Below are 57671 nucleotides of genomic sequence, written 5' to 3'. Positions count from 1 at the left end.
CGTCAGTAGATCAGGTAGCCCGGCCGGTGTCCCTCGTCCTCGATCTCCCCGGTGGCCTGGGCCCGCAGCTTGCGGGACAGCTCCTCCAGGGCGCGCGAGGCCGCGACCTCCTCGCCGATCCTGGCGAGCGGACGGTCGTCCGCGCTCTTGACGGACTCCCCGTGGGCGCTGAGGCCGGGCGCCCTCGCGCCGGTCAGCCTCGCGTCGCACGCCGTGTGCACGCCGTCTTCCTCGAAGCTCAGCTCCACGTCCCACTGGTTGTGCATGCCACACCTCCTGGCGCCGGCCCCCGTCGCGCCTGTCCGGACCGGCACGGACCGGTGATCCGTGGCGGCCGCTCACACCAGCGTGCGCCCGCCGCACCCGACCCGGCAAGCGCTGCGGACGAGGCCCGGAGCCCACGCCGAACGGCCCCCGCGCCGACCCGGCGGTACGCTGACGGAAGGCGCCGCCACCGCCGCCCGAACCTGAGCGCCGGCGCGGCGCGGGTGGCGACATGGCGCCGACAGCGGCATGGCGCGGGTAGTGGTTACGGCGCCGACAACGGCGCACCGGGGGCGTGGTGACAAACCGGGGGCAGTGGCGAACCGGGGGCACTGACAGCAGACCGGGGGTAGCGACATACCGGGTGGTCCCTCCGTGGTGGTGGTCTTCCTCCTCGCGCTGAGCGCCGCCTGCTGTCTGGGCCTCGGCTTCGTCCTCCAGCAGCACGCCGCGCAACGGGCCCCGCGTGCCGACCTCCTGCACTGGCGGCTGCTGCTGGACCTGATGCGGATGCCCGAGTGGCTGCTCGGTACCGGGTTCATGGTCAGCGGCCTGATCCTCTCCGCGCTCGCCCTCGACAAGGGCCAGGTGTCCCTGGTCGAGCCGCTGCTCGCGACCAACCTCCTGTTCGCCATGGCCCTCGCCCGGATACTGACCCGTCAGACCCTGGGCCGCTCCGGTTGGGCCGGGGTGCTGCTGCTGGGCCTCGGGGTGACGGCGTTCATCGTGGCCGGGCAGCCGAAGGGCGGCGGACAGCCGGCCGGGGAGCTGCGGCACTGGCTGGTGGTCGGCACGGTCGTCGGGCTGACGCTGCTGCTCGTGTCACTGGCCCGACGGCTTCCGCTGCTCGAGGAGGCCACCCTGCTGGCCCTCGCCGCCGGCCTGCTCTACGGGCTCCAGGACGCGTTGACCCGGACCACCACCCAGCGCCTCGACCACCACGGGCTGGAGGCCGTGCTGCGCAGCTGGCAGCCGTACGCGGTGGTCGCGGCGGGCGTGGTCGGGCTGCTGCTGGTGCAGAGCGCCTTCGAGGCCGCGCCACTGCGGATGTCGCTGCCCGCGCTGACCGCCGCCCAGCCGCTGGCCGGCATCGCCTGCGCGGTCGGCTTCCTCGGTGACCGGCTGCGGGTGACCCCGGGCGCGCTGGCCTGGCAGTCGGCGGGGCTGCTCGCCATCGTGATCGGGGTGGTCGTGATCGGGCGCCATCCGGCGTTGCCGGGCACCGTCCGCGACACGCTGGAGAGCATCGGCGCCGCCTTGGACGACCGTCCCGATGACGGTCCCGAGGAACCCGACGACGGTCCCGACGCGCCTGGTCCCGAGGAAACCGGTGACGGCCGTGAGGACGGCAGCCGCCGGAACCGGAACGCCGGCGGCTAGGCGCGCGGATGTGCTGGAGCACGCAGGCGGACGCGGTGGCCGGTGGGGTGGTCGCGAGCGTCGGGGCGCTCTGCCTGGCTCGTGCCCACCGCTCCGGCCGTCCGCAACGTCTTCCGCTCGCCGCGCTCCCGCTGGTCCTGGGGGCGCACCAGCTGATCGAGGCGCTCGTCTGGCTCGGTGCGGACGGAGACCTGCCCGCCGCCCTCGCCGACCCGGCCCGCACCGCCTGGGCGGCGATCGCCCTGCCGCTGCTGCCCATCCTCGTCCCGGCCGCCGTGTGGTGCGCGAGCACCGAACCGGGGCACCCCGCCTCGCCGTCCCGCCGACGCCTGCTCGCGGGCCTGACCACGCTCGGCACCACCGTCGCGATCCCGCTCGCGGCGGCTGTCGCCCACCACCCGGTGACCGCAACGGAGCACGGTCACACGCTCTCCTACGGCCTCGGCGTCCCGCATCCGGCCGTTCTCCTGACCGGCTATCTCCTGGCCACCGTCGGCTCCCTCCTCACGAGCGGCGACCCGACCTTGCGTCGTCTCGGCCTGCTGACCGGCGCGGGCGCCGCCGTCTGCGCACTGCTCTGGCGCCTCGCCTTCCTCTCGACCTGGTGCGCGCTGGCGGCGCTGGTCAGCGTGCTACTGCTCCACTGGTCGGGCCGTCCTCCGTACTCCCTCGCTCCGCACGCTTCCGACGAGCCGGGAAAAGTCAGCCGTTAGGGCCCAACTCTGGCTCTGGAGGCCACACAACGTGCTCCTACCGGTGGGCCAGCACCGGCTCCGGGACCGACATGTCGGCAGTCCGATCACGACCGCGCAGGCGGTCCATCTCCCGCCACTCCCGGCGGAGGCCGGCCAGGCCCGTGGTCGCGAAGTACAGGCCGCCGGCGGCCACAAGGACGGGTATCAGCCCGACGAGGGCCACCGCGGAGCCGGCGAGCAGGCCGCCGAGGGGAATGCCGGCCCAGGCGAGGGAGTCGCCGAGGGCGTGGACACGGCCCAGCAGGGGGCGGGGGACGCGTTCGAAGAGCACCGCGCCGAGGATCGGGTTGAGGAAGCCCGAGCCGAACCCGGCCACGGCGAAGACCGCGACCACCGCCCACATCGGCCCGTCGAGCGCGAGCACCAGGAATCGCGGCGCCCCGGCGAGCAGGAAGCCCGCGAAGAAGACCGTCCGGCGCGGCAGCCGGTGGGCGATCCCGGCCGCGATCAGGCTGCCGGCGACGGCGGCGATCCCCATCGCGCTACCGGTCACGCCGATCGCCGCCGGGCCGTTGCCGGACTCCCGGGCCCAGACCGGCACCAGGACCGCGGCGAACCCGGCGTCCAGCAGGTTGGTGATGCCGACCGTCACGATCACGGTGAGCAGCAGCGGCTCGGCGCGCAGGAAGGTGAAGCCCTCGCGGAACATCCGCCAGTAGCCGCCGTCCCGTTGACCGATGTCCGGACGAGTGTCCGCACTGGTGTCGGGAGCAGTGGCCCGGGCCGCCGAGCGTCCCATGCCACGCGGCAGAGCGAAGGCGATGAGCAGCGAACCCAGTGCGAAGGAGGCCGCGTTGACCGCCAGACCGGCCATCGGGCCCGTCACCGCGACCAGCGCGCCGCCGACCGCCGGGCCGATCGTGGAGGCCAGCCGCTCGGTGACGCCGGAGAGCCCGGTGGCGCGCTCCAGCGGCACCTGCGCCCGGTCCGCCGCCTCGGGCACCATGACGGACTTGGCCAGATCCCCAGGGCCGCGCACCGCGCCGATCACCGCGACCATGGCGAGCAGCAGGCCGAACGGCAACAGCCCCAGCGCGTGGAGTAACGGGACCAGCCCGGCCGCGACCGCGCTCACCGCGTCCGTCGTCCAGGAGACGACGCGCGGGCCGAGCCGGTCGACCAGCGGCCCGGTCAGCGCCTTGACCAGTACGTACGGCGTCATCTCGGCGAAGGCCACCAGACCGGTCATGGTGGCGCTGCCGGTGGTGGCGAGGACGAACCAGGGCAGGGCGACGGCCGAGACCCGCGTGCCGGTCAGCGAGACGACCGTGGCGGCGAGCACTCCGGCCAGCGGCCGGACACCGCGCGCGGGCGTGACGGCGACGGTGGTCATCAGGACTCCTCCCCCTCGGTGGTGGCCCTCGGCTCGGGCAGCACGTGGACGACCACGGCCACCGCCTCCGCACCCTCCGGCACCGGGCCCTCGGCGTCCACGCGCCGGTAGCGCCCGACCACGGCGGCCAGTTCGTCGGCCAGTTGCTCGGCCTCCTCGGGCGTGAGCCGCAGCACCTGGTCGCTGAGGTCGACCGCCTTGCGCCACTCCCGCGGCATCGTCTCGAAGGCGTTGAGCGCGCGCTGGCCGACCAGCGTATGGGCGGCGAGGACCGACCGCAGGTACGCGACGACGGTCTCCGGCTCCTCGTCGGCCTGGTCGTCCCCCGTCCAGGCGGTGAGCGTGTGCACCGAACGCCACCACCGCTCGCGGGCGTTGCCGCGCTCCGGGTCTTCCTCAACGAAGCCCGCGGCGGCGAGCTGACGCAGGTGGTAGCTCGTGGCCCCGGAGTTCAGCCCGAGCTGCTCGGCCAGCCTGGTCGCCGTGGACGGGCCGTGCTTGCGCAGCAGCCCGACCAACTGCATGCGGACGGGGTGGGCCATCGCGCGCATGCCCTTGGCGGTGAGTACGGCGTGCGGGTCGTCACTGTGCATCCAGCCGCGGTCATCGGTCATGGCAGGAGCGTAGAACCGCCAAGAATTCTTTGCAAAGGGTTTTCGCGAAGAGATCTTTGCGGTTCCACGGGGCTGTGCGGTCCCACCACGACGGTCCGCCACAGGTCCGCCACGGCGGTCCGCGACCCGCCTCAGTCGTAGGCGACCGCCAGGATCAGCACCACCGTCAGCCCGCCCCCCGGCGTCGCCTCCACCGCCAGCCGACCGCCCGAGGCCAGGACCAGACTGTGCAGCGGCCCGACCGGACCGTCGGCCCGGACGCCCGCGAGCAGCCACTCCCGCGCCTCCGGGAGCCCGCACGCCCCGCGGTCCGACACCCGGATCTCCACCCGACCGCGCTGCCGGCCGTACGAGGCACCGCCGAGCCCCAGCCGCGGCAGCGCGGGCGCGGTCACGACGGAGGTGCGGACCAAGACCCTGGCACCGAGCGGACTGCGCCGGATCGCGTGGTCGACCAGCCCGCCGAGCGCCGCCTCCAGCCGCCGCGCGTCCCCGGCCACCACCGGTAGCCCGGGAGCCAGCCGGACGGTCACGGCCGCCGCCCGCCCGCCGCCGTGCGCCACCCGGCGCACCACGTCGGCGACCTGGACGTGCCGCGCCTGCGGCTCGCACCCGGCCTGCCGGCCCGTCCAGCGCAACCGCTCCAGCTCCGGCCGCGACAGCATCCGCGGCCCGGCCATCACCCCCGGGTGGAACGGCCCGACGGCCTCGTCCGTGGCGTCCCGACCCGCACCGCCCGACCGTCCGGAGCCGTCCGCCCCGCCGAAGGCACCGAACACCCAGGCCCCCGACGCGACATAGCCCCAGAGCTTCCCGCGTGTCATCGCCGCCCTGCCCCTCATGCGTCACCGGCGGCCGTCACCGACACGGCGGCAGCCGGAGCGGGCCGCTTCCCAGGCCCTCCCGCCCAGCCTGCGCCTCCTCCACGCGGGTGACAATCCGGCCAGGGGGCGCGAACCGGGCGCAATCCCCCCGCCGAGCGGCCGGTCCCACACCCGCCATCCGGCGGGGGAAGCCGCAGGAATCCAGCCCCCCGCACGACCCGGTTCCCCACCGGCGAAGCACCCGCGCCGAACCTAGACTGGCCCCATGCCCCGGCTCAACGACCAGGTGCAGGAGCTCCTCCAGGAGTACGCCGACCTGATCAACATCACCGGCGGGGACGCGTTCCGGGCCCGCGCCTACGAGAAGGCCGCCCGCGCGGTGGGCGGTCACCCCGAGGACGTCGCCGGGCTGGACGTCAAGGGCCTCCAGCAGATCCCCGGCGTCGGCAAGTCCACGGCCGAGAAGGTCGCCGAGTACACCGCCACCGGGCGGATCACCGCCCTGGAGACGCTGCGCGCCAAAATCCCGTCCGGCGTACGGGAGATGATGGCCGTACCCAGCGTCGGGCCGAAGCGCGCCCTGGCCCTCTACCGCGACCTCGGGATCGCCTCCGTCGACGAGCTCGCCGACGCGATCCGCTCCGACAAGCTGTCCGAGGTGGCCGGGTTCGGCGAGCGCAGCGGTGAGAAGATCCTGCACGGCATCGAGCTGATGCGGCAGTCCGGCGGGCGCACCCTGCTCGACACCGCGACCGAACTGGCCGAGCAGATCGTCGCCGCGCTGTCGGACGTCCCCGGCTGCACCCGCTGCGCGTACGCGGGTTCGCTGCGCCGGATGCGCGAGACGGTCGGCGACATCGACGTGCTCGCGACCGCCGCCGACTCCGAGCCCCTGATGGCCGCGCTCACCGAACTCCCGTACGTGGCCGAGGTGATCGCGAGCGGGCCGACCAAGACCTCCGTCCTCACCGACCAGGGCGTGCAGGTGGACCTGCGGGTCGTCCCGGAGGAGGACTGGGGCGCGGCGCTCGTCTACTTCACCGGCTCGAAGGCGCACAACATCAAGCTGCGGACGATGGCCGTACGGGCCGGGCTGAAGCTGTCCGAGTACGGCCTGTTCGAGGTCGACGGCGATGCGAAGAACGGCGGTGCGAAAGGCGGCGGTGCGAAAGGCGGCGGTGCGAAAGCCGCCGCGAAAGCCGCGAAGGCCACGAAGGGCGACGGCACCAAGGTGGTGTCCGCGACCGAGGAGGAGGTGTACGCGGCGCTCGACCTGCCGTGGATCGCGCCGCCGCTGCGCGAGGACCGGGGCGAGATCGAGGCCGCCCTGCGCGGTGAACTCCCGGACCTGGTCCAGGAGTCGGACCTGCGCGGAGACCTGCACACGCACACCGACCTGACCGACGGCCTGGCCAGCCTGGAGGAGATGATCGACACCGCGGCGGCCCGCGGCTACTCCTACTTCGCCGTCACCGACCACGCGCCCGACCTCGTGATGCAGCGGATGACGGACGAGAAGATGCTCGCCCAGCGCGAGCAGCTGCACCGACTCGCCGACCGGCACAAGAAGTTGCGCCTGCTGCACGGCACCGAGCTGAACATCGGCCCCGACGGCGGCGTGGACTGGCCGCCCGAGTTCCTCGCCGGCTTCGACCTCTGCGTGGCCTCGGTGCACTCGCACTTCAACCTCGACCGCGCGGCCCAGACCCACCGGCTGGTCCGCGCCTGCGAGAACCCGTACGTGCACGTCATCGGCCACCTCACCACCCGGCGGATCGGCCGCCGCGGCCCGATCGACGTCGACCTGGACGCGGTGTTCGCCGCCGCCGCCCGCACCGGCACCGCGATCGAGATCAACAGCTCCCCGCAGCGCCTCGACCTGCGCGACGAGGACATCCTGCGGGCCAAGCGCCACGGCGCCCGCTTCAGCATCGACAGCGACGCCCACGCCACCCCGCACCTGGCCTACCCGCGGTTCGGCGTCGGCACGGCGCAGCGGGCCTGGCTCACCACCGAGGACGTCGTCAACACCTGGACGTGGCAACGCCTGAAGCACTTCCTCCGCAAGGACGCGCTCCGCTAGACCGCTGGAACTCCCGGGCGGCCCCTCCGCACGGGGCCGCCCGGAAGCGTCACCGATCGCCGAACGAAGCCCCCGGCGAGGCGAGCACGCGCGCCGCGCTGCGGTGTCCGAGCCCGACCGCCAGGCGCAGGTCCGCCGTCTCCAGGAACCCGGCGAGGAACCCGGCCGCGAACGCGTCCCCGGCACCGGTCAGGTCGCGCACCTCGCTCACCGGCGGCACCGGCACCACGAACAGCGGCTCCCCCGGCACGTCGACGGTGGTCGCCTCGGCGCCCGACTTGGTGACGACCGTGGTGGCCGCCAGCCGTGCCCGCTCCGGCCCCGGTTGCCCGTCGACCAGCAGCCCCAGGAACTCGGACTCGGACCGGTTGGCGAACACGAACGTCGGCGCCAACTCGGCGACCAGGGCGAGGATTCGCTCCCGTCCGAACTGCTCCAGCATGCCGGTCGAGGAGGCGTCCACGGAGGTCGTGCCGCCCGCCTGCCGGACCCGGGCGAGCGCGTCGACCGCCGAGCGGCCGATCGGCTCGCCGTCGAAGGAGTAGGCGGGCACGTGCAGATGGGTCAGGCCGGCCAGCCACTCGTCGGGCACCCCGTCCAGCAGCGTGGCCGCGCCCCGGTCGGGCAGCATGGTCCGCTCGCCCTCCCGGTCGATCAGCACCACGATGCTGCCGGTCTGGCCGTGCCGGGCCACCCGCACGTCGACGCCGTGGCCGGCCAGTTCGGCGACCATGCGGTCACCGACCGGGTCGTCGCCGACGCAGCCGATGAAGCGGACCGGGCACTGTTCAGCGGCGAAGCTCGCGACGTTCGCCGCGCTGCCGCCGCGCCGCCGGAACACCCGGGCGGCGGAGTCGGTGCCGTGGCGCAGCGGGCCGTCGACCCAGACGACGACGTCCTCGACGAGGTCGCCGAGCACTCCCAGCACGGTCAGGCCCCGCTGCGGGCGGCGGCCAGCGCGGTCGCGATCTCGCCGCCGAGCCGGACGTTGCCCCGGTAGACCTCGACGTTGACGTCCAGGCTGCGGCCGTGGGTGTCGCGCTGGATGTGGTCGAGCAGGAACGGCGTCGAGGCGTTGCCGGTGATGCCCCGCCGCTCGGCCTCCGCCCAGGCGCGGGCGAGGATGCCGTCCAGCTCCTCCGGCGGCAGCTGCTTGGACGGGTCGACCGGGTTGGCGATCAGGACGGCCTGCGGGAGGTCGAGGCGGTCGCGGGCGTCGATGACGCGGGCCGCCTCCTCGGGCGAGTCGACGCTGTAGGCGATCTCGTGGCCGGAGTCGGTGATGTAGAAACCGGGGTACCTGCGGGTGCGGTAGCCGATGACCGGGATGTTGAAGGTCTCGAAGCGCTCCAGGGTGGCCCGGATGTCGAGGATCGACTTCACCCCGGCGCTGATCACGGTGACCGGCGTGGCGGCCAGCGTGGTCATGTCGGCCGACTCGTCGAAGCTCTCGGACGCGCCGAAGTGGACGCCGCCGAGGCCGCCGGTGGAGAACACCCGGATGCCCGCCCGGTGCGCGAGGAAGGCGGTGGCGGCGACCGTCGTGCCGCCGTGACGGCCGAGCGCGGCGACCACCGGAAGATCGCGCAGGCTCACCTTGTCGAGGCCGTCGGCGCCGGCGAGTTCAGTGATCTGATCGGTACTCAGACCCACCGTCGGCGTCCCGGCGAACACGCCGATGGTGGCCGGGACGACGCCGGCGTCCCGCAGTTGCTGCTCAGCCTCCAGCGCCACGGCCAGGTTGCGGGGCCGCGGCAGGCCGTGGGTGAAGATGGTCGATTCCAGGGCGACGACGGGCCTGCCCTCCGCGACCGCGCGGGCCACCTCGTCGGAGATCCGGATGGCCTCGGGGCCGGGGGCGGTGAGTCCGGTCATGGTGCGCACTCTCTGTGAGATGCCACTGCGGTGGGGCAACGTGCCGATCAGCCTAGGGACGGTGCGCATCGGGATCCAGAATGAGTACCGGCCCTTCTCATAGGCTTCGACCTATGGGTTTCACCTTGCGTCAGCTCGAGGTCTTCCTCGCCGTCGCCGACACGCTGCACTTCGGCCGCGCCGCCGAACGGCTGCACATCGCGCAGCCGACGGTCAGTCAGGAGGTCGGCCGGCTGGAGCGGACCGTCGGTGTCGAGCTGTTCGACCGCAGCCGCCGGTCCGTCCGCCTCACCGAGGCCGGCGAGGTGATGGCCGCCGAGAGCGCCCGGCTGCTCGAACAGGCCGAGTCGCTGCTGGCCCGGGTGCGGCTGCACGAGGAGTCCCGGCTCGGGACGGCCCGGATCGTCGTCTCGCCGAGCGTGGTGAACCGGCTCCTGCCGGCCGTCGTCAGCCGGGCCGAACAGGAGCTGCCCGCCCTGGAGACGGCCGAACTCGCCGTCGACACCGGGCAGGTGTCCGCCACGCTGGCCGCCGAACTCGCCGACATCGGCCTCGGCCGCTTCCTCGACGACGTGCCCGGCTACCGTCTGGAGCGGATCGCCGACGAGCCGGTCCGCGTGGCGCTCGGCCGCGAGCACCCGCTCGCCGGGCGGGCGAGCATCCGGCTCGCCGAGCTGCGCGACCTGCCGCTGCTGCTGTGGCCGCGCGAACAGCACCCGCGCTACCACGACCACGTGCTCGGCCTCTGCGCGGACCGCGGCGTCGACCCGCCGGTGCTGGTCAGCCCGCCGCGGATCGTCGGCTCGCGGCTCTACCTGCTCGCCCGCAACCGGGCGTTCTCGCTCGTCCCCGGCTCGGTGGCCGGTCACCTCACCGGGGACGTCGCCACCGTCCGGCTGGAGGGCCGGGCCACCCTGCCGCTGGAGATGCAGTGGCGGCTCGACGACCTCCGGCCCCGGCTCGCCACCCTGCGCGACCTGATCCGGCAGGAGGCGGCGGCACTGGAGGACGGCTGACACGGACCCCGAAGGCCGGGAGACGGGCATCTTGACGGTCACATGCCACCACCGGAAGGATGCCCGGATCGTCCACCCGGTCCGCGGCGCCGGCCGCGAACCGCCCGACACGAGGGACACCCCTTGGCCGTCCGCCCCCTGCTCCGACGCGCCGTCCGCTTACTCGGCGCCACCGCCCTGACCCTCGCCGCCACCCTCACCACCGCCGGGCCCGCGCACGCCGACTTCGGCGCCGACTACCACGACCCGTACACCGCCACCAGGCCGCTGACCCGCCCGGACACCCGCTCCTGCACCGTCGAGGTCATGCACGACCGCGAGTTCCGCAACGGCTACGGCAGCCCGCCCGACACCCCCTACACCGCCACCCTCACCCCGCCCGCCGACTGCGCCGGTCCCTGGTCGGCGGTCGTGCTCGACCTCCACGGCGAGGTCGCCGGGCGGCAGTTCGACCGGATCTTCAGCGTCCGCATCGGCGGCGTCCAGGTGCTGCTCTCGTCCACCCCGGAGCCGTCCAAGGACGGCATCGCCTGGAACGTCGAACGGGACGTCACCCGCTACGCGCCGCTCCTCGCCGCCGGCCCGCAACCGTTCTCCCTCGACCTCGCCAACGTCACCGACGCCACCTACACCGGCGTCTACCGCATCACGGCAAGCCTCACCTTCTACACCACCTCCGACCGCTGGCCGGCCGCCCGCACTGCCGACCGGCTCCTCACCACCGGCCCGTTCTCGCTCACCCAGGCCGCCCCGACCGCCACCCGCGACCTCACCTTCCCGCAGAACCTCGAACGCCTCACCGCCGAGGTCTACACCCGCGGCGGCGGCGCCTGCGAGGAGTTCGCCTACGCCTCCGCGCCCGACGCCTTCGTCAGCGCCAACCCGAGCCTCGGGGCCTGCGGCAAGGGCCCGTTCCGCGAGCTGCGGCTCAGCGTGGACGGCCGCGTCGCCGGCGCCGTCTGGCCCTACCCGGTCATCTACACCGGCGGCTGGGACCCGCTGCTGTGGCGGCCCGTCCCCGGCATCTTCGCCTTCGACCTGCCCGCCTACCGGCTCGACCTGACCCCGTACGTCGGCCTGCTCCTCGACGGCCGCCCGCACACCGTCGGCATCACCGTCAACGCCAGCGAGGCCCAGAGCAACGACGTCTGGACCGGCCAGATGAACCTCTTCGCCGACACCGACCACGGCGCCGCCCGCACCACCGGGCAGCTCACCGACCACCGTGTCGCCCCCGAGGCGGCCGTCACCACCACCCTCGCCGACCACGGCGGCGGCAGCGGCGACTGGACGGTCACCGCCGCCCGCCACGACCGCGCCCGCGGCTGGGTGCAGACCTCGCACGGGCGCATCACCACCGAGGTCCGCGACGACCTCGCCTTCCGCTCCGCTCAGCAACTGCGCGACGGCGGCAACGACGTGGCCCTGCACGACGCCACCGACCTCACCCGCTCCACCGCCACCTCGGGCGGCGGCCCGCACCGCACCACCACCGTCCACGAGGGCGAACCGCTCGACGTCACCTACCGTGTCACCCGCGACGCGGCCGGCAACACCGACCAGCAGACCGCCATGGACCTCGGCTACCACCGCGAGGCCACCGCGGCCACCGGCGGCCACGTCACCGAGTGCACCACCGTCGACCACACGCTGCGCCCGACCGCCCACCGCCACGACGGCGACCGCACCGTCCGCACCGGCAGCAGCACCGAGGACTACCGCGGCACCGGCCCCGACGGGCCCTACCACCGCACGATCGGCACCGTCGACGGCTGGCCGGTGCCGTAGCCGCCGGAGTACTGCCGAGTAGCTGCCGAGTAGCTGCCGAGTAGCACAAATTGCCCCGATTTCGGGCGGTAAAACCCTGGTGCACAGCGCGTGGGAGGCGCATCATAGGAGTTGGACCTGCGAGGTAGACGAGGAAGTTCGACCGCAGGAGGCAGTGGCGACAGATCGAGACGGATCAGGGTCTGCCGCTGGTTTAACTACCTCGGTCGACGATCGAACTACCGCGGCCGGAGGACACGACGTCCGGAGGCCACCTCCGCCTCGCAGGTTCCGCGCGTCCACGGAGCGCCCCCTCGGCTCCGTGGACCGCTCTTTTCCACGGCACCGGATACCCATCTCTCGCGGCGCCGTCGCGCCCCCGTTCACGCCCGCCACACTGGGCAGCCCCCGAGCCGCCCGCTCTCCCGGGGGAGGCGGGCTCCTCCTCGCGAGGGAGGCACGTGAACGGCAACTCCCCTCCCCAGCGGGAGGTTTGGCGATGTCCTGGACGGCAGGCTGGTTCCCGACGGAACAGCCGGCCCGAAGGAGGACGAACCGCCATGAGCAGCCGCCTTGCCAGCACCGCGACCGCGCACTGCGACGGCACGAGGACCGGTCGCGGACTGCCGGGGCACGGTAGCGTTCCTCCGCACCACCAGCGGCGGCTTCACCGTGCGGGGCCGAGCCCGCCCGGCCGCCGGCACGAACCCGGAGGCCCAGCCGATGCCCGACCGCCGCCCGACCGCGCCGATCCGTGAGCACGGACTGCCCGAACACGTCGGGCGGCCCGAACGCGGTGCGGGGCTCACCGGCCGCACCGGGGACGCCCGGTGAGCCCCGCACCCGACTACCGCCGGCTCGCCGCCGTCGGCCCGTACTTCGCGCTCGACACCGCCGCCGCGCCCGGGGACGCCCCGCCTCCGGGCTTCCGGCCCCTGCGCGAGCTGTACGACGGCGGGCCGGACGGGCCACTGGCCGAGCGGGTACGGATCGTGGCCCAGCGGCTCGGCACCGCCGAACCGCGGGTCGCGGCCTCGATCCTGCACCTCGGACTGGCCGCCCGCTTCTGGTCGATGGGCCTGGGCGCGGCCGTCCTCCTGGGTGCGGTGCCGTCGCTGGAACAGGCCTGGCTGCGCATCCCCGACCAGGGGCCGATCGACCTCTGGACGACACCGCCCGAGCCGGCCACCGGTCGGAAGCTTTCCGACCAGCTCCACGAAGCCGTTCTCGTGGGCCAGTTGGAACCCCTGGCGGCGGCCGTCCGGTCGGTCGTCCCGCTCTCCGGCCGGCTGCTCCTCGGCAACGCCGCCTCCGCCCTCGCGGGCACTCTGCGCGTCCTGGACGCGCACGCCCCGGGCGCCGCCCGCGCGCTGGCCGCCGAGGTGCTCGACCGCCCGCCGCTCGCCGGAACCGGGACCCTGCACACCGGCCCGCGCGGCACCGCGTTCCGGCGCACCAGCTGTTGCCTGTACTACCGCGTCGGCCCGGGCGCCGGCGTCTGCGGCGACTGCTGCTTCACCCGGCCACCCGCTTCACGGCGAAGCCGCTCCTGATCCGCACCGCTGCTGCCCGGTGGCGGCCCGGTCGGGCGAAGCCGAGCCCGCGACACCGAGGATTCAGCACCGGGAGCTCAGCGCAGCTCGAACACCCCGTACCCGAATCCGTCCGCCCGCAGCTCCCCGTCCGCCACCCGCACGCCCTGCACGTCCAGCGGCCGCACCGCGACTCCCGCCTCCAGCCGCACCGACCCCGGCTCGCGCCGGGGGTTGACGGCCACCAGGTACCGCCCGGCCCGGGTGTACACCAGCGGATACCCGGCGTGCCGCACCTCCACCCCGCCCGAGGCGCCCAGCCCCGGGTGCGCCCGGCGCAGCGCGATCAGCCGTCGGACGGTGTGCAGCAGCGAGGTCGGGTCGGCGCGCTGGGTGAGCACGTCCGGCCGGTGCGGGTCCGGGTCGACGGGCAGGTAGAGGCGCTCGGGCGGGGCGCTGGAGAAGCCAGCGGTGGGGCCGGGCCGCCACTGCATCGGGGTCCGCGAGCCGGCCCGGTTGTAGCTAGGGCCGAGCACGCTGCCCTCCACGTCGGGCAGACCGGGCACGTACCGCATGCCGATCTCGTCGCCGTAGTAGATGGCGGGCAGGGTGGGCCAGGTGAGCTGGAACGCGAAGGCGGCGGCGAGCTGCTCGGCGGTCCGCGGGCCGGTGGCCAGCCGGGAGAAGTCGTGGTTGGCGGTGGGCAGCGCGATGTGGCCGCTGTCCTCTGTGAGTTGGGCGGCCGAGCGCCAGGCGTCCAGGAACACCTGCGGGGTGCCGCGGCCCTCGGCCTCGAAGTAGCACGGGTCCTGGTGCCAGAAGTCCTCGACGGTGCCGGCGTTGTTGTTCCACAGCGAGCGCAGCGGCAGGCCGCGGTCGGCCCCGCCGAAGTGGAGGAAGAAGTCGGCGTGGAAACCGGCGGCGACGGCGGCGGCCGGGTCGCCCCACTCGGCGAACAGGGCGGCCTGCGGGTGGGTGCGGTCGAGCCAGTCGCGCAGCTCGGTCCAGAGCTTGCCGGTCTCGGTCTTGCCCGGGTCGTCCTTGACCAGCGAGTAGGCCATGTCCACCCGGAAGCCGGCCAGGCCGAGGCCGAGCCAGTGCGCCATGATGTCGCGCAGCGCCGCCCGGTTGGCGCGCGGGCCCTCGGCGTCCACCGGCTGGCGCCACGGCTCGTCGGAACTTCCGCGCGCGTAGCCGAAGTTGAGGGCGGGCTGGCACTCGAAGAAGTTCGGCCGGTACCAGCCAGGGCGGCTGCCGGGCGACGCGACGAAGCCGTCCACCTGCCGGTCGGACCAGATGTAGCGGTGGTCAGCCGGGTCCTCGGCGGCGGCCAGGAACCAGGGGTGGCGGTCCGACGTGTGGCCGGCGACCAGGTCGAGCAGGATCCGGATGCCCTTGCGGCGGGCGGCCTCGACCAGGGCCACCAGGTCCTCGGTGCTGCCGTAGCGCGGGGCCGGGGCGAGGTAGTCGGTGACGTCGTACCCGGCGTCACGGAACGGCGAGTCGAAGCAGGGGTTGAGCCAGACCGTGTCGACGCCGAGCCAGGAGAGGTGGTCCAGGTGCTCGGCGATGCCCGCGAAGTCCCCGATGCCGTCGCCGTCGGAGTCGGCGAAGGTCTGCGGGTAGATCTGGTAGAGGACGGCGTCGGCCAGCCAGTCGAGGCCGGGGCGGGTCGAGGTCATGGGCTGGGTCCTCCTGCCGGGTCCGGGGGCCGGGCTACCGATTCTCGTCGATCCCCGGCCGTCCCGACAGTCCCCGCACACCTCCCGGATCGCCGATCAGAAGAACGTCCTGACCAACCCGGTGACCCTGGGCTCGGGGGCGTCCGCGGAGTCCAGCACCGGGATCATCGTCCACTTGTCGAAGGCGGTGCACGGGTGCGAGACGCCGAGCCGCAGCACGGCGCCGACGGGCGCGAGGTCGCCCGCGTCCCGGAGGAAGGCGTGCTGGTCGTTGAGCGCGGTGATCCGGGCCGACGTCCCGGTCAACTCCGCGCCGCCGCGCACGCGTTGCGGCTCCGGCAGGCCGTCGTCGAACGGCAGGTCGCGCTTTCCGGCGTCCAGCAGGGCGAGTTGCGGCTCGGGCCGCGACACCACCCGGGCCCAGCCGTGCAGCGCGCCGCGGAACGGGGCGTCGCCGGCGCCGCGCACGAGCGGCGAGACACCGCGGTAGAAGCCGTCGTCGTGCGCGATGTAGGCGCCCGAGCGCAGCACGGTGAGGGTGTCCGGCAGGTCCGCCAACTCCTCGACCACCAGGTCGAAGTAGGCGCTGCCGCCGGCCGAGACGATCGGCGGCGCGTCGTCGGGGTAGGTGCCGGCCAGGCGGTCGTGCAGCTCGGCGAGCGCCTTCAGGTAGCCGCGGACGGTGGCCAGCCCGTCGTCGGTGGCGTCGTGCGCGAGCGCGCCCTCGTACCCGCCGACGCCGGCCAGGCGCAGCGTCGGGGCGCGCAGCACGGCGGCGGCGATCTCGGCGGCCGCGTCGACGCCGCGGGCTCCGGTCCGCCCGCCGGGTCCGCCGAGTTCGACCAGCACCTCGACCGGCCGCTCGGCCCCGGCGGCGCGCAGCGCCTCGTCCATCAACCGCACGCTCTCGGTGGAGTCGACCCAGGAGACGAAGGCGAACTCCGGGTCGGCGGCGAGTTCGGCGGCCAGCCATGCGAGCCCGGCCGGGTCGAGCAGCGTGTTGGCGAGCAGGATCCGCTGGACGCCGAAGGCGCGGGCGACCCGGATCTGCGGCAGGTTGGCGAGGGTGATGCCGTGGCTGCCGGCCGCCAGCTGCGCCTGCCAGAGGGCGGGCGCCATGGTGGTCTTGCCGTGCGGGGCGAGGGCGACGCCGGCTTTGGCGCACCAGTCGGCCATGGTCCGCAGGTTGTGGTCGAGGGCGGTGGCGTCGAGGGTGAGCAGCGGGGTGCCGAGCCCGGTGAGGGTGGGCCCGGTGGCCAGCCACTCGCGGACGGTACGCCCGTGGGCGTCCGCCGGGACGGCCTTGAAGCGCCAGTCGAGCAGCTCGTCGGCGAGGGCCGCCACCGCGGCTTCGTCGATGCCGGGCCCGGTGCCGCCGCGTGCGAAGGTCTGCTCCACCGTCTTCCTCCATCAGCCGAGTTTCCGCAGGTGCGGCGGGGGTTGCACCTGCCGGCAGCCCCCGTGACGCCCGAACAGTAACAGCCGCCGGGTGACGATGCCCGGGGCGAGCCCGGCCGGCTCGATGGTGACCGTGCCGGACGGTCATCCGGCCTCCTCCGCCCGCCGGAGCTGGAGCCAGCCGCCGGCCAGGTGCCGACAGGAGACCCCGGAGACGACAGCGGCCGGCCCGGCTCGCGAGGGAGGTCTCGCGAGCCGGGCCGGCCTTGGGCGTGTCCCGCGCCCATGGTCCACTGGTGCGGCGATCACCCGGTCGAGCGGTCACCCGACATGACCATCCCGAGTGGTCGATTCGCCCCGCATCAGCGGTGGTCGTTCACCCCGAGCAGGGGTCAGAGCGCGACGCCGTGCGCCCGGAGGTAGGCGACCGGGTCGATGTCCGAACCGTACTCCGGCCCGGTGCGGATCTCGAAGTGCAGGTGCGGGCCGGTCACGTTGCCGGTCGCACCGGAGAGGCCGAGCTGCTGGCCGACGGTGACGGTCTGGCCGATCTTCACGCCGATCACGGACAGGTGCGCGTACTGCGCGTACTTGCCGTCGGCGAGCTTGATCTCGACCTCGTTGCCGTAGGCGCCGCCGTTGCCGGCCTTCACCACGACACCGTTGGCGACCGCGAGCAGCGGGGTACCGGTGGAGGCGACGAAGTCCTGGCCGGTGTGGTGACCGGAGGCCCACATCGAGCCGGCGACGCCGTAGGCCTCGCCCAGCACCGGGTGGGCGAGCGGGGCGACGTAGCCGGAGGTGCTGGCCACGGCCGCCGGAGCGGCGGTGACGGCCTGGGCGGGCTTGGCGGCCGCGGTCTTGACCTGGACCTGGGCCGGAGCGGCCGGCTTGGCGGGCGCGGTCTGGGCCTGCGGGGCCGGGGCGGCCGGGGCGGCGGGCTTCTCGGCGGGCGCAGCGGCCGGAGCAGCCGGAGCAGCGGCCGGAGCAGCGGCGTGACCGGCGATCGCGAGCTTCTGACCCGGGAAGATCAGGTTCGGGTTGGCACCGACGACCGAGCGGTTGTGGTCGTAGAGCGCGTGCCAGCCGCCCTCGACGTGCTTGACCTCGGCGATCTTGGAGAGCGAGTCGCCGCGGACGACGCGGTAGCTCTCCTCGGTCTGGGCGGCCTGGGCCGGTGCGGCGGCGGCCGGCTTGGCGTCGACGCTGGTGGCGCCGGTCCAGGTGGTGTTCTGCGCGACCGGCGCGGCCGCGGCGGCCGGAGCAGCCGGGGCGGTCTGCGCCTGGGCGCTCATCGCGGTCACGAGCGGAAGGGCGAAGGACACGCCGGTGACGGCGGTGGCGATGCCGATGCGGGCGGCGCGGGGCAGGCTGATACGACGAGCCTGAGCAGGCATGGAAGATTCCTCTCCGACGCCTGCGAGGTGAGCTGTCGGGTTCGGGCTGGAGTTCGCCCGGCCGCATGCGCGGCTTCACCCCAAGCCGGTCCTCGAATTCGCACGCATTCGCATGCGAATTCCGGTCCGGCGACTTACCTGTGGGTCCCCCGCTCCTGCCGTACAGAGTTCAGTTCGAACCACCGGGCAGCGGCAGGACTCGGCGTTCCGCCCGGCAGATCCGTCCGGGCTGGCCGGGCGGTCGCTGAACTAAAACCCATCGGTCCCGGATCGAGCAATGTCGATCTCCCGGACCCGCGACGAATCCGCGGAATGCGGTGACGCTCCGGATGATCCGCTGCACAGTACGTGCACTATCCATTCACTCGGCGCCACTGATCCGCAACGCTCCGCCGATTTCGCGGCCGCTCCGCAAGTAGCCGCTCACGTACCGCGATCGGCGGACACACCACCGGTGACCCTTGTCACGTCGGCCCCACCGGGCGGAGGATCGGGCCGTGGCCACAACCGAGGCCGGCACCCTGCGCCTGGGCACCGCGCGGGGTCGCTGGGTACTTCTGGCGACGGTGCTCGGCTCCAGCATGGCGATGCTCGACGGCACCGTGGTGAACGTCGCCCTGCCCCGGATCGGCGCGGATCTCGGCGCCTCCCTCGCGTCGCTGCAATGGACGCTGAACGCCTATCTGCTCACGCTGGCCGGACTGATCCTGCTCGGCGGCGCGCTCGGCGACCGGTACGGCCGGCGCCGGGTGTTCCTGCTCGGCGTGGTCTGGTTCGCCGCCGCCTCCGCGGCCTGCGCCGCCGCGCCGAACATCCAGGTGCTGATCGCCGCCCGCGCCGTCCAGGGCGTCGGCGGGGCACTGCTGACGCCGGGTTCGCTCGCCATGCTCCAGGCGGTCTTCCATCCGGACGACCGCTCGGCCGCGGTCGGCCTCTGGTCCGGCCTCGGCGGGGTGTCAGCGGCGGTCGGCCCCTTCCTCGGCGGCTGGCTGGTGGACGGCCCCGGCTGGCGGTGGATCTTCCTGCTGAACCTGCCGCTCGCCGCCGCGGTCGTCACCGTCGCCACCCGCTACGTCCCCGAGAGCCGCGACGAGAGCGCGACCGGCCGCTTCGACGTGCTCGGCTCACTGCTCGCCGCCCTCACACTCGGCGCGATCACCTACGCGCTGACGGCGGCCGGCGAGGGCCTCTCCCCCACCGTCTGGCTCACCGGCGCGATCGGGCTGGCCATCGGCGCGGCCTTCCTCGCCGTCGAGCGCCGCGCCCCCGAGCCGATGCTGCCGCTCGGCCTGTTCTCCTCGCGGCTGTTCACCGCCGTGAACCTGGTCACCCTCTGCGTCTACGCGGCGTTCAGCGGCGTGTTCTTCCTGCTGGTCGTGCAGCTGCAGATCGTCGCCGGGTTCTCCCCGCTGGTCTCCGGCCTGGCCCTGGTCCCGATCACCGTGCTGATGCTGGCGCTGTCCTCGCGCGCCGCACGGCTCGGCAAGCGGATCGGCCCGCGCATCCCGCTGACCGTCGGCCCACTGCTGTGCGCCGCGGGAGTGCTACTGATGCTGCGCACCGGCCCTGGCTCCTCCTACTGGGCGGATGTGCTGCCCGCCGTCACGGTGATGGGCTGCGGGATGACGCTGCTGGTCGCGCCGCTCACGGCCACTGTGCTGGCGGCCGTCGAGGTCCGGCACGCGGGCATCGCCAGCGGCGTCAACAACGCCGCCGCGCGCGCCGCCGGCCTCCTCGCGGTCGCGGCCCTCCCGGCCATGGCGGGCCTGAGCGGCGACGCCTACCGGGTGCCGTCCGCGGTGAACGACGCCTTCCACACCGCGATGCTGATCTGCGCCGGACTGCTGACGGCCGGCGCGCTCATCGCCTTCACCACGATCCGCGGCAGCGTGCTGGCCCCCGAGGACCACCCCGTCGCCGAGCCGGACACCGAATGGTGCTGCGGCACCACCCCGCCCCTCGACCCCGGCCACGTCCACACGCACGAGGGCCCCGCCACCGATCCGGCAGCAGGGCCCTAAGTGAGCTGACTCACCGTCAGAGAATGTCACCAGGTGCGTACTTGGCGGCCTCCGGGTAGGCGGCGACGACGGCCTCCACCTGGCGGAGCACCTCGGCGACCTGGGCGCCGGCCGCACCGGTGAACGACAGCCTGTCCGCCAGCAGCGCGTCCAGCGCGGCCCGGTCCAGCGGGATCCGCTCGTCGGCGGCCAAGCGGTCCAGCAGCTCGTTCTCCCGCGCGCCCGCGCGCATCGCCAGCGCGGAGGCGACGGCGTGCTCCTTGATGACCTCGTGCCCGGTCTCCCGGCCGACGCCCGCGCGCACCGCACCCATCAGCACCTTGGTGGTGGCGAGGAACGGCAGGTAGCGGTCCAGCTCGGCCTCGATCACGGCCGGGAAGGCGCCGAACTCGTCGAGGACGGTCAGGAAGGTCTCCAGCAGGCCGTCGAAGGCGAAGAAGGCGTCGGGCAGCGCGACCCGGCGCACGACCGAGCAGGAGACGTCGCCCTCGTTCCACTGGTCGCCGGCCAGCTCACCGGTCATCGACGCGTAGCCGCGCAGGATGACGGCCAGGCCGTTGACGCGCTCGCAGGAGCGGGTGTTCATCTTGTGCGGCATCGCGGAGGAGCCGACCTGGCCCTCCTTGAAGCCCTCGGTGACCAGCTCGTGGCCGGCCATCAGGCGGATCGTCTTGGCCAGGCTGGACGGCGCGGCGGCCAGCTGGACGAGGGCGGTGAGCACCTCGAAGTCCAGCGAGCGCGGGTAGACCTGGCCGACGCTGGTGAGCACGTTCTCGAAGCCGAGGTGGCCGGCCACCCGGCGCTCCAGCTCGGCCAGCTTGTCGGTGTCGCCCCCGAGCAGGTCCAGCATGTCCTGCGCGGTGCCGACCGGACCCTTGATCCCGCGCAGCGGGTAACGGGCGATCAGCTCCTCCAGGCGGCGGAAGGCGACCAGCAGCTCGTCGGCGATCGACGCGAAGCGCTTGCCCAGCGTGGTGGCCTGCGCGGCCACGTTGTGCGAGCGGCCGGCCATGACCAGCTCCGAGTGCTGCGCGGCGAGCCGGGCCAGGCGCACCAGCACGGCGACCGTGCGGTCGCGCACGTACTCCAGGGACTGGCGGATCTGCAGCTGCTCGACGTTCTCGGTCAGATCCCGGGAGGTCATGCCCTTGTGGATCTGCTCGTGACCGGCGAGCTCGCTGAACTCCTCGATCCGGGCCTTCACGTCGTGGCGGGTGATCCGCTCACGGGCGGCGATCGAGCCGAGGTCGACCTGGTCGATCACCCGCTCGTAGTCGGCGACGGCGTTCGCCGGCACCTCGACACCGAGGTCCTGCTGGGCCTTCAGGACGGCGAGCCACAGGTGGCGCTCAAGGACCACCTTGTGCTCGGGGGACCACAGCTGGGCCAGGGTCGCCGAGGCGTACCGGGAGGCCAGGACATTGGGGATCTGGGGCTTCGCGCTCACGCTTCGCAAGCCTAACAGCCGAGGTCAGCCGGGACCGGCCCACCCTGGTCGGCTCCGCCGACGGCCCCGACCCGGGCGAGGGCCCACAGGTCCACGCCCAGGTCCACGCGCTCGACCCACACCTGCCCGGCCGCCGGCGGGCACAGCGACCCACCGTCAAGCGGGTGCTACTGCGCGGCGCCCGTCCGACCGGCCAGCACCGGCAGCACCTGCGCGCAGATCGAGTGCAGGGCGACGCGCTGCTCGTCCGTCATCGCCTCGAAGGCCTGGTGGGTCCGCGCCATCTCGCCGCGGATGCGGTTGAGGATCTCGCGGCCCTCGTCCGTGATCACGACGATCTTCACCCGCCGGTCGCCCGCCGCCGCCTCGCGGTGGGCGAGCCCCAGCGACTCAAGCCGGTCGACGATCCCGGTCACGTTGGAGGCGTCACAGCCCAGGCGTCCGGCCAAGGCCCGCATCGGCACCGGCTCCTGCACCGAGCCGAGCGCCTTGGCCTGCGAGGAGGAGAGCCCATGGCGGGCCGCAGCCGCCGCGAAATCCTGGAAGTACGCGGCGCCGACGGCGGCCAACGCCTCCATCAGCTCGGCGTTGGTCGGTACGGTCGTCGTCGCTGTCGAACCCATGGGTCCAGCGTACGACCGAGTGCTTCAGTAACTCAAGCTTTGACCACGGCAACCGTCAGCAGGTCAACCGCGCGGCGGCACAGGTCACAGCACCAGCTGGTCGAACAGCCGCCGCAGCTCCGTCTCCGGGTCCACGGTCAGCCCGGTGTGCACCGGCCCCGGCTGGACGATCGCACTGCGCGGCGCGGTCAGCCAGCGGAACCGCTGCCCGGGGCTGTCCGCCGCCGCCGGACCGGCCTGCGGGCCGCCCGCGCACACCGCCTCGATCCCGTGCAGCGCCCGCCGCACCCCGTGCACGTCCGCCACCGGGTCCAGCGCCAGCAGCCGGGCCTGGTCCAGGTGCGTCCGCGCCGCCAGGTGGGCGCTGTCCCGGCAGTACAGCAGCACGCCGACGTTGATGCACTCGCCGCGCTCGATCCGTGGCACCGCGCGGATCACGGCGTACTCGTAGTCGTGCAGTTCGGCGGTGGCCGGCAGGGCGAGCGGCGTCGGCCGGGTCATGCGGGCACCTCCGGCAGCCAGTCGCGCGGACCGGCCAGTCGTTCGGTCAGCTGGGTGCGGTACGCGGCGCGCACCGCCTCCGGCGAGTCGAAGCCCGGCTCGTCCGCCAGCCAGACGTCCGGGATCCGCGCCACCGCCTCCTCGATCGCCGCCTCGGCGAGCGGTGCGAGCACCTTGTCCGCGGCGGCCAGGTCCGGCTGGGCGCGCAGCAGCGCGTGGTCGGAGGCGTCGTACGGACGGCGGATCCAGGCGGCGGCGCCCGCCCAGTTGTGGTGGAAGATCAGGCTCGCGCCGTGGTCGATCAGCCGCAGCCCGCCGGTGGCCACCAGCAGGTTCGGGTTGCGCCAGGAGCGGTCCACGTTGCCGATCAGCGCGTCGAACCAGAGCACCTGCCCGGCCAGCCCGGCGTCCACCTCGAAGCAGAGCGGATCGAAGTTGAGCGCCCCGCTGACGAACGCCATCCCGAGGTTGAGCCCCCCGCTGGCCCGCATCTGGTCCTGGATCTGCGGATCCGGCTCGCTGCGCGCCAGGACCGGGTCCAGATCCACCGTCACCAGCTCCGGTACCGGCAGCCCGAGCCGCCGCCCCAGTTCCCCGGCCAGCACCTCCGCCACCAGCGCCTTGCGTCCCTGCGCGGCGCCGACCCACTTCAGCGCATACAGCCGCCGGTCGTCGGCCTCGACCAGGCCCGGCATCGAGCCGCCTTCTCGTAGTGGCGTCACGTACCGGACCGCCGTCACCTCAGGAAGCACGTCCACACCCTATCGGTGCCCCGGCCGCTCCGATCTCTCCGCCCCACCCCCGCCAAGGTCCGCGCGGCGCCCCCGTCCACCCCCGTCCGCCCCGCCCCGGTGGCAGCCCGCGCTGCTCCGTGCGAGTGTGGCGGAGCAACGGGGACCCTCACGGGTACGACCTGCACGGTAAGGGATGAGCGATGGAACGACCTCGGATCCTGATCGTGGGCGGTGGCTTCGCCGGGCTGGAGTGCGCCCGCCGCCTCGAACGCAAGCTCGCGCCCTCGGAGGCCGAGATCTCGCTGGTCACGCCGTTCAGCTACCAGCTCTACCTGCCCCTGCTGCCACACGTCGCCGCCGGCGTGCTGACCCCGCAGTCGGTGGCCGTCTCGTTGCGCCGCTCGCTCCGCCGTACCCACATCGTGCCCGGCGGCGCGATCGGTGTGGACCCGCTGTCCAAGGTCTGCGTGGTCCGGAAGATCACCGACGAGGTGGTGGCGCAGAGGTACGACATCCTCGTGCTGGCGCCCGGCAGCGTCACCCGCACGTTCGACATCCCCGGCCTCACCGACTACGCGCGCGGCATGAAGACGCTCGCCGAGGCCGCCTACGTCCGCGACCACGTGATCGCCCAGCTCGACCTCGCCTCGGCCACCCTGGACCAGCGGGAGCGCGAGTCCCGGCTGCAGTTCGTGGTCGTCGGCGGCGGCTACGCGGGCACCGAGACGGCGGCCTGCCTGCAGCGCCTGACCACCGCCGCCGCCCTCCGCTACCCGCGGCTGGACGCCAAGCAGATCAAGTGGCACCTGATCGACATCGCCCCGAAGCTGATGCCGGAGCTCGGCGAGGCGCTCGGCACGGCCGCCCTGGAGGTTCTGCGGGCGCGTGGCATCGAGGTGTCGCTGGGTGTGTCCGTAGCCGAAGTCGGCGCCGAGTCCGTCAAGTTCACCGACGGCCGGGTGCTGCCCTGCCGCACCCTGATCTGGACGGCGGGGGTCGCCGCGAGCCCGCTGATCGGCACGCTGGACGCGGAGACGGTCCGCGGCCGGATCGCGGTGACGGCGGAGATGCGCGTGCCGCAGTTCGAGGGAGTGTTCGCGCTCGGCGACGCCGCGGCCGTCCCGGACCTCGCCAAGGGTGACGGCGCGGTGTGTCCGCCGACCGCACAGCACTCGGCGCGGCAGGGCCGCGCGGTGGCGAACAACGTGATCGCCTCGCTCCGGCATCTGCCGCTGGAGCCGTACTACCACAAGGACTTGGGCCTGGTGGTGGACCTCGGCGGCAAGGACGCGGTCTCGAAGCCGGTCGGCGTGGAGCTGCGCGGGGTGCCGGCCCAGCTGGTGGCCCGCGGCTACCACCTGATGGCGATGCGGACCAACTCGGCGAAGTTCCGGGTGGGCGCCAACTGGCTGCTGAACGCGACGGCCGGAGACGATTTCGTGCGCACCGGCTTCCTCGCCCGCCAGCCCGCCAGGATGCGTGATTTCGAGTACACCGACGCCTACTTGACGAAGGATCAGGTCAGGGCGCACGCCCAGGCTCTGCTCGCCAAGGGCTGATCGCCGACGCGCCGCCCCTCGCCCACGAGGGCGAGGGGCGGCGCCGAGGACGGTCACTCACTCGGCAGCCGGGGTCACTGAGCGGTCAGGTACATCCCGCCCGCGTCCCGCCCTGGCGTGTTGCGGCACGCGTAGTTGCCGGTCGCCCGGCCCCACAGCAGGGTCAGGCACCTCCCGAGTGCCTGCTGCCCGTAGAAGTTGGGGTGCATCGACTCCTGCAAGGCGCCCTGCGTGGTGTTGAGCCCGCCGTCCAGGAAGCGCGCCCACTCGCTCGTGGTCGCGGACGGCGGGGTGCTCGTGGTCGGCTGCTGCGCCGACGTGGAGCAGACCTCGCGCCCCTGCAGCATGTTGGAGAGGTCCAGGAACTGCGCTCCCTTGCTGGCCGCCACCCCTGCGAGCGCCGAGGAGATCTGCGGCACCATCGAGTCCCGCGCCCAGTCGGCGTCGCCGTCCCAGAACGGGCAGCCGCCGGTGTCCGACCGGCTCCAGCCGCTCTCGGGGTAGCGCATCTCGGCGCCGCGCGGGATCGGCGAGGGGTAGGACTGGAGCACGAGGCGGTAATCCCCGCTCCCGTAACCCGCGTTGGACATCACGGCACGGATGTCGTCGATCGCCTTGCCGACCCCGGCCATCGCCGCGGGCATCTTGGAGTCGATCGCCGACTGTTGCGAGTTGTGGCAGTAGGAGTACCAGATCAAGTAGTCCTGAACGCAGGTGGAGATGACGTCGGAGAACCCGAGGTCGTTGCCCCCGATCGACAGCGTGATCAGCTTGACGTTGTTCTGCGCTGCCACGGCGGCGAGTTGGTCGGCCTGCGGGGCCTCGCCCTTGTAGGCCTGCCCGCCGTTGCTCGCGCGGAAGACGTTGGCGGTGACGGCCCCGGAGCAGGCGAGGTTGATCTGCTTCTGCGCGACCGTCGAGGCGCCGAGCACCTCGGCGACGTCCGAACGGTCGCACCCGTTCACGGCCGTGGCGCCGTAGACCGGGCCGGGGTCGTACGAACTGCCGTTCCAGGCCCGGTCGGTGCCGGTCCGGCTGCCGCCGGAGTCGGCGGAGTTGCCCTTCCAGCGGCCGGCCTCCCCGGAGATGTAGCTGTCGCCGAGGGTGACACTGGCGGTCGGCCCGCTCGGCACCGAGGCGGTGGCGGCCCGGGCGGGCGAGGCGGCGACCAGCCCGCCGGCCACCAGGCCGCCGGAGGCGAGCGGAAGGGCGAGGGCTGCGCTGAGCAGCCGTCGTGCGAGTCGAGGGGTGCTGCGGGTGATGCTCGAACCGTTTTCGGGCACGGCGGAACTCCTGCGGCTCGGTCTTCCCGTGGTGTGGGGACGGGAAGACGCGTGTGAGGGTGTGCCGCCGGCCGGTGGCGCGACGAAGATGGCATGGCCGCGCTAGCTACCGCTAGGTATCTGCACCAGGTTTCTGCTTTGTTACCACCGGGTTCAGACCAGTCGCGAACCCGTCCCGCCCGCCCCCAGCACCGCCACCAGGTCTTCCGCCAACTGCCGTGCGTCGCCCGGCTCCAGGCGCGCCGTGGTGATCCGGATCCCGGGCGGCGACTGGATCCGGTAGCGCGCGCCGGGGGCCGCGACCCAGCCCCGCTGCACCAGCGCGGCGAGCGCGGAGGTCTCGTCCGGCACCGGCACCCAGACGTTCAGCCCGCTCTCGCCGTGTGCCTCGATGCCGCGGGCGGCCAGTTCGCCGAGCAGCGCGTCCCGGCGGGCCCGGTAGACGGCGGCCACCCGGCCGACGGGCGCCGCGTCGGTGCGCCACAGTTGGGCGACGGTGCGCTGGAGCAGGTGGCTGACCCAGCCGGCGCCGAGACGCAGCCGGCCGGAGACCCGCCCGATGGTGTCCTCGTCGCCGACCGCGACGGACAGCCGCAGGTCCGGCCCGTACGCCTTGGCGGCCGAGCGCACCACCGCCCAGTGCCGCGAGCCGGCGCCGACGAGCGGGTGGTAGGGCTGGTCGACCATGCCGTGGCCGTGGTCGTCCTCGATCAGCAGGACGCCGGGGTGCTCGGCCAGCACGGCCCGCAGCGCCTCGGCGCGGGCGGCCGTGAGCGCGGCGCCGGTGGGGTTCTGCGCCCGGCTGGTGACGACGGCCCCCCGGGCGCCGTCGGCGAGCGCCGCGGCGAGCGAGTCGGGCAGCGGGCCCTCGTCGTCGAGCCGGACGGGCGCGGGCCGCAGGCCGAGAGCGGGCAGCAGGTCGAGCAGGCTGCCCCAGCCCGGGTCCTCGACGGCCACCGCGTCGCCGGGGCGCAGCCGGGTGGCGAGGATCCGCTCGATGGTGTCGAGCGAGCCGGAGGCGACGGCGATCGGTCCGCCGGGCAGGCCGTCGGCCTCGAAGGAGGCGCGGGCGAGGGCGAGGAGTCCGGCGTCGAAGGCGGGGTGCCCGTAGAGGACGGGTTCGGCTCGGGCGGCCTCGGCGGCGACGGCGAGCGCCGGAACGAGGTCGGGCAGGAGGTCCGGGTCGGGGTTGCCGTTGGACAGGTCGCGGGCGTGCGGGGGGACGGGGACCCGGATCTGGTCGCGGGGGGTGAGGGCGGGCCGGGGCAGGATGCGGCTGCCCTTGCGGCCGGCGGTCTCGATCACGCCGCGGTCGCGCAGCAGCCGGTAGGCGGCGGCGACGGTGTTGGGGTTGACGCCGAGGTCGGCGGCGAGCTCGCGCAGCGGGGGGAGCGACGTTCCGGGCGCGAGCTGCCCGCTGCTGACGCCCTGTTCGATGTGAGCCGCGATTTCGCTGGCGCGTCGCCCTTTCAGCGGATAGTCTCCTAGCACAAAGCATATTATGCACTAGTACATAGAGGATTGTCATGTCGGTCCCCGCAGACGGCACCACCAACCCCGGCTACGCCCGCACGCCCCGCACCACCCCCACCCGCTACAAGGACCGCGCCACCTGGGAGCAGGAGGCGATCCACGCCATCCTCGACAGCACCTACCTCTGCCACCTCGGCTTCGTCGCCGACGGCGCCCCGGTCGTCCTGCCGACGATCTACGCCCGGGTCGGCAGCCGCCTCTACATCCACGGCTCCACCGGCAGCCGCCCGCTGCGCGGCGCCCGCGGCGACCAGGGCCTGCCGGTCTGCGTCACCGTCACCCTGGTCGACGCGCTGGTGCTCACCAAGTCCGCGTTCAACCACAGCATCAACTTCCGCTCGGTGGTCGCCCACGGCACCGCCCACCAGGTCACCGACCCGGAGGAGCTGGGCATCGCGCTGGACGCGCTGGTCGACCAGACCGTCCCCGGCCGCTCCGCCGAAGTCCGCCCCGCCAACGCCAAGGAACTGGCCGCCACCGCCGTGATCCGCCTGGACCTGGACGAGGTCTCGGCGAAGACCCGCGAGGACGGCGCCAACGACGACCCGGACGACCTCGACCTGCCGCACTGGGCTGGCGTCATACCCGTGACCAGCGGCTTCGGCACGCCGGTCCCGGCCGGATCGACGACCGTCCCGCTCCCCGCGCACGTGCGCGACCTGACCCGCTGACGGGGCCGGCCGATGCTGATCAGGTCCTGGGACCGCGGCGACGAGGCCGAGTGGCGCGCCTGGCTGGCCGAGGGCCGCGACTTCGGCCTGCTCGCCGCCAACGGCGCGCCGGGCGAGGGCCCGGTGCTGGTCCCGACGCACTTCCTGCTGGACGCCGAGCGTCGCGAGATCCTGCTCCACCTCGCCACGCCCAACCCGATGCTGAGCGCTGTCCGGGCCGACCCGCACGTCACCCTCGCGGTCACCGACGGCTACGCCTTCGCGCCCGGGCACTGGCGCGGCAAGCCGGGCACGCCCACCAGCTACTACACGTCCGTCCACTTCCACTGCACCGCCGAGATCGTCGAGTCGGCCGCGGGCAAGGCGGAGATCCTCAACCGCCAGCTCGCCCACTTCCAGCCGGAGACCCCGGACACCCGGGTCGTCCCGGGCGAGGGCGAGTTCTCCCGGCTGCTGCCGGGCCTGCGCGGGCTGCGCCTGACGGTCCGCGAGGTGCGCGCCAAGTTCAAGTACGACGACAAGAAACCGGCCGACGCGCAGTACGCGATCGCCGACCGGCTCGCCGAGCGCGGGCACGGCCAGGACGCCCTCGCCCGCACCCAGCTGCTGCGCCGCCACGGACGACGCACCGCGGGCTGACCCGTACGGCTGACGAGGACGGGCCGGCCCGGGCGGGCTGACTGCGCATCACCCGATCGGTCGCCGAGACCGGGCGGTCCGGCCCCGCCGCTGCTCGAATGTGAGACGGATCCCGCCCACGCGGCGGTGCTCGTCGCCGGCCCCGCGAAGGGGCCCGTCCACCTCGGGGAGCGCGCTTGTCCACTCCGAACACCCGGTCCGCCGCACACCAGGCCCGCCTCGGGCACGTCGGGTCCGCCTCCACGGCCGCCGCGGCGGGCGGCTTCCGGTGCGGGTGCGACGGTGTGGTGACCAACGTCCGAAGCGTCCGCCGGACCCCCCGTCGCACGCGGCCCGACCCACCGAGAGGAAGCCATGCCTGACCAGGGCGGCTCCCGGCAGAACGTCACGTTCCCGAGCAACGGCCGTACCGCGTACGGCTACCTGGCCCGCCCGCCGCAGGGCGTCGGCCCGGGCCTGGTGGTGGTGCAGGAGTGGTGGGGGCTCACCTCGCACATCGCCGCGATGGCCGACCGCTTCGCCGCCGAGGGCTTCACCGTCCTCGCGCCCGACCTGTTCGGCGGCGCCACCACCCACGACAGCGCCGAGGCGGCCCGGCTGAAGCGCGAACTGCCGGTCGAGCAGGCGGTCGAGGACCTCTCCGGCGCCGTCGACCATCTGCTCTCGCTGGACGGCGTGGCCGGCGACGCGGTCGGCGTGGTCGGCTTCTGCATGGGCGGCGGCTTCGCCCTGCTGCTGGCCGCCCGGGCGGGCGACAAGGTGGCCGCCGTGGTGCCCTTCTACGGCCTCCCGCCCGACCCGGACTTCGACTACCGCGGCCTGACCGCCCACGTCCTGGGCCACTTCGGCGAGCACGACCGCTCGATCCCGATGGCCGCCGTCGACGAGGCCGCGATCCGCATCGGCGAGGCCACCGACGTCCGCCCGGAGATCCACTTCTACCCGGCCGGGCACGCCTTCATGAACGAGGAGAACCTGCTCGGCACCTACGACCCGCTCCAGGCTCGGACGGCCTGGCAGCGCACCCTCACCTTCCTCCGGGGCCACCTCGGCTGACGCCGGCCGAGGCCGCCCCCGGCGCCACAACTGTCCACCACACACAGTCAGTTGTAAAAACCGGATGGACACCTGTACGAACTCCCGGTCATAGTCACCCGGTGCAGAGCCAATCCCCACCCCCGCACTCCCGCCGCTTCGCCTGGGCGAGCCGCAACTTCCGGATCCAGACCGCCGCCACCGTGATCAGCGGGCTCGGCAACGCCGGCGCCCCGATCGCCACCGCCTTCGCCGTGATGGGCGGCGGCGGCTCCGCCACCGAGGTCGGCTACGTCACCGCAGCCCGGCTGCTGCCCACCGTCCTGCTGCTGGTGATCGGCGGCGCCCTCGCCGACCGGCTGCCGCGCCACCACGTCATGGTCGCCGCCAACGTGTTCAGCGGCCTCTCCCAGGCCGTCCTCGCGGCCCTCGTGCTCGGCGGGCACGCCCGGCTCTGGCACCTGCTCGTCCTCTCCGCCGCCGGCGGCGCCGGCTACGCCCTCTACTCCCCCGCCTCCGGGGGCATGATCATGCAGAGCGTCTCCCAGGAGCACGCCGCGCGGGCCTTCCCGGTGTTCCGGATGGGCCAGAACGCCGCCCAGATCGGCGGTGCGGCCCTCGGCGGCGCGCTCACCGCCGCCGTCGGCCCCGGCTGGGTGCTCGCCCTGGACGCCGCCTGCTTCCTGCTCGCCGCCTCGCTCCGGTTCTTCCTGGAGGCGGAGACCATGTCCGCCCCCGAAGGCGGCAGCATGGTGCGCGATCTGCGGGAGGGCTGGCGGGAGTTCGCCTCCCGGCGCTGGCTCTGGGTCGTGGTCCTGCAGTTCTCCGTCCTGGTCGCCTGCATCGGCGCGGTCGAGTCGGTGTACGGGCCGATCGTCGCCAAGGAGCGGCTGGGCGGCGCCGGGGACTGGGGTCTGGCGATGGCCGCGTACGGCGTCGGGCTGGTGGTCACCGGCGTGCTGATGGCGCGCTGGCGGCCCCGCCGGATCCTGCTGGTAGGCAACTGGGGCGTCTTCCTGTTCGGCCTGCCCGCCCTCGCGCTCGCGGTGGCGGCACCCCTGCCGCTGCTCGCGACGGCGATGTTCCTGTCCGGGGTCGGTGTCACCGTCTTCGGCGTCAACTGGATGGTCGCGCTCCGGCAGGAGATCCCGGAGGAGATGTTCTCCCGGGTCTCCGCGTACGACGAGCTCGGCTCGTACTCCCTCGCCCCGATCGGCACCGCTCTGGCCGGTCCGGCCGCCGACGCGCTCGGGCTCTCGGGCGCGCTGTGGGCCTGCGCGCTGATCTCCCTGCTGCTGAGCGCCGCGGTCCTGCTCGAACCCCAGGTCCGCCGCCTCGCCCGGAAGTCCGGCGCCGATGGCACCAACGACACCAACAGCGCCAACAGCACCTCCGGCACCAGCACCCCGGCGGCGCACGCCACCGAGCCCGCGTTGGTCCCGTGAGCGCTCCCTGCACCCCGCGCGCCCCCGCCGGTCGGCAACCACCCGCCGGCTCCATTCGTCCGACCGGGTGAGTCAATCACCGCCACCTGGGGGCCACTGGTGCCGAAGCCACTGCTGTTCCTGGACGTCGACGGCGTCCTCAACCCGGTCTGTCCCCACCCGGACGCCGGGTTCGACACCCACACCCTGCTCGGCTACTCGGTCCTGCTCTCCGCCCGGCACGGCGACTGGCTGCGCGAGCTCTCCGCCACGTACGAAATGGTCTGGGCCACCACCTGGGAGGAGCACGCGAACACCCACATCGCCCCGGCGATGGACCTGCCCCCGCTCCCGTTCGTCCGCTTCACCGGTTACGTCCCGCAGCCCGGCGACCCGCGCCTGCGGCTCATGGAGCTGTTCTCCGCCCGCAAGTGGGCCCCGCTGCTGCGCTACGCCGCCGGCCGGCCGTTCGCCTGGGTCGACGACGTCATTCCGCCCCGCCTGGTCCGCGGCTCGCTCTGGCGCCGCGACCGCGTCCTGCTGCCTATCGATCCCGGCCAGGGCCTGGAACGCCGGCACGTCGACCGCCTGCTCGCCCGCCCGCCGCGCGGCCGGGCCAGGCCGTCGACCGGAGGGCCGATCACGGGGTCGGCAGCCAGCTGACGTGCCCGGCGAGCAGCGCGTACCCGACGAAGGCCACCGTGTCGATCAGCCCGTGCGCCACCACCAGCGGCATCACCCGCCCCCAGCGCCGGTACGCCAGGCAGAACACCGCTCCCATCACCATGTTGCCGACCAGCCCGCCGACCCCCTGGTACAGGTGGTACGAGCCGCGCAGCACCGAGCTCGCCACCACCGTCGCCGGCCACGACCACCCCAACTGCCCGAGCCGGCGCAGCAGATAGCCGAGGACGACGACCTCCTCCAGGATCGCGTTCTGCCACGCCGAGAGGACCAGCACCGGCACCCGCCACCACACGTCCGGCAGCCCGGACGGCGCCACCGTCAGGTTGTACCCGGCCGCCTGCGAGGCCAGGTACAGCGCCAGTCCGGATCCGCCGATCACGGCGGCGACGGCGGCGCCGCGCCCGAGGTCGCGCATCTTCTGCCCGAGGTCGAAGCCCAGCACCCGCAGCGCGGTGCCCTCGCGCACCAGCAGGTACCCGACCAGCACCACCGGCATCAGACCGCGCCCGATGTAGTACAGCTGCCACACCAGGTCGAGCCAGGGCCGCCCGGGCGCGCGCGACCCGTTCAGCGTGGCCACCTGCTGCCCGAGCTTGAGCGGCTCGGTGAGCGAGCCCGCGAAGCTGATCAGCGCGCCGATGCCGCTGGCCCCGAGCGAGAGGCCGAGGACGATCAGCAGTTCCACGCCGAGCAGCCGGCGCGTGGGCTGCGCGGTCTCCGGTTCGGTCGGGACGGTGGTCACGGGGGCTCCAGCGGACGGGCGGCGCTCCGGCCGTCGGCCGACCGCCGGAGCGATCATCCTGACACAGGAGCCGCCTCAGCCCACCGGCCAGGTGGGCACCGGCTTACCCCACCGGCCAGGTGTGCACCGGCTCGCCACCGCGCATGAGCTCGATGTAGCGCCGGGTCATCGCGGCGAGCGCGGTCGGGCGATCCATCCCGTACTGCTCGCGCAGCCGGTGGAAGGTCGCGCTCTGCCAGGTCGCGCCGTTGGTCCGGCGCAGACAGCGCTGCTCGATGATCCCCAGGTAGCGGTCCCGGTCGGCCGGCTCCACACCCCACTCGTCCAGGCCCTGGCGGGCCATCGGCAGCAGTTCGCCGAGGACCAGGTCCACGGCGGACACCGTGGTCAGCCCGCCGCCGCGCCCCGCCCGGCCCGGCCGCGGCCACTGGAAGACCGCGTCGATGCCGTACCGGGCGGCCTGCCGGAAGTTCTCGTCCGCCCGCTCGAACGGCATCCTGGTCCACACCGGCCGGGACTGCTCGGCCAGCACGCGCACCAGCCCGTAGTAGAAGGCGGCGTTCGCGAGCGTGTCGGCGACCGTCGGCCCGGCGGGCAGCGCCCGGTTCTCCACCCGCAGGTGCGGCACGCCGCCGCTCACGTCGTACACCGGGCGGTTCCAGCGGTAGATCGTCCCGTTGTGCAGCCGCATCTCGGCCAGCCGGGGCGCGCCGCCGGAGGCCAGCACCTTCAGCGGGTCCTCGTCGTCGCAGATCGGCAGCAGCGCCGGGAAGTACCGCAGGTTCTCCTCGAACAGGTCGTACGCCGAGTCCACCCAGCGCTCGCCGAACCAGGTGATCGGGCGCACGCCCTGCGCCTTGAGCTCCGCCGAACGGGTGTCGCAGGCCTGCTGGAACAGCGCCGGCCGGGTCTCCCGCCAGAGCTCCCGCCCGAACAGGAACGGCGAGTTGGCGCCGAGCGCGAGCTGCGGCCCGCAGATCGCCTGGGCGGCGTTCCACACCGAGGAGAACCGCTCCGGCGTCACCTGCAGGTGCAGCTGGAGGGAGGTCGCCGCCGCCTCGGCCACCATGGTGATCGACTCCAGCTGGAGGTGCTCGACCCCCTCGATGTCCAGCGAGATGTCCTCGCCCCGGGCCGCCAGGATCTGGTCGCTGAGCAGGCTGTAGCGCTGGTTGAGGGACATCGCGTCGAGCCCGGTGTGGTCGGTCTCCAGGGTCGGCAGGATGCCTACCATGACGATCCGGGCGCCCGTCTCGGCCGCCCGCCGGTCCGCGTAGCGCAGCCCGGTGTCGATCTCCTCGCGCAGCTCCTCGAAGACGTGCCCGCACAGCCGGTGCGGCACGATGTTCACCTCGATGTTGAACTGGCCCAGCTCGGTCTGGAAGTCGCTGGAGCCGATCGCGCTCAGCACCTGCGCGTTGCGCATCACCGGCAGGCCCTGCTCGTCGGCCAGGTTGAGCTCGATCTCCAGGCCCATCACCGCCCGGGGCCGGTCGAAGCGGTCCTCGCGCAGCATCCGCCCGAGCGCGTCGAGGCAGGCCTGGAGCTTGCGCCGGTACAGCTGCCGGTCCGCCAGATCCGCGCGCGTCGCCACGACCTTCTCGCCCATGATCCCCTCCTCCTGAGCCACCGGCCGACCGACCGTGCCAGCATCATGCCCACCCCGAAGATCGATACCCGAAAGCTTGTACGGGCTTGCAATGCAAGGAAACTGACGTCCATTCAGCAAATCTGCCGACTTGCCCGGCGCCACCGCCTGTGATAAACAGGTCACCCTGCGCACCTGTTCGATAGAATTCGCACTGCGCTCCGGCCGGTCCGCTCCCGCCCGAGGCCCTCGTCGACGGCGGCGACCGCGCCGGCACCGCGATCCTGCACAACCGGACACGGCCCAGGTCCCGTCACCCGTTGACACACCGCGCCACGCCGGTATGCCGCACTCGCACGCCGATCTCGCACGGAGAGGCGGACCCCGCCATGACTCTGCAGACCCCCCAACCCCCGCCCAGTGCCCTGCGCGCGGTCCTCGCCGCACTCGACTCGGAGACGGCCCTGTGCCAGCCCGCCGCCGCAGCGCTGCGGCATCCGGCCGGCCCGCTCCTCCCCGCGCACCCGCTCGCGGTCCACGTCCTGGACGGTCCGCGCCCCGACCTCACCGCGGCCCGGCGGACGGGCTGGCGCTTCCTGGTCAAGGACGGCGCCGAGGTGGCCGCCGCCGCGGAGGTCGTCCTGGGCGTCGAGGGCCACACCTTCTCCCACTTCACCGCCGGCCCCTACCTGGACTCCACCGTCCGGGCACTGCGCCAGGCCTGGCAGCTCGCCCAGGGCTCCCGGGTCCGCAGGCAGCCCCGGCTGCTGACCTTCCCCGGCCAGTACGCGACGGCGCTCTGGCTGCACAGCCCCGACGCCGGCCCGTCCGACGACCTGCTGATCCCGCTCGCCCCCGCACCGCTCGGCGTCACCGCCCACCGCGCCTACCCGGCCGCCGAGCTCCTGCCGCTGCTCGCCCGCGCCCCGCTCGCCAGGCCGCTGCTCCTCGGCTCCCCCTGAATCACCACCCGGACGGGTCATCGGGCATGGCCCATTCGGGCCACTGCGCACCTGACCCGTCCGTGCGCGTTTTCCGCTCCGGCCCACCTGAACGGGTGATCTCTGCCCGGAGTTGTGGCGCATGTCACGAAATCGCTGCGCGCTCGTCCGCAGATGCCGACACTGGGAACCAGCGTGGAAGGACCACCTGTCCTACCCACTTGAACGCCGGTCCACACCTGGCCGGCGTGCGGACAGGATCCGACCACCGGCGGTTCCCGACGGCATTCCACCGACGGCGACCGCATCACGGGGAGGATCGCAGAGCGAAGCGAGGGTACGCGTATGTGCCAGCACCGTCCTGATTGCCCGTCGGCCGAGTCCGAGGATCGCGAGGCGGCCGTGCCGGTGGCCTGCCACCCGGAGCAGGGCTGGAGCCTGCTCTGCAACGGCGTCGTCCTGTTCGAGGACACCGGAGAGCTGCTGCCGGACGGCCGGGTGATCGCCCCGCGCCGCCCCGTCGCCCACGCGGCCTGACCACCGCGCGGTCCGGACGCCGAGGCGGAGGCAGCCGCCGGCTCGAAAGAACTCGGAAGCATTCGACGGCACGGGCAGGGCCCCGGCGGAAGTTCCGCCGGGGCCCTGCCGTCTGACTGTCGCCGCGTCGGCGAACGGGTCAGACGCCGTACTCGTCCAGCGGCGGGCAGGAGCAGACCAGGTTGCGGTCGCCGTACGCGCCGTCGATCCGGCTGACCGGCGGCCAGTACTTGTCCGCCGGGTTCACGCCCGCCGGGAAGACCGCCTCCTGCCGCGAGTAGCCGTGCGCCCAGTCGCCGGCCAGCTCGGCGGCGGTGTGCGGGGCGTTGCGCAGCGGGTTGTCGTCGGCCGCCCACTCGCCCGAGCCGACCTTGTCGATCTCGGCCCGGATCTCGATCATCGCGTCGCAGAACCGGTCAATCTCGTGCAGGTCCTCGGACTCGGTCGGCTCGATCATCAGCGTGCCGGCCACCGGGAAGGACATCGTCGGCGCGTGGAAGCCGTAGTCGATCAGGCGCTTGGCGATGTCGTCCACCGTCACGCCCGTCTCCTTGGTGAGCGGACGCAGGTCGATGATGCACTCGTGCGCGACCAGCCCGCCCGGGCCGGTGTAGAGCACCGGGAAGTGCGGCGCCAGCCGCTTGGCGATGTAGTTGGCGTTCAGCACCGCGACCTGGGTCGCGTGCTTGAGGCCCTCCCCGCCCATCAGCCGGACGTACGCCCAGGAGATCGGCAGGATGGCGGCCGAGCCCCACGGCGCGGCCGAGATCGGGCCGACACCGGTGGCCGGGCCGGCCTCCGCCTGCAGCGGGTGGTTCGGCAGGTACGGCGCCAGGTGGGCGCGCACCGCGACCGGGCCGACGCCCGGGCCGCCGCCGCCGTGCGGGATGCAGAAGGTCTTGTGCAGGTTCAGGTGCGAGACGTCCGCGCCGAACTTGCCCGGCTTGGCGAGGCCGACCAGGGCGTTCAGGTTGGCACCGTCCACGTACACCTGGCCGCCGGCCTCGTGCACCAGGCCGCAGATCTCGGTGATCTGGGTCTCGTACACGCCGTGGGTGGACGGGTAGGTCACCATCAGCACGGCGAGGCTGTCGCGGTGCTGCTCGATCTTGGCCTTCAGGTCCTCGACGTCCACGTCGCCGTCGACCAGGGTCTTCACCACGACCACCCGCATGCCGGCCATCACGGCGGAGGCCGCGTTGGTGCCGTGCGCGGAGGACGGGATCAGGCAGACGTCGCGCTGGGTGTCGCCGTTGGCGTGGTGGTAGGCGCGGACGGCCAGCAGACCGGCCAGCTCGCCCTGCGAACCGGCGTTCGGCTGGATCGAGACGGCGTCGTAGCCGGTCACCTCGACCAGCTGCTGCTCCAGCTGGCGGATCAGGGTGAGGAAGCCCTGGGCCTGCTCGATCGGCGCGAACGGGTGCAGCTGGCCGAACTCCGGCCAGGTCACCGGCTCCATCTCGGTGGTCGCGTTGAGCTTCATGGTGCAGGAGCCCAGCGGGATCATGCCGCGGTCCAGCGCGTAGTCCCGGTCCGACAGGCGGCGCAGGTAGCGCAGCATGGCGGTCTCCGAGCGGTGGCTGTGGAAGACCGGGTGGGTCAGGTACTCGTCCTCGCGCAGCAGCGCGGCGGGCAGCGCGTCGGCCGTCTCGGCGACCTCGACGGCGGGCACGCCGAAGGCGGCCCAGACGCCGGCCAGGTGCTCGCGGGTGGTGGTCTCGTCGGTGGAGACGGAGATCCGGTCCGCGCCGTCCTCGTGGACGTTGATGCCGTTGGCGCGGGCGGCGGCGGCGATCTCGGCGGCGCGGCCCGGGACGACGGCGGTGACGGTGTCGAAGAACTCGCCGTGCAGCAGCTCGACGCCACCGGCCCGCAGGCCCTCGGCGAGGGCGGCCGCGTAGCGGTGGGTGCGGCGGGCGATGTCGGCCAGGCCGTCCGGGCCGTGGTACACGGCGTACATCGAGGCCATGACGGCGAGCAGCACCTGGGCGGTGCAGATGTTGCTGGTGGCCTTCTCCCGGCGGATGTGCTGCTCGCGGGTCTGCAGCGCCAGACGGTAGGCGCGGTTGCCGTCCGCGTCGACGGAGACGCCGACCAGGCGGCCGGGCAGCGAGCGGGCGTACTCGGCGCGCACCGACAGGTAGCCGGCGTGCGGGCCACCGAAGCCCATCGGCACGCCGAACCGCTGCGAGGTGCCGCAGGCGATGTCGGCACCCAGCGAGCCGGGCGACTTGAGCAGGGTCAGCGCCAGCAGGTCGGCGGCGACCGCGACGATCGCGCCGAGACCGTGGGCCTGCTCGATGACCGGGGTGAGGTCGCGCACGACGCCGGTGGCGCCCGGGTACTGCAGCAGCACGCCGAAGACGCCGCGCTCGGCGATCTCGGCCGGGATGCCCTCGGACAGGTCGGCGACGACGACCTCGACACCGGTCGGCACCGCGCGAGTGTTGATCACCGCGACGGTCTGCGGCAGGGTCTCGGCGTCGATCAGGAAGACGCCGCCCTTGACCTTGGTGACGCGGCGGGCCAACGCCATCGCCTCGGCGGCCGCGGTGCCCTCGTCGAGCAGCGAGGAGCCGGAGGTCGGCAGGCCGGTCAGGTCGGAGACCAGGGTCTGGAAGTTGAGCAGCGCCTCCAGGCGGCCCTGCGAGATCTCCGGCTGGTACGGGGTGTACGCGGTGTACCAGGCCGGGTTCTCCAGGACGTTGCGCAGGATCACCGGCGGGGTGAAGGTGCCGTAGTAGCCCAGGCCGATCATCGGCTGGAGCACCTGGTTGCGGCCGGCCAGCTCGCGCAGCTCGGCGATGACCTCGGCCTCGCTGCGGCCGGCGGGCAGGTCCAGGCCGGTGATGGAGCGGATCGCCTCGGGCACGGCGGTGGCGGCGAGCTCGTCCAGCGAGCCGAAGCCGACCTGGGCCAGCATCTTCTCCCGCGCGGAGGCGTCGGGGCCGATGTGGCGGTTCTCGAAGGGGCTGGCCTGCTCGAGCTCGGTGAGGGTCACGGAGCCGCTCGGGCGTCCCGCGTTCGGCTGGGCGTTCATGGTGGTCGAGGCCTCCTGGTCACGGACCGGCGGGGGTACGCACGCCGGCCGGCCTTCGCCGCTGCGGACAGCGGATCGACCCGGGCGGGCGAACCCGACAGGCCTCCCCCTCTGTCATCGGGACCTGAGAGCTTCACCCGCGCGGTGCGCTGTCGGCGCCCCGCCGGCTTGCACCGTCGGTGAGGGTGGTGGCCGTCGGCTCCCTCGCCGGCGGTCCTGCCCTGCTTTCCAGAGTGACCTACCCCACACGGTACGGATGCCTGAGAGATTCCGGGGAGGAGTTGCTCCTTCGGCGCCCCGACCAGCGGTTTCCGCCGTCGGGGACTCTCCCGAGCGGGCTCGGCGGTCGCCGCCCAGGGTACCAGCGGGAGCCCGCTCGATCACGGGTGCTTCAGGTCACTCGGGGTCTACGCGCGTACCCCGGACGGCCCAGCGCGCAGCCCGTCCGGCGGCACCCCGCTCGCGACCGTGCGGTTGATGCCTTTTGGTGTGAGGAGGCGGACGGGACGGGTGCCCCGGCCGCCGTCGTGCGGGAGTTCCGCAGTCGCAGCGCGCTGGAGGAAAGAGTGCAGACCGATATCGACCCTCGGGACCTCATCGGCCACAAGGCGGTCGACCGCAACGGAGACAAGATCGGCACGGTCGACGAGGTGTACCTGGACGACGCCACCGGCCAGCCCGAGTGGGCCGCCGTGCGCACCGGCATCTTCGGCCGGGACGCCTTCGTCCCGCTGACGACGAGCGAGTTCTCCGGCGATGAGCTTCGAGTGCCGTACGACAAGTCGTTGGTGAAGGAGTCGCCGGACTTCGGCGTCGGCCAGCACCTGTCGCCCGCCCAGGAGCTCCAGCTCTACCGCTACTACGGCCTCGACACCCCGGTGAACGGTCGGCCGGCGAACGGCGCCGGCGAGCCCCGGCAGCCCGATCTCGACTTCGGCACCACGCCGGCGGCCGTACCCGCGAAGCCGCTCGCCTCCCGCTCCCCGGATCCCGCTCCGAAGCCCGAGCCCACCGCGACCGCCAAGGAAGCCGACGTGCGAACCCCTAACACCTCCGCGCCGGCCGCCGCCGCGGCGGCGACCACACCTCCCGCCGCTGCTCCCACCGTCGAGCCGAAGCCCCAGGCCGCCGCCCCGACGACGACCACGCTCCCCGACGCCGCCCCCTCCGTCGAGCCGAAGCCCCGGGCTGCCGCCGCGCCCGCCGCCGGCCCCGGCTCCTCGGCCCCGAGCGGCCCGGTCGAGATCACCTGCCGCGAGGAGCGGCTGGACATCACCACCGAATGGCGCGTCCTGGGCACCGCGAAGCTGCGCAAGTACGTGACGAGCGAGCAGGTCGAGCGCCGCGTCCCGGTGGTCCGCGAACGCGCCCGGGTGGAGCGGATGCCGGTCACCGAGGCGGAGCGGGCCGCGCTCACCGAGAAGGACGTCGCCGAGGCGGTGGAGGAGGTCACCCTGCGCGAGGAGCGCCCGGTGGTCCGCAAGTACCTCGCCCCGGTCGAGCGCGTCCGCCTGGTCGTCGAGCGCTACACCACCGAGGAGGTGATCCGGGACGAACTCCGCCGCGAACACGTCGAGGTCCACGACAACACCCCGCCCGCGCCGTCCTCGGCCCACGACACCTCCCGTCCCGCCTCCGTGAAGCCGCTCCCCTGACCTGCGCCCCGAGGACCCCGGCCATCCCGGCCGGGGTCCTTCGTGTACCCCCAACGCTTCCCCGTGCCGAGGCCTCCGCCAACCTCCCGCGGCCGCAGGCGCCCCGTTCCTCCCCCTTTGCCAAAGCTTAACCGCTCGATATTTGACATGCTGAAGTATCTCCCTGCATGGTTATTTCAGTTCATTCACTATGTACGGGAGGAAGCAACCGTGAGTGAGGCACCACAGCCCACCACCGCGGCCGAGAAGCAGAGCAGCGCCCGGGTCCTGCCGGCCCTCATCCTGGCGATGCTGTCGTTCAGCGTGGTGCAGACCGCGGTCGTCCCGATCCTGCCCTCGCTGGCCAAGGAGCTGAGCGTCTCCGCGTCCAGCATCACCTGGCTGATGACCGCCAACCTGCTGTCCGCCGCCGTGCTGACTCCCCTGCTGGGCCGCTTCGGCGACCTCCGGGGCCGTAAGCCGATGCTGCTGATCTCGCTGGCCGGTCTGGTCGCCGGTTCGGCGCTGGCCGTCAGCACCCACTCCTTCACCTGGCTGGTCGTCGCCCGCGTCCTCCAGGGCGCCGGCGGTGGCGTGATGCCGCTGGCGATCAGCATCGTCCGCGACGAGCTGCCCAAGCAGAAGGTGACCGGCGGCGTCGCCGCCATCAGTGCCTCGATGGGCGTCGGCTCCGGCCTCGGTCTGGTCGCCACCGGTCTCCTGCTGGAGCACTGGAACTACAAGTCGATCTTCTGGATGGGCCTGATCTTCGGCCTGCTCGCGGTCGCCCTGGTCGCCGTCCGCGTGCCCACCGACCCGGTCACCGACAAGGAGGGCGGCGCCGACCCGCTCGGCGCGCTCACCCTCGCCGGCTGGCTCTCCGCCCTGCTGGTGGCGGTCAGCCAGGGCAACAACTGGGGCTGGACCTCCACCAGGACCCTCGGCCTGTTCGCCGTCGCCGCCGTGGTCGCCCTGATCTGGGGCGTCATCGAGGTCAAGGTCGCGCACCCGCTGGTGGACATGAAGATGATGGCCCGCCCGGCCGTCGCCTTCACCAACCTGTCCGGCCTGCTGATCGGCTTCGGCATGTACGGCTCCTTCATGGTGATCAGTAACTTCGCCCAGACGCCCGAGAAGCTCGCCCACTACGGCTTCACCGCCACCGTGCTGCACGCCGGCATCATGCTGCTGCCGTCCGCGATCGGCTCGATGGTGGCCGCTCCGCTCGGCGCCCTGCTGATCGCCCGCCGCGGCCCCCGTCTGCCGCTGGTCCTCGGCGGTGTCCTCGGCGCCGTCGCCATGGCCTACCTGGCCCTGCGCCACAGCCACGAGGGCGACATCTACACCGCCTCCGCGATCTTCGGCCTCGGCATCGGCCTCGCCTTCTCCGCGATGCCGGCCTACATCAACGGCGCCGTCCCGGTCGAGCAGAGCGGCATCGCCAATGGCATGAACTCCGTGCTCCGCACCGTCGGTGGCGCGATCGGCACCGCCGTCATGGCCGCCATCCTGACCGGCGACACCATGAAGCTCCCGATCAAGATCCCGGTGCTGCTGCCCACCCTGGACGCGTACAAGCACGCGTTCTGGACCGCGGCCGTCGTCTGCATCGTCGCCGGCGCCGTGCCGTTCCTGATCCGCAGCATCAAGCCGGCCACCGTCGTCACCGCCGGTGCCGAGCAGAACTCCAGCCCTGAGCTGGTCAAGACCGACGCCTGACGAGGCGTCCGCCCCCGCGCTCAGGGACAGGGCGCGGGGGCCCGGACTTCGCACGGTCGAGAGGGCATCGCGACCGTCCGAGGCCCGGCCCGCAACGCGGCCCCACCCGGTACTCCCCTTCCGGATGGGGCCGCTTCGCGTTCCTCAGCCCTCCTGGGCCGAGTCCGCCGAGTCCCCGTCCGCAGAGTCCCCGGGGTCCGCGGGGTCCCCCTGGTCACCGCCGCCCCAGTCCTCGCCCTCACGCAGCGGCAGTGGCCGGGCCGGCTCCAGCGCCGGATCGTCCACCGCGAAGGTCCGCACCCGCCCCGGCTCGCTCCACGGCATCTCGAACCGGACGGTGACCCGCCCGACGCCGCTCCCCTGCACCCACCCCGGCCCGTACTCCGTGTGGCGGACGTCCTGCCCGGGCAGCCAGCGCCGCAACACCGGCGCCTCGGGCTCCTCCCCGGCCGCCTCGCCCTCCTCCGCCTCGTGCTCGGCGGCGGCCTCCTCCCGGACGGCCTGGGCGAACAGGTCCTCCTGCGTGTAGTCGGCGAGCTGCGAGACGCCGACGCCGAGCAGCCGCACCCCGCCGGTGATGTCCACCTGGGAGGCCAGCCGGCGCGCGGTCTCGGTGATCACCGTCTCGTCGTCCGTCGGCCCGCGCAGGGTCTCCGACCGGGTCAGCGTCGAGAAGTCGAAGCGGCGGACCTTGAGCACCACCGTCCGCCCGGAGCGCCCGGCCGCCCGCAGCCGCCGTACGCACCGGGCGGCCAGCACTTCCACCTCGCGCAGCACGCGTTCCCGGTCGGCGAGGTCCACCTCGAAGGTGTCCTCCACCGACACCGACTTGGCGTCCTGGTCGGCCACCACGGGCCGGTCGTCCAGTCCTATCGACATCTGGTGGACCCCGATGCCGTGCGCCCGCCCCAACAGCTGGACGAGCTCGACCTCCCCCGCGGCGGCGAGGTCGGCCACCGTGTTCAGCCCGGCCCGCCGCAGCACCTGCTCGGTGGCCGGCCCGATCCCGGGCAGCGCCCGCACCGGCATCGGGCCGAGGACGGCCCGCTCCTGACCGGGTTCGACCAGCACCAGCCCGTCCGGCTTGGCCTGCTCCGAGGCGATCTTCGCCATCAGCTTGGACCCGGCCGCCCCGACCGACCCGGTCAGCCCGGTGCGCCGCTGGATGTCGGCCCGCAGGTCCTCCGCGAGCGCGAGCACCAGCCGCTCGCCGGTCTCGTGGTCGGCCTCGGCCAGCACCGGGCCGTACGGTCCGGCCTCCAGATCGATGAAGGCCTCGTCCAGGCTGAGCGGCTGCACGAGCGGCGACAGCTCCCGCAGCAGGCTCATCACGATCTCGCTGACCTGCCGGTAGGCCTCGAACCGCCCGGCCAGGAACGCCGCGTTCGGGCAGAGCCGGCGCGCCTGCGCCGTGGGCATCGCCGAGTGCACCCCGAACTTCCGCGCCTCGTACGAGGCCGTGGAGACCACCCCGCGCACGCCGATCCCGCCGACGATCACCGGCTTGCCGCGCAGGCTCGGCTTGGCCGCCTGCTCCACCGCCGCGAAGAAGGCGTCCATGTCGAGATGGAGGATGCTCGGCAGTGATCGCACCCGCCGATCATGCCGTACGGGTCCGACAGTACGTGCGAACCCGGCCGCTACCGCTTCGACGCCTGGGCCTGCGCCAGCGCCTTGGGGATGCCCTCCTCCTTGGGCCCGAGGAACACCGGGTCCGGCCGCAGCCAGGCGTTGATCGCCGCCTTGCCCGCCCCCGGGATCTCCCGCAGGCCGCCGTACAGCCACGTCTCGTCGTGCAGCTCCGGCACCCACACCGCGTACGACCGGATGCCCGCCGCCTCGCACAGCGCCAGCGCCCGCCGGACGTGGAAGTCCTGGCTCACCAGGACCGCACGGTCCACCCCGAAGACGCGGTGCGCCCGGGTGCAGGAGTCCCAGGTGGTGAAGCCCGCGTAGTCCCGGACCACCCGCCCCTCCGGCACCCCGTGCTCGGTCAGGTAGCGGAACATCGCGTCGGGCTCGCTGTACTCCGTCCGCCCGTTGTCCCCGGTCACCAGGATCGCCTGGACCTTCCCCTCCCGGTACAGGTCCAGCGCCGCCACCAGCCGGTGCTCCAGGTACGGCGTCGGCCTGCCCTGGTCCAGCCCGGCGCCGAAGACCACCGCCACCGGCGCGGCCGGAGCGGACTCCACCGTGCCCACCCGGTCCCCCGCCGACAGCCACAGCCAGGCCATCGGCGCCAGCGCCACCGAACAGCAGAGGACGGCCAGTTGGTAGATCCTGCGCTGCGTCCGCCGCTGCCGCAGCCGGACGCCCCACTGCCCCGCCCGACGCCGTATCAGGCCCGCTATACCGGAGCCGAACCTCACGTACCCTCCCAAGATCGGTCTACCAGGCACCACGACGAGGCCGCGGGCCCGGACGGTTCCCCGTCCGGGCCCGCGGCCTCGTCAGTTCGGTACCTAGACCGCCCGGTTGCGGCGCTGGGCCAGCTCGTCCGCCGGGTCGTGCCCGACCAGCGTCTCGCCGGTGTCGGTCCGCTCGGCGTGCAGCCGCCCGAGGGCCAGCTCCAGCTCCTGCCAGACAGCGCCCACAGCGATGCCGAACACGCCGTGACCACCCTTCAGCAGGTCGACCACCTGCTGCGCCGTGGTGCACTCGTAGACCGTCGCACCGTCGCACATGAGCGTCAGCCCGGTCAGATCGGCCTGGTCGGCGGACTGCAGATGCGCGACCGCCACCCGGATGTTCTGCAGCGAGACACCCGCGTCGAGCAACCGCTTCACGATCTTGAGCAGCAGGATGTCGCGGAAGCTGTACAGCCGCTGGCTGGTCGCCGGGTAGGCGGAGCGGACGCTGGGCTCCAGCAACCCGGTGCGGGCCCAGTAGTCCAGCTGGCGGTACGTGATGCCGGCCGCCGCGCAGGCCGTCGGGCCCCGGTAGCCGATGAGTTCGGACGTCGGCGTCAGCCGCTCGATGGCCGGCTGGCCCGGCTGCACGGCCGGGAACCGGGTCAACCGGGGCAGGTCCGTCACGGTGCGAGCAGTGCGCGGCACGTGCACGGCGCACAGGCCTCCCACGGCCGTGTCATCGCCGGTACTGCTCATGCCTACCTCCGTCCAGTCGCGTTGCGGGCAACCCGGACTGGGGGCGTCGGGCACCCGGGCAACCACTCCTGACGGTAGGCAGTCCCCTATGACCCGTCAACGATCGCCACGCCGGGCCAGACAAACCAGATCACTCAGGAGAGTGGTTTTTCGTGCCCCTAGTGTGGGTAGACGGACGGCTTTTGGCAAAACGACGACTCGGCCGGTGCGCCGGCCGTCCGCGCTACTGCGGACCACCGCCCCCGAAGTCCTCGGGCGACACCTGGTCGAGGAACTCGCGGAACTTCTCGACCTCGTCCTCCTGCTCGTCCGGGATGGCGATCCCCGCCTCGGCGAGCACCTCCTCGCTCCCGTAGATCGGCGTGCCGGTTCGCAGCGCCAGCGCTATCGCGTCGGACGGCCGGGCACTCACCTCGACCCCGCCGGCGAAGACCAGCTCGGCGTAGAAGACACCCTCCCGCAGATCCGTGATCCGTACTTCGGTGAGCTGCTGGCCCAGCGCCTCCAGGACGTCCTTGAACAGGTCGTGCGTCAGCGGGCGCACCGGCGTCATGCCCTGCTGGGCGAAGGCGATCGCGGTCGCCTCGCCGGGGCCGATCCAGATCGGCAGGTAGCGATCGCCCCCCACCTCCCGCAGCAGCACGATCGGCTGGTTGGAAGGCATCTCCACCCGGACACCCACGACGTCGAGCTCATTCACACAGGCAACCCTATGGCTCCGGCAGCGGATATGAAAGCGCAGAGCGGACGCCGCTGGTCAGCGCGGTGCGAGGGCTACGGACGGCTCCGCAGACCGGCCTGGACCATGGCCGCGTGCAGCCGGACGGACAGGGTGGCGAGCTCCCGGGCGGTGGCCTCGGCATGGGCCCTGGTCTGCGGGTTCCGGTGCCGGCGCAGCGGCGCCACCACCTGCTCGACCAGCGCGATCTCCCGCTCGGCGGCGGCCTTCATGGCCCGCAGGTGCCGCGGTTGCAGCCCGTACCGGCCGAGCTCCGAGACCAGCCGGGCCACCTGCAGCGCCTCGCCGTCGAACCCGCCGTCCGGCCCTGGCGCGACCAGCCCGTACGACTCCCACTCGGCCAGCTCGCTCTCGCCCGCCTCGGCGGCGGCCAGCAGCTCGGCCCGGCCCAGCCGGACCCCGGACGTGCCCTCGGCGGAGACACCCAGCTCCCGGTCCGCCTCCTCCAGCGGCCCCGGCCTCGCGTCCGCGGACGGCGGCAGCGCGGGCGGGCTCTCCCCGCGCTCGATCGCGTCCAGGTGCTCGCGGATCACCCGCAGTGGCAGGTAGTGGTCGCGCTGCATCCGCAGCACGTACGCCAGCCGCTCGACGTCGGCCGGACTGAACTTGCGGTACCCCGAGGGCGTGCGCTGCGGCTCGACCAGCCCCTCCGCCTCCAGGAACCTGATCTTGGAGATGGTGACCTCGGGGAAGTCGTCGCGCAGGAAGGCCAGCACCGCGCCGATGCTCAGCAGTTCCTCGCCGCCGCGCCGCCCGCCCGCCGGCCGCTCCGGGCGGAACGGCTGCCTGGGGCCCGCGACCACCCCGCGCCCGTTCCGGTCCGACTGCTGACCGGAGGACGCGGGGGTGGCCGCCCCGAGAGATGAAGGAATGTTCTTGCTCACTCGGGCTCCTGCCGACGTTGGGTTCAGTACCCCCGGTTGTGGCCGGCGAAGAAGACCAGCCGGTACTTCCCGATCTGCACCTCGTCGCCGTTGTTCAGCGGCACCTCGTCGATCCGCTCGCGGTTGACGTAGGTGCCGTTGAGGCTGCCCACGTCCGCCACGCTGAAGCCGGCCGGCGTGCGGCGGAACTCCACGTGCCGCCGGGAGACCGTCACGTCGTCCAGGAAGATGTCGCCCTGCGGGTGACGGCCCGCGGTGGTGACGTCCGCGTCCAGCAGGAACCGGCTGCCGGAGTTCGGGCCGCGCTGCACGATCAGCAGGGCCGAGCCCGGCGGCAGCGCGTCGATCGCCGACAGCACCTCGGCCGACAGGGCCGGCGTGGCGCCGGTGCCGGTCGTGGTGTTCGGGTCGTACGACTCCAGGCCGGAGATGGAGATGGTCGACGTGGTCTCCGCCGCCCCCTCGGGCAGCGCGCCGCCGCGCAGCGCCGTACCGCAGTTGGAACAGAAGCGGGCCGAGGCCGGGTTCTGGTTACCGCACCTGGGGCACGGAATGGGGCCAGCCATGTTCACAGCCTCCTGGCGCGGCACACCCGACGGGTTGTGCCCGGCGTACGGTTCCGGGGCAAACCCTCCACCAGAGGTTGAGGGTCCCGACTGGAAACCTATGCGCGGGTCGCCGGAAGGGGCAACCGACGCGCCGTAGCCCGCCGGATTCCCCGTGAACTGGGCGCCGCCGTCGCGGAACAGCTGGCGTTCGGCATACTCCGGCGCCTCGGGAGCGGGGCGCATGCCCGGCACGGCGGGCTCGTCGTCGGACCGGCGATGGCGCGCGGTCTGTGCCTCGACGACCTCGTTCTGGTCCTTGTTACGACCGAACAACTTCGAGAAGAAACTCACGGGCGAATCCCCTTGCGTGTGACAGACCCGCCCGCGGGGCAGGGTGAGAACCTCGGACAGGCTGCGGGCCCGGTCGTGGATCGGGCCGGCTGGAGTGGTACTCCGACGGTTGGTGCGGCAGTTGGTGCGGCGAATGGTGCTCCGATACGTGCTGGTATGAACCAGTCTCGCCCACGCCACGGCGGCGCCCCGCACCGGGTGCCGGCCGCACGTGACGGACCGTTGGCCAGGTGCCCCGTCACTTCGGAGCCGACTTGGCGTACTGCGGCGTCTTCAGATCGACGAGGGCGTCGACGACGACCTTCTGCTGGGGGGTGATCGTCGCCCGCGCCTGATGACTCTCCAGGGTGCGGACCACACCTCCCGGGATGTTCAGCGCGGGCGTCAGGTCCTGCGGGTTCCCCACGACCGTGAAGCGGTAGGGCTGCGAGACCTTCTTGCCGTCGATCTGCACACCGCCGCCCGACACGTCCGTGAAGTAGGTGTTGACCACCACGCGCACGTCGTTGATCTGAATCGCCTCCGCCCCCGCTGCTCGGAGTTCCTGCAGGGTGTCCAGCAGCATATCTGCCTTCACCTGCCCTTGGGGATCATCGACAGTGAGTACGATGCCCGGACCTGTGGCTTTGACGGTACCGGCGAGCACGCCGAGTTCCGTCGTCTTCTTCCTGGTCTGCTCCTGGGCCTCCTTGGCCTGGTTGGAGCTGTTCTCCAACTTGGCCAGGGACTGTTCCAGCTCCGCCTTCTCCTGTTGGAGACGCTGCTGACGGCCGTCCAGTTCGTCGAGGATCCGAACCAGGTCCTCCTGACGGGCGCCGCGCAGCTGGCTGTGGTGGTCGTTGGTCGAGCGCACCTGGATGGCCAGGCCCAGGCCGAGCGAGAACAGCAGCAGCGCCACCACCAGCTGCCCGCGCGACAGGCGCGGCGGCCAGAGCGCGGCCTTCAGGCGCCGCCGCCCGGCGTTCCGGTCCACGACGGGCTCGGGTTCGGGTTCGGGCTCGGGCTCCGGCTCGAGCTCCGGCTCGGCCTTCGCCGCAGGCTCCTCCGCGGGCGCCACCCCAAGCGGAGCCTCAGACTTCGCCGGCTGCTCCTCAGACTTCGCCGGCCCGTCCTCGGGCTCCTCGGCCTCGCCGGCCTCCTCGCCCTCCTCAGGCGTCCCGGGCTCCTCGGTCTCCGGCTCCTCGGTCTCGGACTCCCCGCTCTCAGGCTCTACGGGCTTCTCGGCAGCCTTCGGCTCCGGCGCCGGCTCCTCCGCCTCGACCTCGACGTCCGCCTCTTCCGGGTGGTTCTCGCGCTCCTTGTCCGGCTCGTTCACCGGTACCTCGGCAGCCTCCTCCGCGCCGTCCTTCCGCACGCTCTCTCCAGCCCGTCGGTCCAGCTTCACTTCCTCCGCCGCCGCCCCGCGGCCCGGCTCAGGCACGGAAGACATGGCGCCGGATCGCTGCCGCGTTGGAGAAGATGCGGATGCCGAGGACGACGACCACACCGGTGGACAGCTGCGAGCCGACGCCCAGCTGGTCGCCGAGGAAGACGATCAGCGCCGCGACCACAACGTTCGACAGGAACGACACGATGAACACCTTGTCGTTGAAGATCCCGTCCAGCATCGCCCGGACACCGCCGAACACGGCGTCCAGCGCCGCCACCACCGCGATCGGCAGGTACGGCACGACGGCGTCCGGCACCTCGGGCTGGACGAAGAGCCCGACGACCACCCCGATCACGAGACCCAGTACGGCAATCACGGTCTAGCTGCTCCTGTCCCTGAGGTGGTCTTGGCGGTTCGGTTCGGCGACCGCCGCCCGGGGCTCGAACTGCCGCCGGTCGCGGACGGTGAAACGGACGCGCTCGGGCTCTCCGAGGTTCCGGGCATGGCCGACGGGATCGAAGACGGGGTCGCGGACGGGACGGCCGACGGGGTCGCAGACGGCGAGGGCTCGGGCGTGGCGGGCTGGGCGGTCCGGAGCGTCACACCCACCGCCGCCGGCAGCGTCAGCTTCTTCTGCGCCGAGAGCGTCGACTTGATGCCGTACTTCTCCTGGAGCAGCCGCAGGTACTGCCCGGCCATGTCGTTCTCGAAGGCGGTGAGGAGCTTCGACCCGTCCCCGATCGCCTGGATGGTGTACGGCGGGACCAGCGGCCGGTTGTCCACCAGCACCGCCTCGCCCGCGGCCCGGATCGCCGACAGCGCGGTCAGCCGCTGCCCGTTGATCGAGATGGCCTCCGCGCCGCACCCCCAGAGCCCGTTCACCACCAGCTGGAGGTCCCGGTCCCGCAGGCGGCCGCTGTTGGAGAAGCCCTGCCCGGCCCGCGGATCGACGTTTCCTCCGCCGCCCGTTCCGGCGGCGTCCTCCAGGACGAGCTTCACGCCCGGTCCCGTGACCTCCCCGAGGCCCACCGCGCCGGTCAGCCCGTCCCCGCCCTCGTCGCCCGAGGGGAGCGCCTGTCGCTGCGCGTTGTCGACCTTCTGCCGCAGGTCCTGAACCTGCTGCTGCAGGTGGTCGGCCGAGCCGTTGCTGTCGTTGATCCGGTGGATCAACGCGTCCCGCTCCTTGGCGAGCGTCGGCTCCGCCTTGTGCGCGTTGACCGCGCCGAGCGTCACCACGGCCCCGACCAGGGCCAGCCCGGCGCCCAGCGTGAGCAGGCCCCGGACCGTCCCGGGTATCCGGCTGTCGTGCTCACCGCCCCGCGCCGCGGCCGCCTCGGCGTAACCCTCGTCCAGGCTGTGATCCATCACGTTGGTCAGCAAGGACATCGAGGCGTCCGGACGGTTGTACCGTCCGTTCCTGGCACTCGGCGTCGGCGTCGCTGGCATGCGGACCATCGTCCCACGTCGGCGAAAGGCCTCGTGCACGCCCCCTGAGCTGCGCACACGACCGAAAGCAGCGGATCGTATCAAATAGTGCGAAATCGGACTGCAGGGCGCACGAACCATGCCGCGCGCCCCGCAGTCGTCGTTGTCCCGTGCCGGGATCTGGTGTCGGGATTTCGGTGCCGGGCCGCGTCACCGCCCGGCGCTGTCGACCACCGCCGCCCACTCGTCCAGCAGTGCCTCGGTCGCCTCGTCGTCCGGCCCTTCCGCCCACAGGTGGGTGACCGCCTCGGCTGGGTCCGGCAGGACCAGCGTCCAGCGTCCGTCCGCCTCGACGACCCGGACGCCGTCCGTGGTGTCCAGCCGCCGGGTTCCGGCCGCCTCCACCACCGAACGCATCACCATGCCCTTGGCCGCCCACGGTGTGGCGATGTCCCGCCGCCGGATGTGCGCCTGCGGGATGCGTGCGTCGATCTGGCTCAGCGTGAGCTGGGTCCGCGCCACCAGGCCGACCAGTCGGACGAACGCCGCGGCCCCGTCGAGCACCCCGCTGAACTCCGGCACGACGAACCCGCCGCGGCCGTCCCCGCCGAACACCGTGCCCTCGGCCGAGGCCGCCTTCGCGAGGTCGTCCGGCGTCGTCGTGGTCCAGATGACCTGGGTGCCGTGGTACGCGGCCACCTGCTCGGCGATCCGGGTCGTGGTCACCGGCAGCGCCACCTGCCCGCTCCGCCGCTCGGCCGCGACCAGGTCCAGCAGCACCAGCAGCGCCCGGTCGTCGTCGATCACCCGACCCTGCTCGTCGACGAACGCGACGCGCTCGCCGACCGGGTCGAACCGGACGCCGAAGGCCGCCCGGGACGACGCCACCAGCTCTCCGAGCCGGGCCAGCCCGGCCCGCCGCTCCTCCGCGTCCTCCGTCGGCCGCGCCTCGTCCAGCCCGCTGGAGACGGTCAGCGCCTCCACCCCGAGCCGCCCGAGGATGCTCGGCAGGACGAGCCCCGCGCTGCCGTGCGCGGTGTCCACGACCACCTTCAGACCGGCCTCGCGGACCCCGGTGGTGTCGACGGTCCGCAGCAGGTTGCCCGCGTACGAGTCGAAGACACTGGACGGGAAGGTGAGGTCCCCGATCTCGCCGGGGAATGCTCGCCGGTACTCCTGGCGCGCGTACACGCGGTCCAGCTTTCGCTGCCCGGCCTGCGAGAGGTCGGCCCCGCGCTCGTCGAAGAACAGGATGTCCAGCGAGTCCGGCACCCCGGGCGTGGTCCGCAGGAAGATCCCGCCCGCACTCCCCCGCGCCGTGTGCTGCCGGGCCACCGGCATGGGCACGTTCTCGAGGTCGCGGACGTCGATCGCGGACGTCTGGAGCGCCGAGATCATCGCCCGTTTGAGTGCACGCGCACCACGCGAGTGGTCACGCGCAATGGTGACGGTCGCCCCCTTCTTCAGCGTCGTCGCGTACGCGCCGGCCAGCCGCACGGCCAGCTCGGGGGTGATCTCGACGTTCAGGATGCCCGACACGCCGCGGAGACCGAACAGGTGCTCCTGGCCGCGGGACTCCCAGATCACCGAGGTGTTGACGACGGCGCCGGCCTCGATGGTCTTGAACGGGTAGACCCGGACGTTGGCCCCGATGATCGACTCCTCGCCGATCAGGCATTCGTCCCCGATCACCGCGCCGTCCTCGATCCGCGCGGCCCGCATCACGTCGGTGTTCTTGCCGACCACGCAGCCGCGCAGGTTGCTCTGCGGCCCCACGTAGACGTTGTCGTGGACGACCGACCTGTGGAGGAAGGCGCCACGTTTGACGACCACGTTGCTGCCCAGCACGGTGTGCTCGCGGATCTCGGCGCCGGCCTCGACCTTGGCGTAGTCCCCGATGTACAGCGGCCCGCGCAACACGGCCTCCGGGTCCACTTCGGCACCCTCGGCCACCCACACGCCCGGCGAGATCTCGAACCCGTCGATCTCGACCTCGACCTTGCCCTCCAGGACGTCCGCCTGGGCCTTGCCATAGCTCTCGTGGGTGCCCACGTCCTCCCAGTAACCCTCGGCGACGTAGCCGTAGACCCGCTTGCCCTCCTTCAACAACTGCGGGAACACGTCACTCGACCAGTCGACGGACTCGCCTGCGGCGACGTAGTCGAAGACCTCGGGCTCCATCACGTAGATACCGGTGTTCACCGTGTCCGAGAAGACCTGTCCCCAGGTCGGCTTCTCCAGGAACCGCTCGACCCGCCCGTCGTCATCGGTGATCGTGATACCGAACTCCAGGGGGTTCGGCACCCTGGTGAGGCAGACCGTGACCAGCGCGTTCTTACTGCGATGAAACTCGATCAATTCCGAGAGATTGAAGTCGGTCAGCGCGTCACCGGAGATCACCAGAAAGGAATCGTCCTTGAGCGCGTCCTCGGCGTTCTTGACACTTCCCGCAGTGCCGAGTGGCGTCTCCTCGTGGGCATAGGTCAGATTCATGCCCAGGTCCTCGCCGTCACCGAAGTAGTTCTTGACCAGTGACGCCAGGAACTGGACGGTGACGACGGTGTCGGAGAGGCCGTGCCGCTTCAGCAGCCGCAGCACGTGCTCCATGATCGGCCTATTGGCCACCGGAAGCAGTGGCTTCGGCATGCTGGAGGTCATCGGGCGGAGTCGGGTGCCTTCGCCCCCTGCCATTACGACGGCTTTCATTACGGGTGCGTCCTCCTTCGCGGTGGTGGACCTGCAGGACCATCAAACCGTTCCAGAGGGTTCTCTACCCGGAAGGTATCGTCCGACGCACCGAGGCGTCGTGGGACTTCTCTCAGATCACGTCTCGAACCGTGGACTCTCAGACAGTGGACGCGGACCCCGCGGAGCTCGCCCGGATGATCTGCCGGGCCTGAACCGCGTAGAGAATGGCGGCCCACCAGTACAGCGTGGTCCCCCACCAGATGAACGCCCAGCTCACCACCTCGGCCGGCCGCGCGATCCAGGTGTCCCCGCTGCCGAGCAGGAGGAGCGGGAACGCGTACATCAGATTGAAGGTCGCGGCCTTGCCCAGAAAACTCACCTGCAACGGCCCGTAGCCGTACCGGTTCAGAATGGGCAGCAGCGCGGTGATAAACGCCTCACGGGCCAGCAGGATCGCAGTGACCCACCACGGCAGAATCTCACGCCACGTCAACCCGACCAGCGTCGACAGCACATACAGGCGGTCGGCCAGCGGATCGAGCAGCTGCCCGACACGGCTGATCTGCCCCCACCGCCGGGCGAGCTTTCCGTCCAGGTAGTCACTGACCCCGCTCAGTGCCAGGATCAGCAGCGCCCAACCGTCGTTGTTGGGCCCGCCGAACACCGGCCACAGAATCAGCCAGAGAAAGAGCGGAACGCCGACCAGCCGGCCCATGCTCAGCAGGTTGGGGATGGTGAGGACGCGATCGGTCTGGACCCGCGTCTCCTGGACCTCCACCCGGGGTCCTCCTGTCCGTGCGATGACAATGCACATTGACCTTACAACAGAGAAGCCCCCGCCCGGTTCACCCGGCGGGGGCTTCTCTCGAAGAATTGTTCGGCGGCGTCCTACTCTCCCACAGGGTCCCCCCTGCAGTACCATCGGCGCTGTAAGGCTTAGCTTCCGGGTTCGGAATGTAACCGGGCGTTTCCCTCACGCTATGACCACCGAAACACTATGAAACTGTCCGACCCGCCGACAGGGCAGTCGTTGTTTCAGAACAACACAGTGGACGCGAGCAACTGAGGACAAGCCCTCGGCCTATTAGTACCGGTCAACTCCACCCCTCACAGGGCTTCCATATCCGGCCTATCAACCCAGTGGTCTACTGGGAGCCTTACCCTCTCAAGGAGGTGGGAGTGCTCATCTCGAAGCAGGCTTCCCGCTTAGATGCTTTCAGCGGTTATCCCTCCCGAACGTAGCCAACCAGCCATGCCCTTGGCAGAACAACTGGCACACCAGAGGTTCGTCCGTCCCGGTCCTCTCGTACTAGGGACAGCCCTTCTCAACACTCCTACGCGCACAGCGGATAGGGACCGAACTGTCTCACGACGTTCTAAACCCAGCTCGCGTACCGCTTTAATGGGCGAACAGCCCAACCCTTGGGACCTACTCCAGCCCCAGGATGCGACGAGCCGACATCGAGGTGCCAAACCATCCCGTCGATATGGACTCTTGGGGAAGATCAGCCTGTTATCCCCGGGGTACCTTTTATCCGTTGAGCGACGGCGCTTCCACAAGCCACCGCCGGATCACTAGTCCCTACTTTCGTACCTGCTCGACCCGTCAGTCTCACAGTCAAGCTCCCTTGTGCACTTACACTCAACACCTGATTGCCAACCAGGCTGAGGGAACCTTTGGGCGCCTCCGTTACCCTTTAGGAGGCAACCGCCCCAGTTAAACTACCCACCAGACACTGTCCCTGATCCGGATCACGGACCCAGGTTAGACATCCAGCACGACCAGAGTGGTATTTCAACGACGACTCCACAACAACTGGCGTTGCCGCTTCACAGTCTCCCACCTATCCTACACAAGCCGAACCGAACACCAATATCAAGCTATAGTAAAGGTCCCGGGGTCTTTCCGTCCTGCTGCGCGAAACGAGCATCTTTACTCGTAATGCAATTTCACCGGGCCTATGGTTGAGACAGTCGAGAAGTCGTTACGCCATTCGTGCAGGTCGGAACTTACCCGACAAGGAATTTCGCTACCTTAGGATGGTTATAGTTACCACCGCCGTTTACTGGCGCTTAAGTTCTCAGCTTCGCCCCACCGAAATGGAGCTAACCGGTCCCCTTAACGTTCCAGCACCGGGCAGGCGTCAGTCCGTATACATCGCCTTACGGCTTCGCACGGACCTGTGTTTTTAGTAAACAGTCGCTTCTCGCTGGTCTCTGCGGCCACCCCCAGCTCAAGCAGCAAGTGCTATCACCAGGAATGGCCCCCCTTCTCCCGAAGTTACGGGGGCATTTTGCCGAGTTCCTTAACCATAGTTCACCCGAACGCCTCGGTATTCTCTACCTGACCACCTGAGTCGGTTTGGGGTACGGGCCGCCATGAAACTCGCTAGAGGCTTTTCTCGACAGCATAGGATCATCCACTTCACCACAATCGGCTCGGCATCAGGTCTCAGACTATATGCAGGGCGGATTTGCCTACCCTGCGTCCTACACCCTTACCCCGGGACAACCACCGCCCGGGCTGGACTACCTTCCTGCGTCACCCCATCGCTCACCTACTACAGACTTGGATCAGCGGCTCCACCACTCCCCTTCACCCGAAGGATCCAGGACGGCTTCACGGCCTTAGCATCACCTGGTTCAGCGTTGGCGCTTCAAAGCGGGTACGGGAATATCAACCCGTTGTCCATCGACTACGCCTGTCGGCCTCGCCTTAGGTCCCGACTTACCCTGGGCAGATCAGCTTGACCCAGGAACCCTTGGTCAATCGGCGCAAGAGTTTCCCACTCTTGTATCGCTACTCATGCCTGCATTCTCACTCGTATACCGTCCACGACTGGTTTCCACCGCCGCTTCACCCGGCACACGACGCTCCCCTACCCATCACAGCCCCCGTTAGGAGTATTGCTGCAATGACACGACTTCGGTGATGTGCTTGAGCCCCGCTACATTGTCGGCGCGGAATCACTTGACCAGTGAGCTATTACGCACTCTTTCAAGGGTGGCTGCTTCTAAGCCAACCTCCTGGTTGTCTCTGCGACTCCACATCCTTTCCCACTTAGCACACGCTTAGGGACCTTAGTCGGTGTTCTGGGCTGTTTCCCTCTCGACCATGGAGCTTATCCCCCACAGTCTCACTGCCACGCTCTCACTTACCGGCATTCGGAGTTTGGCTAAGGTCAGTAACCCGGTAAGGCCCATCGCCTATCCAGTGCTCTACCTCCGGCAAGAAACACGTGACGCTGCACCTAAATGCATTTCGGGGAGAACCAGCTATCACGGAGTTTGATTGGCCTTTCACCCCTAACCACAGGTCATCCCCCAGGTTTTCAACCCTGGTGGGTTCGGTCCTCCACACGGTCTTACCCGCGCTTCAACCTGCCCATGGCTAGATCACTCCGCTTCGGGTCTTGGGCATGCAACTCAAACGCCCTATTCGGACTCGCTTTCGCTACGGCTACCCCACACGGGTTAACCTCGCTACACACCGCAAACTCGCAGGCTCATTCTTCAAAAGGCACGCAGTCACGGCCATGATCCGAAGACCACGACGACGCTCCCACGGCTTGTAGGCACACGGTTTCAGGTACTATTTCACTCCGCTCCCGCGGTACTTTTCACCATTCCCTCACGGTACTATCCGCTATCGGTCACTAGGGAATATTTAGGCTTAGCGGGTGGTCCCGCCAGATTCACACGGGATTTCTCGGGCCCCGTGCTACTTGGGAGATGAGCAAGCAAGCCGTACAGATTTCGTCTACGGGGGTCTTACCCTCTACGCCGGACCTTTCGCATGTCCTTCGACTACCCATACGGTTTCTGACTCGCCCAGCCGCCGGCAGACGACTGAAGCTCATTCCCACAACCCCGCATTGGCAACCCCTGCCGGGTCTCACACCAAAACGGTTTAGCCTCATCCAGTTTCGCTCGCCACTACTCCCGGAATCACGGTTGTTTTCTCTTCCTGCGGGTACTGAGATGTTTCACTTCCCCGCGTTCCCTCCACACTGCCTATGTGTTCAGCAGCGGGTGACAGCCCATGACGACTGCCGGGTTTCCCCATTCGGACACCCCCGGATCAAAGCTCGGTTGACAGCTCCCCGGGGCCTATCGCGGCCTCCCACGTCCTTCATCGGTTCCTAGTGCCAAGGCATCCACCGTGCGCCCTTAAAAACTTGGCCACAGATGCTCGCGTTCACTGTGCAGTTCTCAAACAACGACCAGTCACCCACCCTCAACAACCCAACCGGGCTGCCTCAAGTGAGGCCGGCAACCATGA

General features: G+C 71.9%; 47 protein-coding genes, 2 rRNA genes, 1 pseudogene and 2 riboswitches. Of the genes and pseudogenes, 19 read left to right on the top strand and 31 right to left on the bottom strand.

Features of this window, described 5'->3' with window-relative positions; all coding sequences use genetic code 11:
* Positions 1-2 precede the first annotated feature (2 nt).
* The gene (locus tag F7Q99_RS24940) at positions 3-266 is read right to left on the bottom strand and encodes a dsRBD fold-containing protein (RefSeq protein ID WP_153464935.1); all 264 of its coding nucleotides are present in this window, start codon (positions 264-266) and stop codon (positions 3-5) included.
* A 376-nt stretch (positions 267-642) separates the two neighbouring features.
* Here F7Q99_RS24940 and F7Q99_RS24935 point away from each other — a divergent pair, with 376 nt between their 5' ends.
* Complete coding sequence (locus F7Q99_RS24935; protein ID WP_326847259.1) at positions 643-1644, top strand: DMT family transporter; 1002 nt, start codon at positions 643-645, stop codon at positions 1642-1644.
* Positions 1645-1652: 8 nt separating this feature from the next.
* Entirely contained in the window at positions 1653-2357 is a 705-nt protein-coding gene (locus F7Q99_RS24930; protein ID WP_153464933.1) for a DUF6629 family protein, read from the top strand.
* Between the two features lie 37 nt (positions 2358-2394).
* On the opposite strand, the gene F7Q99_RS24925 is transcribed toward F7Q99_RS24930, so the two are convergent.
* The 3 genes from F7Q99_RS24925 to F7Q99_RS24915 all read right to left on the bottom strand — a co-directional run bounded on the left by F7Q99_RS24925 (position 2395) and on the right by F7Q99_RS24915 (position 5170).
* Positions 2395-3732, bottom strand: coding sequence for an MFS transporter (locus F7Q99_RS24925; protein WP_153464931.1), 1338 nt, complete (start codon positions 3730-3732; stop codon positions 2395-2397).
* Entirely contained in the window at positions 3732-4346 is a 615-nt protein-coding gene (locus F7Q99_RS24920; protein ID WP_153464929.1) for an ArsR/SmtB family transcription factor, read from the bottom strand. Before F7Q99_RS24920 ends, F7Q99_RS24925 begins: the two co-directional genes overlap by 1 nt.
* Positions 4347-4477: 131 nt before the next feature.
* Positions 4478-5170 (bottom strand): histidine kinase, encoded by a 693-nt coding sequence (locus F7Q99_RS24915; RefSeq protein WP_153464927.1) that lies wholly within the window; start codon positions 5168-5170, stop codon positions 4478-4480.
* 265 nt (positions 5171-5435) lie between these two features.
* Here F7Q99_RS24915 and F7Q99_RS24910 point away from each other — a divergent pair, with 265 nt between their 5' ends.
* Positions 5436-7253: a helix-hairpin-helix domain-containing protein gene (locus F7Q99_RS24910; RefSeq protein ID WP_153464925.1), complete on the top strand. Its 1818-nt coding sequence runs from the start codon at positions 5436-5438 to the stop codon at positions 7251-7253.
* Positions 7254-7302: 49 nt separating this feature from the next.
* Here F7Q99_RS24910 and F7Q99_RS24905 read toward each other — a convergent pair whose 3' ends face one another.
* Together F7Q99_RS24905 and F7Q99_RS24900 are read right to left on the bottom strand one after the other, a co-directional pair.
* Positions 7303-8181, bottom strand: a complete 879-nt coding sequence (locus tag F7Q99_RS24905; RefSeq protein ID WP_326847090.1) for a carbohydrate kinase family protein — start codon at positions 8179-8181, stop codon at positions 7303-7305.
* Positions 8182-8183: 2 nt separating this feature from the next.
* Positions 8184-9128 (bottom strand): pseudouridine-5'-phosphate glycosidase, encoded by a 945-nt coding sequence (locus F7Q99_RS24900; protein ID WP_153464921.1) that lies wholly within the window; start codon positions 9126-9128, stop codon positions 8184-8186.
* Positions 9129-9241: 113 nt separating this feature from the next.
* Here F7Q99_RS24900 and F7Q99_RS24895 point away from each other — a divergent pair, with 113 nt between their 5' ends.
* The 4 genes from F7Q99_RS24895 to F7Q99_RS24880 all read left to right on the top strand — a co-directional run bounded on the left by F7Q99_RS24895 (position 9242) and on the right by F7Q99_RS24880 (position 13464).
* Entirely contained in the window at positions 9242-10144 is a 903-nt protein-coding gene (locus F7Q99_RS24895) for a LysR family transcriptional regulator (protein ID WP_195911162.1), read from the top strand.
* 123 nt (positions 10145-10267) lie between these two features.
* Entirely contained in the window at positions 10268-11932 is a 1665-nt protein-coding gene (locus F7Q99_RS24890) for a peptide-N4-asparagine amidase (protein ID WP_195911161.1), read from the top strand.
* A 552-nt stretch (positions 11933-12484) separates the two neighbouring features.
* Entirely contained in the window at positions 12485-12745 is a 261-nt protein-coding gene (locus F7Q99_RS24885) for a hypothetical protein (RefSeq protein WP_153464915.1), read from the top strand.
* Complete coding sequence (locus tag F7Q99_RS24880) at positions 12742-13464, top strand: (2Fe-2S)-binding protein (RefSeq protein ID WP_326847089.1); 723 nt, start codon at positions 12742-12744, stop codon at positions 13462-13464. Before F7Q99_RS24885 ends, F7Q99_RS24880 begins: the two co-directional genes overlap by 4 nt.
* Before the next feature lie 77 nt (positions 13465-13541).
* Here F7Q99_RS24880 and F7Q99_RS24875 read toward each other — a convergent pair whose 3' ends face one another.
* The 3 genes from F7Q99_RS24875 to F7Q99_RS42710 all read right to left on the bottom strand — a co-directional run bounded on the left by F7Q99_RS24875 (position 13542) and on the right by F7Q99_RS42710 (position 17920).
* A complete protein-coding gene (locus F7Q99_RS24875; RefSeq protein WP_153464913.1) occupies positions 13542-15125 on the bottom strand; it encodes an alpha-amylase family glycosyl hydrolase in 1584 nt (527 codons plus the stop codon).
* A gap of 96 nt (positions 15126-15221) precedes the next feature.
* Positions 15222-16523, bottom strand: a complete 1302-nt coding sequence (locus F7Q99_RS24870) for a type III PLP-dependent enzyme domain-containing protein (protein ID WP_326847088.1) — start codon at positions 16521-16523, stop codon at positions 15222-15224.
* Between the two features lie 392 nt (positions 16524-16915).
* Positions 16916-17920: a M23 family metallopeptidase gene (locus F7Q99_RS42710; protein ID WP_153464911.1), complete on the bottom strand. Its 1005-nt coding sequence runs from the start codon at positions 17918-17920 to the stop codon at positions 16916-16918.
* A 2-nt stretch (positions 17921-17922) separates the two neighbouring features.
* A riboswitch (cyclic di-AMP (ydaO/yuaA leader) is annotated at positions 17923-18105 on the bottom strand.
* A gap of 312 nt (positions 18106-18417) precedes the next feature.
* Between F7Q99_RS42710 and F7Q99_RS24860 the strand changes: the two genes are divergently transcribed.
* Positions 18418-19941: an MFS transporter gene (locus F7Q99_RS24860; protein ID WP_326847087.1), complete on the top strand. Its 1524-nt coding sequence runs from the start codon at positions 18418-18420 to the stop codon at positions 19939-19941.
* A 16-nt stretch (positions 19942-19957) separates the two neighbouring features.
* Here F7Q99_RS24860 and purB read toward each other — a convergent pair whose 3' ends face one another.
* The 4 genes from purB to F7Q99_RS24840 all read right to left on the bottom strand — a co-directional run bounded on the left by purB (position 19958) and on the right by F7Q99_RS24840 (position 23264).
* Positions 19958-21397 (bottom strand): adenylosuccinate lyase, encoded by a 1440-nt coding sequence (purB, locus tag F7Q99_RS24855; protein ID WP_153464907.1) that lies wholly within the window; start codon positions 21395-21397, stop codon positions 19958-19960.
* Positions 21398-21555: 158 nt separating this feature from the next.
* The gene (locus F7Q99_RS24850) at positions 21556-22011 is read right to left on the bottom strand and encodes a MarR family winged helix-turn-helix transcriptional regulator (protein ID WP_153464905.1); all 456 of its coding nucleotides are present in this window, start codon (positions 22009-22011) and stop codon (positions 21556-21558) included.
* 84 nt (positions 22012-22095) lie between these two features.
* Positions 22096-22512 (bottom strand): DUF3037 domain-containing protein, encoded by a 417-nt coding sequence (locus F7Q99_RS24845; protein WP_153464903.1) that lies wholly within the window; start codon positions 22510-22512, stop codon positions 22096-22098.
* Positions 22509-23264: a HipA family kinase gene (locus F7Q99_RS24840; protein ID WP_326847086.1), complete on the bottom strand. Its 756-nt coding sequence runs from the start codon at positions 23262-23264 to the stop codon at positions 22509-22511. The genes F7Q99_RS24845 and F7Q99_RS24840 overlap by 4 nt, the downstream gene beginning before the upstream one ends.
* Positions 23265-23446: 182 nt before the next feature.
* On the opposite strand from F7Q99_RS24840, the gene F7Q99_RS24835 reads away from it, so the two are divergent.
* Positions 23447-24805, top strand: a complete 1359-nt coding sequence (locus F7Q99_RS24835; RefSeq protein WP_153464901.1) for an NAD(P)/FAD-dependent oxidoreductase — start codon at positions 23447-23449, stop codon at positions 24803-24805.
* A gap of 74 nt (positions 24806-24879) precedes the next feature.
* Here F7Q99_RS24835 and F7Q99_RS24830 read toward each other — a convergent pair whose 3' ends face one another.
* Both F7Q99_RS24830 and F7Q99_RS24825 read right to left on the bottom strand, forming a co-directional pair.
* On the bottom strand, positions 24880-26088 hold the full coding sequence (locus F7Q99_RS24830; protein ID WP_326847085.1) for a GDSL-type esterase/lipase family protein: 1209 nt from the start codon (positions 26086-26088) through the stop codon (positions 24880-24882).
* Positions 26089-26241: 153 nt separating this feature from the next.
* Entirely contained in the window at positions 26242-27579 is a 1338-nt protein-coding gene (locus tag F7Q99_RS24825) for an aminotransferase class I/II-fold pyridoxal phosphate-dependent enzyme (protein WP_326847084.1), read from the bottom strand.
* 35 nt (positions 27580-27614) lie between these two features.
* Here F7Q99_RS24825 and F7Q99_RS24820 point away from each other — a divergent pair, with 35 nt between their 5' ends.
* The 5 genes from F7Q99_RS24820 to F7Q99_RS24800 all read left to right on the top strand — a co-directional run bounded on the left by F7Q99_RS24820 (position 27615) and on the right by F7Q99_RS24800 (position 32053).
* A complete protein-coding gene (locus tag F7Q99_RS24820; RefSeq protein WP_153464899.1) occupies positions 27615-28292 on the top strand; it encodes a pyridoxamine 5'-phosphate oxidase family protein in 678 nt (225 codons plus the stop codon).
* A gap of 12 nt (positions 28293-28304) precedes the next feature.
* A complete protein-coding gene (locus F7Q99_RS24815) occupies positions 28305-28931 on the top strand; it encodes an FMN-binding negative transcriptional regulator (protein WP_153464897.1) in 627 nt (208 codons plus the stop codon).
* A gap of 354 nt (positions 28932-29285) precedes the next feature.
* Positions 29286-29987, top strand: a complete 702-nt coding sequence (locus F7Q99_RS24810; RefSeq protein ID WP_153464895.1) for a dienelactone hydrolase family protein — start codon at positions 29286-29288, stop codon at positions 29985-29987.
* A 101-nt stretch (positions 29988-30088) separates the two neighbouring features.
* Positions 30089-31411, top strand: coding sequence for an MFS transporter (locus F7Q99_RS24805; RefSeq protein ID WP_326847083.1), 1323 nt, complete (start codon positions 30089-30091; stop codon positions 31409-31411).
* Positions 31412-31510: 99 nt separating this feature from the next.
* Positions 31511-32053 carry an HAD domain-containing protein gene (locus tag F7Q99_RS24800; protein ID WP_326847082.1) on the top strand — a complete coding sequence of 181 codons (543 nt, stop codon included), beginning with the start codon at positions 31511-31513 and terminating at the stop codon, positions 32051-32053.
* Here F7Q99_RS24800 and F7Q99_RS24795 read toward each other — a convergent pair.
* Together F7Q99_RS24795 and F7Q99_RS24790 are read right to left on the bottom strand one after the other, a co-directional pair.
* On the bottom strand, positions 32031-32876 hold the full coding sequence (locus tag F7Q99_RS24795; protein ID WP_153464891.1) for a CPBP family intramembrane glutamic endopeptidase: 846 nt from the start codon (positions 32874-32876) through the stop codon (positions 32031-32033). The two genes, F7Q99_RS24800 and F7Q99_RS24795, sit on opposite strands and share 23 nt — an antisense overlap.
* Positions 32877-32922: 46 nt before the next feature.
* Positions 32923-34428, bottom strand: coding sequence for a glutamate--cysteine ligase (locus tag F7Q99_RS24790; RefSeq protein WP_153464890.1), 1506 nt, complete (start codon positions 34426-34428; stop codon positions 32923-32925).
* A 368-nt stretch (positions 34429-34796) separates the two neighbouring features.
* Here F7Q99_RS24790 and F7Q99_RS24785 point away from each other — a divergent pair, with 368 nt between their 5' ends.
* Positions 34797-35369 carry a hypothetical protein gene (locus F7Q99_RS24785; RefSeq protein ID WP_153464888.1) on the top strand — a complete coding sequence of 191 codons (573 nt, stop codon included), beginning with the start codon at positions 34797-34799 and terminating at the stop codon, positions 35367-35369.
* Positions 35370-35693: 324 nt separating this feature from the next.
* Positions 35694-35885 carry a DUF5999 family protein gene (locus tag F7Q99_RS24780; RefSeq protein WP_153464886.1) on the top strand — a complete coding sequence of 64 codons (192 nt, stop codon included), beginning with the start codon at positions 35694-35696 and terminating at the stop codon, positions 35883-35885.
* A 139-nt stretch (positions 35886-36024) separates the two neighbouring features.
* On the opposite strand, the gene gcvP is transcribed toward F7Q99_RS24780, so the two are convergent.
* Positions 36025-38925, bottom strand: a complete 2901-nt coding sequence (gene gcvP / locus F7Q99_RS24775; RefSeq protein WP_153464884.1) for an aminomethyl-transferring glycine dehydrogenase — start codon at positions 38923-38925, stop codon at positions 36025-36027.
* Between the two features lie 238 nt (positions 38926-39163).
* Positions 39164-39267, bottom strand: a riboswitch (glycine riboswitch).
* 224 nt (positions 39268-39491) lie between these two features.
* Between gcvP and F7Q99_RS43245 the strand changes: the two are divergent.
* The 3 genes and pseudogenes from F7Q99_RS43245 (at position 39492) to F7Q99_RS24765 (ending at position 42278) form a co-directional block, all read left to right on the top strand.
* Positions 39492-39973, top strand: a pseudogene (locus F7Q99_RS43245) (PRC-barrel domain-containing protein).
* Positions 39960-40580 carry a YsnF/AvaK domain-containing protein gene (locus F7Q99_RS24770; RefSeq protein ID WP_407697831.1) on the top strand — a complete coding sequence of 207 codons (621 nt, stop codon included), beginning with the start codon at positions 39960-39962 and terminating at the stop codon, positions 40578-40580. Before F7Q99_RS43245 ends, F7Q99_RS24770 begins: the two are co-directional and overlap by 14 nt.
* 210 nt (positions 40581-40790) lie before the next feature.
* Entirely contained in the window at positions 40791-42278 is a 1488-nt protein-coding gene (locus F7Q99_RS24765; protein ID WP_326847080.1) for an MFS transporter, read from the top strand.
* A 144-nt stretch (positions 42279-42422) separates the two neighbouring features.
* Here the strand turns inward: F7Q99_RS24765 and F7Q99_RS24760 are convergent, their stop codons facing one another.
* The 13 genes from F7Q99_RS24760 to F7Q99_RS24700 all read right to left on the bottom strand — a co-directional run bounded on the left by F7Q99_RS24760 (position 42423) and on the right by F7Q99_RS24700 (position 57573).
* Positions 42423-43871, bottom strand: a complete 1449-nt coding sequence (locus F7Q99_RS24760) for a DNA polymerase IV (protein ID WP_326847079.1) — start codon at positions 43869-43871, stop codon at positions 42423-42425.
* A 47-nt stretch (positions 43872-43918) separates the two neighbouring features.
* Complete coding sequence (locus tag F7Q99_RS24755; protein WP_326847078.1) at positions 43919-44647, bottom strand: SanA/YdcF family protein; 729 nt, start codon at positions 44645-44647, stop codon at positions 43919-43921.
* A gap of 93 nt (positions 44648-44740) precedes the next feature.
* Positions 44741-45385: a MerR family transcriptional regulator gene (locus tag F7Q99_RS24750; protein ID WP_153464876.1), complete on the bottom strand. Its 645-nt coding sequence runs from the start codon at positions 45383-45385 to the stop codon at positions 44741-44743.
* Between the two features lie 223 nt (positions 45386-45608).
* Positions 45609-46085 carry a bifunctional nuclease family protein gene (locus F7Q99_RS24745; protein WP_030062493.1) on the bottom strand — a complete coding sequence of 159 codons (477 nt, stop codon included), beginning with the start codon at positions 46083-46085 and terminating at the stop codon, positions 45609-45611.
* A 74-nt stretch (positions 46086-46159) separates the two neighbouring features.
* The gene (gene ftsR, locus F7Q99_RS24740) at positions 46160-46858 is read right to left on the bottom strand and encodes a transcriptional regulator FtsR (protein ID WP_153466597.1); all 699 of its coding nucleotides are present in this window, start codon (positions 46856-46858) and stop codon (positions 46160-46162) included.
* A 173-nt stretch (positions 46859-47031) separates the two neighbouring features.
* Positions 47032-47574: an FHA domain-containing protein gene (locus tag F7Q99_RS43720; RefSeq protein ID WP_407697830.1), complete on the bottom strand. Its 543-nt coding sequence runs from the start codon at positions 47572-47574 to the stop codon at positions 47032-47034.
* Between the two features lie 571 nt (positions 47575-48145).
* Positions 48146-49261, bottom strand: a complete 1116-nt coding sequence (locus F7Q99_RS43240; RefSeq protein WP_326847077.1) for a DUF881 domain-containing protein — start codon at positions 49259-49261, stop codon at positions 48146-48148.
* 58 nt (positions 49262-49319) lie between these two features.
* Positions 49320-49652, bottom strand: coding sequence for a small basic family protein (locus F7Q99_RS24725; protein ID WP_030062488.1), 333 nt, complete (start codon positions 49650-49652; stop codon positions 49320-49322).
* Positions 49649-50722, bottom strand: a complete 1074-nt coding sequence (locus F7Q99_RS24720) for a DUF881 domain-containing protein (protein ID WP_326847076.1) — start codon at positions 50720-50722, stop codon at positions 49649-49651. Before F7Q99_RS24720 ends, F7Q99_RS24725 begins: the two co-directional genes overlap by 4 nt.
* Before the next feature lie 189 nt (positions 50723-50911).
* On the bottom strand, positions 50912-53407 hold the full coding sequence (locus F7Q99_RS24715) for a mannose-1-phosphate guanyltransferase (protein WP_153464872.1): 2496 nt from the start codon (positions 53405-53407) through the stop codon (positions 50912-50914).
* A 139-nt stretch (positions 53408-53546) separates the two neighbouring features.
* Positions 53547-54167, bottom strand: a complete 621-nt coding sequence (locus F7Q99_RS24710; protein WP_326847075.1) for a CDP-alcohol phosphatidyltransferase family protein — start codon at positions 54165-54167, stop codon at positions 53547-53549.
* A gap of 97 nt (positions 54168-54264) precedes the next feature.
* Positions 54265-54381 (bottom strand): 5S ribosomal RNA (gene rrf, locus F7Q99_RS24705).
* A gap of 72 nt (positions 54382-54453) precedes the next feature.
* Positions 54454-57573: ribosomal RNA gene (locus tag F7Q99_RS24700) — 23S ribosomal RNA — on the bottom strand.
* Positions 57574-57671: the final 98 nt, after the last annotated feature.

The organism is Streptomyces kaniharaensis (assembly GCF_009569385.1).
Lineage (GTDB): Bacteria > Actinomycetota > Actinomycetes > Streptomycetales > Streptomycetaceae > Kitasatospora > Kitasatospora kaniharaensis.
The sequence above is the reverse complement of the archived record's forward strand: the minus strand, read 5'-3'. Positions and strand labels throughout refer to the sequence as shown.

Excerpts from the sequence above, each read along its gene's own strand:
- F7Q99_RS24940 (WP_153464935.1), bottom strand. The coding sequence starts at position 266 with ATGCACAACCAGTGGGACGTGGAGCTGAGCTTCGAGGAAGACGGCGTG.
- F7Q99_RS24930 (WP_153464933.1), top strand. The coding sequence starts at position 1,653 with ATGTGCTGGAGCACGCAGGCGGACGCGGTGGCCGGTGGGGTGGTCGCG.
- F7Q99_RS24925 (WP_153464931.1), bottom strand. The coding sequence starts at position 3,732 with ATGACCACCGTCGCCGTCACGCCCGCGCGCGGTGTCCGGCCGCTGGCC.
- F7Q99_RS24920 (WP_153464929.1), bottom strand. The coding sequence starts at position 4,346 with ATGACCGATGACCGCGGCTGGATGCACAGTGACGACCCGCACGCCGTA.
- F7Q99_RS24915 (WP_153464927.1), bottom strand. The coding sequence starts at position 5,170 with ATGACACGCGGGAAGCTCTGGGGCTATGTCGCGTCGGGGGCCTGGGTG.
- F7Q99_RS24910 (WP_153464925.1), top strand. The coding sequence starts at position 5,436 with ATGCCCCGGCTCAACGACCAGGTGCAGGAGCTCCTCCAGGAGTACGCC.
- F7Q99_RS24900 (WP_153464921.1), bottom strand. The coding sequence starts at position 9,128 with ATGACCGGACTCACCGCCCCCGGCCCCGAGGCCATCCGGATCTCCGAC.
- F7Q99_RS24895 (WP_195911162.1), top strand. The coding sequence starts at position 9,242 with ATGGGTTTCACCTTGCGTCAGCTCGAGGTCTTCCTCGCCGTCGCCGAC.
- F7Q99_RS24875 (WP_153464913.1), bottom strand. The coding sequence starts at position 15,125 with ATGACCTCGACCCGCCCCGGCCTCGACTGGCTGGCCGACGCCGTCCTC.
- F7Q99_RS42710 (WP_153464911.1), bottom strand. The coding sequence starts at position 17,920 with ATGCCTGCTCAGGCTCGTCGTATCAGCCTGCCCCGCGCCGCCCGCATC.
- F7Q99_RS24850 (WP_153464905.1), bottom strand. The coding sequence starts at position 22,011 with ATGGGTTCGACAGCGACGACGACCGTACCGACCAACGCCGAGCTGATG.
- F7Q99_RS24845 (WP_153464903.1), bottom strand. The coding sequence starts at position 22,512 with ATGACCCGGCCGACGCCGCTCGCCCTGCCGGCCACCGCCGAACTGCAC.
- F7Q99_RS24835 (WP_153464901.1), top strand. The coding sequence starts at position 23,447 with ATGGAACGACCTCGGATCCTGATCGTGGGCGGTGGCTTCGCCGGGCTG.
- F7Q99_RS24820 (WP_153464899.1), top strand. The coding sequence starts at position 27,615 with ATGTCGGTCCCCGCAGACGGCACCACCAACCCCGGCTACGCCCGCACG.
- F7Q99_RS24815 (WP_153464897.1), top strand. The coding sequence starts at position 28,305 with ATGCTGATCAGGTCCTGGGACCGCGGCGACGAGGCCGAGTGGCGCGCC.
- F7Q99_RS24810 (WP_153464895.1), top strand. The coding sequence starts at position 29,286 with ATGCCTGACCAGGGCGGCTCCCGGCAGAACGTCACGTTCCCGAGCAAC.
- F7Q99_RS24795 (WP_153464891.1), bottom strand. The coding sequence starts at position 32,876 with ATGATCGCTCCGGCGGTCGGCCGACGGCCGGAGCGCCGCCCGTCCGCT.
- F7Q99_RS24790 (WP_153464890.1), bottom strand. The coding sequence starts at position 34,428 with ATGGGCGAGAAGGTCGTGGCGACGCGCGCGGATCTGGCGGACCGGCAG.
- F7Q99_RS24785 (WP_153464888.1), top strand. The coding sequence starts at position 34,797 with ATGACTCTGCAGACCCCCCAACCCCCGCCCAGTGCCCTGCGCGCGGTC.
- F7Q99_RS24780 (WP_153464886.1), top strand. The coding sequence starts at position 35,694 with ATGTGCCAGCACCGTCCTGATTGCCCGTCGGCCGAGTCCGAGGATCGC.
- gcvP (WP_153464884.1), bottom strand. The coding sequence starts at position 38,925 with ATGAACGCCCAGCCGAACGCGGGACGCCCGAGCGGCTCCGTGACCCTC.
- F7Q99_RS24750 (WP_153464876.1), bottom strand. The coding sequence starts at position 45,385 with ATGAGCAGTACCGGCGATGACACGGCCGTGGGAGGCCTGTGCGCCGTG.
- F7Q99_RS43720 (WP_407697830.1), bottom strand. The coding sequence starts at position 47,574 with ATGGCTGGCCCCATTCCGTGCCCCAGGTGCGGTAACCAGAACCCGGCC.
- F7Q99_RS24720 (WP_326847076.1), bottom strand. The coding sequence starts at position 50,722 with ATGCCAGCGACGCCGACGCCGAGTGCCAGGAACGGACGGTACAACCGT.
- F7Q99_RS24715 (WP_153464872.1), bottom strand. The coding sequence starts at position 53,407 with ATGAAAGCCGTCGTAATGGCAGGGGGCGAAGGCACCCGACTCCGCCCG.